Here is a 57,671-nt window from a genome sequence, read left to right on the forward strand (position 1 = left end):
TACATTTCTCCAATACTTGATATGTATACCAATGAGATTATCTCTTACGACTTATCCTTAAGTCCTAATTTAAAACAAATATATAATATGTTAACAAAAGCATTTAATAAATTTCCAAAACTAAACAACTTAATATTACATTCAGATCAAGGTTGGCAATACCAACATAAATATTATATAAATGAACTTAAGAAACATGGTATAATTCAATCAATGTCAAGAAAAGGTAATTGTTATGATAACTCAATTATAGAAACTTTTTTTGGAAGATTAAAGAATGAAGTTTATTATGGTTACGAAAAGAGCTATAGCTCTTTTGAAGAATTTTCGGAAGCAATAGAAAAATATATCTATTATTACAATAACGAAAGAATTCAGGAGAAAACAAAATGGATGCCACCTACAAGATATAGGTTAGCATCCACTACAACTAATAATTAAATATTGTGTCCAGTTTTACGGGTACTACATCATAAATCCTTGCAATTTTTTATTGGAAAAATAAATGTTCAATTAAAATTTTAAATCCTAAAATTATTAAAATTATTCCTCCAACAAGTTCTGATATTTGCTTACTTCTCATTCCTAATTTGTTTCCGATTTTAAAGGCTACAGAAGAGAGGAGAAAAGTTGTAAATCCTATTATTAAGCTTGATGAGAAAATATTTACATCTAAAAATGCGAATGATACTCCAACTGCCATGGCATCAATGCTGGTTGCTATACCAAGAGAGAGTAAAGATTTTAAGCTTAGGCCGTGGCTTATTTCACAGCTTGCATCCCTTGATTCTTTTATCATTTGAAAACCAATTATAAATAATAAAACAAAGGCAACCCAATGATCAATGGCCTTGATTGAATTTGCAAAACTTGCTGCAAGAAAATATCCCAAAATAGGCATTAGTCCTTGAAATATTCCAAAGCAAAGACCAATACTAAGAGTATCTTTGATTGTTGTTTCTTTTATTTGAAGACCTTGGCAGATACTTGCTGCAAAAGCATCCATACTAAGACCTATGGCTAGTATTAAAATTGAAAAAAGACTCATTATTACTCCTTAAATTTCTTGAAAAAATGTCAACGAAAAATTATACTTGTTATTTCTTTATAAGCAAATAGAAGGCCTTAGCCTTCTATTTCGATTATTTTTTGTATTATTGGTTGATCTTTAATGTCATCATACCTATTTGAATCAATGTTTATATCAGGATTTGTTTTTTCTATTTCATTTATATAACCTGACTCTGTTAATCCAATTTCTTTTGGAAATCTTAATACATATCCTGAATTTGGTAAATCAATTTGCAAAGGATCAGTTCCAATTCCATCACCCTTGCTTTGACTTCCAACTAAAGTTGCAAGTTTTGTTTCTTTACAAAAAGATGCAAGCATTTCAGCAGAAGAATATACGGTTGAATCTATAAGCAAATAAATATGGCCCTTAAATTTTATAGAATCTTCACTAGGATTAACTAAAATTGGATAGTTAGTATAATAGTCAAATTTTGAAAGAATTTCCTTTGTTTCATTTGAAAAATTACTTTCATTTAAAAATTCGCTAACTCCTTCCTTGTATTTTTCTTGACTTATGACCTTCTTGTTCAAATCTCCATTTTTAATAAAGGAATAGTAGTTTGTTGAATAAGGCTTGTCAATTATACTTGGAAGAAGAAAATCTTGCCAATACCTAGAATCTCCACCAGTATTTCCTCTAATATCAATAATCAAAGCCTTTTTATTTTTATTTTTTTAAGGTAGGATTTGATCTTTTTGTGGTCTTTTTTAGAATAGTCATAATTAAGCATGGAATTTATTTTTATATAGGCAAGGTCCTTATTAATTTCTTTGGTGCTTATATTTTCTTCATTTAAATTTTCTATATTAGAAAATCCTTCCTTAGATTTTCCAACTAGGATATCTTTTTGATTTATTTTTGACATTATCTCGTATTGGTTGTATTCCAAATAATTATTTATTTTTTTATTATCTAGCCTATATCTTCTTCTTACATTTTCTTTCTCATAAATATGACTTATATCATGGCGCCAATCATTTTCTGGCATCTTATAATAGTTTATATACATATAGACAGCTTGGTTTTGGTCAATTAATTGGGTGTGGTCATTGTTAAGCTCGTATAGGATTTTATTCATCCTCAAACTAAAATCCACATCATTTTTTGAATTTCCAATGTATTTTCTATAGGAATCTTTCTTTTCTAGCCAGTCAATATTATTTACCTTCTTATTTATATCAAAATAAGGGTAATAAGTTTCCAAAATATTATAGGCAAAATCAAAATCTTCCAAGTATTGGTCTTTTGATAAATCCTCTATTTTTTTATCTTCAAGACTAGGCAGGTCAATTTTATTTGCATTTTTGGGACTTGTAAAATTTAAAAAAGTAAGAATAAGTAAAATTGAAATTACAGCAAAAGTAAAAAATCTTCTTTTTTTCATCTAATATCCTTTCCTTTTCTAATTATAACAAATAAAAAAAATCTTTTATAGCTTTCTTATAGAAACAAGGTAGGGAGGATTATTGATTTGATTATAAAAATCATATTTGATAACTTGAAATAATTTTTGATCTAAACTTTTCAAAAATTCTCCAACATATTTAGCCTCACTTTTCCCCTCATCATGACCTGGATAAAAAGTCATTAAAATAAGACCATTTTTATTTAAAAGTTTTAAAGAAGATTTTAAAGAGCCTATGACTGACTTATAATTTGTAGTTATAGACTTATCTCCCTTTGGCAAAAAACCAAGATTATAAATAAAAAGGTCTATTTTTTCACTTATATAATTTTCTATATTTTTATGGTCATCTAGGATAAATTTAAAATTATTATTATTTCCAATAAGATCTAGGGTATTTTTCCTCGCCAAATCTTGGATATCAAAAGCATACAAAATTTGTGGATTTTTCTTATCCAAGATAAATTTTGAATCGTATCCATTTCCAGCTGTCATATCGCAGGCATTAATCTTATTTCCTATCCTATTTTCTATAATATAATGGGAAAGTTTTACTGGGTTATTTATAATTTCATCAATATATTTCATGGTTTCTCATATCCTTACCGTTAATATCTCTAAAAAATCTTGAATCAGCCTCTTCTTTTCTTATTTTTATCCCCATCCTATGCATCTCATTTAATTTGAAAATCATAAGATTCACATTTACATTATAAATTGATGCAAGCTGGTTGTAAGTATAGCCTTCTTTTATATCCTTTAATAACTGATTTTCATCCAAAAGAAGGTGGGCTGCAAAAATATTTGCACACAATTCCATCTCACTGTTTATGTCAAAAAGTTCATACTCAATTAGGTTTTCATTTTTTGCCATGTCCCTATGATAGATATCATGGCCCAATTCATGGGCAAAAACCATATTTTGAATTCTTTTATCAACAAAGGGATTATAAAAAACAAAGGAATTTCTTTTTATGATTTTATACATGCCTAAAAGTTTGGTATTTTCCTTAAAGGCAATTATATTTACCCCTCTTTGGATTAAAATTTCCCTAGGATCCCTGCTATCATATTTTTTAATTAAATTTTTTACATCCTCATAAATTTGATCATACAAAAAAGACATAGTTTCACCTAATCCTTGTGGGGATTATATTTTTTATTTTTATTTTTTGCTATATAGTAAGCCTCTTGGATAGAATCTAGGATTGCTTTTTTATCTTTTTCATCAATTTCTCCACCAGCCATAAGGCCGATTACCCCATCAACCATTTCCTTGGCGTCTTTTGCTCCCTTATAACCATATTTTTCCCTAGCATCAAGAATAAAATTATCCTCATCAGTTACAAGGTAATCATGGCTAGTATCTAAAACTTCTGCAAGCTTATCATAAACCTTCCTATATCTTGGCTTTGATTCTCCCATTTCATATCTTGAGATTGTTTTTAAAGAAACGCCAACAAGCTTTGCAAGCTGATCTTGAGTCAAATTTTTACTTTCTCGAAGTTGTCTTAACTTAGTTCCAAAACTCATATTTTCTCCTTTTTTAAAAGACACTCAAAGACTTAGAGTCGTTAAAAGTCTTGACAAAAGACATTAAGCGTCTTAAAATCTAATTAAGTCATTCACTGTCATAATTATACAATAAGAGTCATTTAAGTTCAAGGAGGAAAAAATGCTTAGAACAATCCTACATTCAGATATGAATTCTTGTTATGCATCAATCGAGGCAAAATTAAATCCAAAATTAAAAAATAAGGCCATGGCAGTTTGTGGAGATCCAAGAAATAGGCATGGGATAATTCTCGCAAAAAGTCAGGAGGCAAAAATTATGGGGGTAAAAACAGGAGAGGCGATTTGGCAGGCGAAAATTAAATGTCCAAATTTAATTTTAGTTCCTCCTCATTACGAAAAATATTTAGAATTTTCAAGAAAGGCCAGAAAAATTTACTATTCCTATACAAATAGGGTGGAGCCTTTTGGCCTTGATGAATGTTGGCTTGATGTAAGCGAAAGTTTAAAACTTTTTGGAAGTGGGGAAGAAATTGCAAATCAAATAAGAGAAAGGATGAAAAAAGAATTGGGAATTACTGTAAGTGTTGGAGTTTCTTTTAATAAAGTATTTGCAAAACTCGGTTCGGATTTAAAGAAACCTGATGCAACAACTTTAATAAAAAAAGAAAATTTTAAAGAAATAGTCTGGCCTCTTGATATTTCTTCAATAATAGGCATTGGAAAAGCAACAAAAAGAAAATTAAATGGAATAGGAATTTATAGTTTGGGAGATCTTGCCAAAACAGATTCTGATGCAATAAGGGGAATTTTGGGCATAAATGGTCTGTACTTATGGCAATACGCAAATGGTCTTGATGATAGGCCGGTAAAAGATTATTCTTATAGGGAAGTTATAAAAACAATAGGAAATTCATCGACTCTTGTGGAAGATTTGTACACTAATGAGGAAGTTTATAACATTTTTCAAATTTTATCTTTAAATGTTTCCAAAAGATTAAGGGAGGCTAATCTTTCTTCTATGGGGGTAAATATTTTTGTTAGGGATAATAATTTATTTTCCTATGAATTTCAAAGTCCAATAAATAATCCCACCCAATCTTCAATAATTCTTTCAGAAAAAGCAATAGATCTTTTTAAGAAAAAATATAAGTGGAATTTTCCCATAAGGGCACTTGGGATTAGGGCTATAAATTTGGTTGATGATAAAATTCCTGCCCAAACTGATATTTTTTCAGATTATAAAAAAATTATAAAAAAAGAAAATCTGGATAAGGCAATTTATGATATAAGAAAAAAATATAATAAGGATGTTTTAACATTTGCCTCTTTAAAAAATAATAAAAAAATTTCCAACAGATAAGACAGAAATAGTAACTCTTCCAAATGGAAGGATTAGATAAAATAGGATGTAAGTCCTATTTTTTATTTGAAAAAATTTAATAAATTTCTTAAAAACAAAAAATACATCTTTAATTTTCAAAAAAACTATGGTATGATTATTTTACATTCAAGTTGGGAGAATAATGATGAGATTTATTTTTAAAGTTAAAAAATTTGTAAATACAATTTTATCTATGAAAAAAATAGAAAGGCTAAGACCTTTTTGCGTTTTTTTATGCCCAAATATGTCTATGGATGTAGTATTGTTTTGTCAGGGAAGCTAATTAATAATTAGCTTCCCTTTTCTTGTCTTTAATTTAGACTGAAATCTTAAAATTATAATATGGAGGGAAGAATGAGAGCTTTAATATCTGTTACAGATAAAAAAGATGTTGAAAAACTTGCTAAGGGATTGGATCAACTAGGCGTTGAAATTGTATCTACTGGTGGTACATACAAAAAAATTGTAGAAAATGGAGTAGATGCAAAAGAAATTGAGGAAATAACAAATTTTCCAGAAATTTTAGATGGTAGGGTAAAGACCCTATCTCCTTATGTTCATGGTGGAATTCTTTACAAAAGAGATGACGAAAATCATAAAAAAACTGTTGCTGAAAATAATATTAAAGATATTGATATAGTTGTTGTAAATTTATATAAGTTTGAAGAATCTTTAAAGACTAATGACATTGACAATATTATAGAAAATATTGATATAGGGGGACCAACTTTAATAAGGTCTGCTGCAAAAAATCACAAAGATTGCATTATTTTAACTGATCCTAGTGATTATGATGAATTTTTGGATAAATTAGAAAAAAATGATCTTGATTTAGAATATAGAAGATATTTGGCTATGAAGGCATATTCTCTTACAGCTTATTATGATAGTGTAATTTCAAGATTTTTTAAAGATTTGACTAAAAAAGATTGCCAATACAAAACTTACGGTCTTAGAAAAATTGAAGATTTAAGGTATGGAGAAAATCCAAGTCAAAGTGCAAGTCTTTATGAAGATACCTATGCAAAGGGCCTTTTGAAAGATATAGAAATTTTACATGGAAAGGCAATGAGTTTTAACAATTACAATGACTTAAATGTTGCCTTAGAACTTGCCAAAGAACTTGGTGAAAATTCTTGTGTTGCTTTGAAACACCAATCACCTTGTGGTGCTGCTATTGGAGAAAATGCCTTTGATGCTTACAAGAAAGCATACGAAGCTGATTCCCTATCAATTTTTGGTGGAATTGTTGCTTTAAATGGAGTAGTCGATGAAAAAACTGCAAGTATGATGAGTGAAATTTTCCTTGAAATTGTTGCAGCAAACGACTTTACAAAAGAGGCTTTGGAAATTTTATCTAAAAAGAAAAATATCCGTCTAATAAAAGTTGACCTTTCAAAAGATTTTGTAAAAGAAGATGTAAAATATTTGGAAGGAAAAGTTTTGGTTCAAGATAGGGACACAAAAGAAGATGACTTTGAAGTTGTAACTGATATAAAACCAGATAAAAAAGATATAGATGATTTAAAATTTGCCATGACTGTTGTAAAATACACCAAGTCAAATGCAATTGTAATTGTTAAAGATGGAAAAACTTTGGGAGTTGGTTGTGGACAAACTTCAAGAATTTGGGCCCTAGAATCAATCAAAAACAACCACCCAGATGTTGACTTTACTGATTCTATTATGTCTTCAGATGCCTTTTTCCCATTTGATGATTGCGTAGAATTTGCCCACAAAATTGGAGTAAAATCAATCATCCAACCAGGTGGATCAATTAGGGATAAGGATTCAATTGACAAATGTAATGAGTACAAAATGTCCATGGTATTTACAAATAATAGACACTTTAGACATTAAGGATATGATATGAAAAAGTCAGTTAAAAGAATTTATGTAAGAAAAAAAGACAGGTTTGATTATAAGTCTAAGGAAGTAAAAAAAGAAATCGAAAATCTTTTAAAAATAAAAGTAGAAAAATTAAACATTTATAATAGGTATGACCTTCAAATAAGCGATGAAAATTTGGATAAGGCAATTAATAATGTCTTATCCGAAAGAAATCTTGACTATGTTTATGCCAAAGATGAGGCAAAAAAACTTGAAAATTCTTTTGAGTCTGCCCTTGCAGTTGAATATCTTCCGGGTCAATTTGATCAAAGAAGACAAGGGGTTATCGATACCTTAAATTTAATTTTGGATGAAAAAACAGATTGTAAAACTGCAACAGTTTATGAATTTTCAAAATTAAATGAAAATGATCTTAGAAAAATTGAAAATTATCTAGTAAATCCAGTTGATAGCCACAAGATTGATTTAAAAGAAATGCCAGAAAGCTTGGATATAAAAAGGGAAAAAAATCTTGAAAATGAAGTTTATAATGGATTTATAGATTATTCTGATGAGGAAATTTCAGATTTTCTTAAAGATCATGACCTTGCCATGGATGATAATGATTTAAAAATGGTTAGGGATTATTTTAAAAAAGAAAATAGGGATCCAAATGAAACAGAAATAAAAATTTTAGATACCTATTGGTCAGACCATTGTAGACATACAACCTTTAATACAAATCTTGATATAGATATAAAGGCAAAAACATCTCTTGATAAGGCTATAAAAAATTCTTTTGATAAGTATTTGAAAATTAGAGATGAACTTGATATCAAAAAACCGATAAATCTTATGAGCTTTGGTACAATTCTTACAAAATATATGAGAAGTAGAAATGAATTTGATGATTTGGAAGTATCAAGTGAGATAAATGCCTGTTCAGTTTATGTAAAAGTTAGGGTTGAAAAAGACGGCAAGGAAAGTCTTGAAGATTATCTCTTGATGTTTAAAAATGAAACCCACAACCACCCAACAGAAATAGAGCCTTTTGGTGGGGCGTCAACCTGTCTTGGTGGGGCAATTAGAGATCCACTTTCAGGAAGAAGTTATGTCTACCAAGCTATGAGAATAACTGGGGCTGGAAATATTTTAGAAGATGTTGATAAGACAATGGAGGGGAAACTTGCCCAAAGAAAAATTTCAAAACTTGCTGCCAAGGGTTATTCTTCTTATGGAAATCAAATCGGTCTTGCTACAGGATTTGTAAAAGAAATTTTCCACGAAGGCTACAAGGCAAAAAGAATGGAATGTGGGGCAGTTATAGCAGCAGCTCCAAAAGAAAATGTAAAAAGACTTACTCCAAAAGCTGGTGATATAGTTTTATTAATTGGAGGAAGAACTGGAAGAGATGGAATTGGTGGGGCAACAGGCTCATCAAAATCACACAAAATTACTTCAATAAAAACAGAATCAGCCCAAGTTCAAAAAGGAAATGCTCCAGAAGAAAGAAAACTTCAAAGACTATTTAGAAGAGAAGAAGTTTCAAAATTAATAAAAAAATGTAATGATTTTGGGGCAGGAGGAGTTTCAGTTGCCATTGGAGAATTATATGATGGAATTGATATAGATCTTTCAAAAGTTAAGCTAAAATATGCTGGCCTTAAGCCATCAGAAATTGCGATTTCAGAATCTCAAGAAAGAATGGCAGTTTTAATTGATAAAAATGATAGGGAAGAATTTGAAAGATATTGTAGGGAAGAAAATATAGAAACAGCTCTAGTAGGTGTGGTTACTGACACAAATAGGATGAGAATGTTCTATGATGACAAAAAAATTGCAGATATTTCCTATGATTTCATAAATACAAATGGAGCAGATAGAAGTGCAAAAGTCGAATTTGTAAGTGAAGATGTTCCAAAATATTTGACAGAAAAATCTTCTGATCCAAAATATTTTTATGAGAAAATAAAAAATTTAAATGTAATTAGCCAAAGAAATCTAATAGAAATTTTCGATTCTACAATTGGACAAAATACAGTTTTACAACCTCTTGGAGGGAAAAAACAAGTAAACCCATCCCAAGCTATGGTTGCAAGAATTCCTGTACTTGATGGAGTTTCAAAAACAGCATCTATTATGACTTATGGATTTGATCCATTTATTTCAGAAAAAAGTCAATATTTAGGTGGATATTATGCAGTTATTGAATCAATTGCCAAAATTGTTTCTGTTGGTAGTGATTTAGAAAAAATAAGATTATCCTTCCAAGAATTTTACGAAAAAATGGACAATAGTAAAGCTTGGTCCAAACCTTTAAAATCACTTTTGGGAGCCTTTGAAGTAACAAACTTTTTCAAAATGCCTCCAATTGGTGGAAAAGATTCAATGAGTGGTAATTTTGAAAATTTGAAAGTTCCACCAACTTTAATTTCATTTGCTACAACAACAGAAGATATTGAAAATATAAAATCTAATGATTTAAAAGGAAAAGGCAAAATTGGCCTTGTTAGGGCAAAATACAATTTAGATATGACTCTTGACCTTGATTATTACAAAAACTTGTTGGAAAAATTAATAAAAGCAATGAGAGAGGGGAAAATAATTACAAGTATTGCCCTTGATAATAAGGGAATATTGGCAAATATTTATGAACAAGCCCTTGGAAATTCTAACTTCACTCTAGATTTTGACAATTTATATAATCCTTTATTTGGGTCTTTTGTGGTTGAATATGTAGAAGATTTAGATTTTGTTGAAAAAATTGGAGAATTTTCTGATGATTTAATTGTAAACGGAGAAAAATTAGATACAGAAAAATTAGAAAAATCATATTTAAATGAATTAGACCAAATATTTGCTCCAAAAGAAGAAATTCCTTATGAAAAAATCGACCAAAAAGAAATGCAAGTTTCTTTAAAATCTAAAAATCCAGTAGAGAAGGTAAAAGTTTCAATTCTTGCTGTAACAGGAACAAATTGCGAATGGGATACAAGAAAAGTATTTGAAAAATATGGTGCAGAAGTTAAGATTAATTTATTTAAAAATTTAGATAAAAAATCCATAGAAGAATCTATTGAAAATTTGGCAAAATCTATTAAATCTTCACAAATTTTTGCCATACCTGGAGGATTTTCTATGGCAGATGAACCAGATGGGTCTGGTAAATTTTTGGCAAATATTATAAGAAATGAAAAAATAAAAGATGCCATTGAATATATGCTTGATGAAAATGATGGATTAATTATAGGAATTTGTAATGGCTTCCAAACTTTAATAAAAACAGGCCTTCTTCCTTATGGAAAAATAAAAGAAATTGAAGAAGACGACCCATCATTAACTTATAATACAAACGATAGACATATATCAACTTTTGTAGATACAAAAATATTAAATAACAAGAGCCCATGGACAAGAGGATTAGATTTAGATAAAATATATAAAATACCTATATCACATGGAGAAGGTAGGTTTATTGTAAATGAAGAAAAATACAAGGACTTACTAGAAAATGGACAAATATTTTCTGTATATGATACAAATCCAAACGGGTCTGATTATAATATAGAAGGAATTTTATCAAAAGATGGTAAAATTTTAGGAAGAATGGGCCATGTTGAAAGATTAGATTCAGACTTATACAAAAATATCTACCATATAGAAGAACAAAAAATATTTGAAAATGCAATTAATTATTTTAAAAAATAGGAGGATTTATGCAAATTATTGGAGAAGGTTTAACATTTGATGATTTATTATTAGTTCCAGGACCATCAGAAGTCCTACCAAACGAAGTTTCATTAAAAACAAATCTAACAAAAAAAATTAAATTAAATATACCATTAATGTCAGCATCAATGGATACTGTAACTGAATCAAAAATGGCAATTGCTATGGCAAGACAAGGTGGAATAGGAATAATCCACAAAAATATGTCAATCGAAGAACAAGCCAAAGAAGTTGACAGGGTAAAAAGAAGTGAACATGGAGTAATTACAGATCCATTTTATTTAGAGGCTGATAATATTTTAAAAGAAGCTTTAGAAATCATGGCAAACTATAGGATAAGTGGTGTTCCAATAGTTGATGATCAAATGACTTTAAAAGGAATTTTGACAAACAGAGATGTAAGATTCCAAAATGATGAGAATGTAAAAATAGATGATATCATGACAAAAGATGGTCTTATTGTTGGTCATGTTGGAATTTCTATGGAAGATGCCGTTAAAAAAATGGAATCAGGAAAAGTAGAAAAACTCCCAATAGTCGATGATGATTATAAATTAAAGGGTCTAATTACAATTAAAGATATAGAAAAATCAAGACAATATCCAAACTCTGCAAGAGATGAGCATGATAGATTATTAGTTGGAGCTGCAGTAGGAATTACCCAAGATATGATGGATAGAATTGATGCTTTGGTAGAAGCAAAAGTTGATGTTGTAACTGTAGATACAGCTCATGGCCATTCAAAAGGAGTAATGACTGCAATTAAAAAAATTAAAGCAAAATATCCAGATCTTCAAGTAATAGCAGGAAATGTTGCTACAGGAGAGGCTGCAAAAGATTTAATAGAAGCAGGAGTAGATGCAGTAAAGGTTGGTATAGGACCAGGATCTATTTGTACAACAAGAGTTGTAACAGGAGTTGGTGTTCCACAAATTTCTGCAATAATTGATTGTGTAAAAGCTGCAAAAGAATACGAGATTCCTGTAATAGCTGATGGTGGTATAAAATATTCTGGAGATATAACAAAGGCTCTAGCTTGTGGAGCAAGTGTAATAATGGCAGGATCCTTATTTGCAGGAACAGAAGAATCCCCAGGAGAAACAATTGTATTTGAAGGAAAACAATACAAAGAATATAGGGGAATGGGATCACTTTCAGCAATGAAATCGGGATCAAGTGATAGGTATTTCCAAAATGAAACCAAAAAATTTGTACCAGAAGGAGTAGAAGGAAGAGTTGCCCTAAAAGGATATGTTGGCGATGTAATCTATCAATTATTAGGAGGACTTCGTTCTGGTATGGGATATGTTGGAGCTGCAAATTTAAATGAATTAGAAGAAAAATCAAAATTTGTAAAAATTTCTCCAGCAACCCTTGTAGAAAATCACCCACACGATATTCAAATAACTAGAGAATCACCAAACTATACAAAAAAATAATAAGTAAAAGATTGGTTTTTGTCCAATCTCAGAGCGTAGACAAACCCTCAAGCACGAATATCGGACTCCAAAAATTGTTGATTTCTAAATTTTAAAATTCTAAAATCGCAAACTCGAGCTAAGCTCTCGAACAGTGCGATTTTTGACGAATTTTTAAATTTGAAATCAAACCAATTTTTTACGTATGATATTCTTAGCATGAGGATTTGCATACTTTGTCAACAGTCTGAGATTGGATTTTATTCCAATCTTTTATTTTGTTTTATTTTAGGGTAATAATATATAAAGAAGAAATTTAGGGGGAAATTATGTTAGATCTAACAAAACTAATTGTTGAATACTACCAAGGTAAAAATTTATCAATAGAAGAAATAGCTGACCAAATGGATAGAGCCAAGGTTGAGGTAATTGAAAATTTTTTGGATAATAAATTATACGTTAAAAAAAGAAACGGAAAAATCGAATTATTTGATGTAGAAAAAATATCTAGGTCTATAAAAAATGCAGCAAGAAATGGAAATATTGAACTAAATACTTCAGATATATCTATATTAAAAAATGATTTAGAAAAAATAATCAAGAAAAATCATCACAGAATTTTACCTACAGCAACTATAAAAGAATATGTAGAAAATATCTTAGAAGAAGATGGTTACAAAAAAGTATTAGAAAGCTATACATCATATATTAAAAGCAAATAAAATGAGCCTAGAAAGGCTCACAGAACGTAGACAAACCCTCAAGCACGAATATCTGACTCCAAAAATTGTTGATTTCTAAATTTAAAAATTCTAAAATCGCAAACTCGCTAACGCTCATACAGTGCGATTTTTAACGAATTTTTAAATTTGAGATCAAATCAATTTTTTCCGTATGATATTCTTAGCATGAGGATTTGTGTACTTTATCAACAGTCTATGAGCCTAGAAAGGCTCATTTTATTTTTCTATTACTTATATTATTAAAATGACTAGAGTATCTCGTACAGCTTTAACTACTTCGGTCGTGATAGTTTCAAGTTTATTGATTTCCAATTTCCTTTCGATTCGAGTAATAATTTTCAGCAATAGTTCTAATATAGTCCGTCCTTTCAGTAATTACTAGGTTGCTCTTATCGATTTCTCTAAAAATATTTTATATAGTTATTTTTGAGTTAGAATCAATTCGATTTTTGCTTTGAAACGATTATTCATAAAGTAAAAATATAGAATCTGAATAACTAATAATACTAAAGCAATCATAATAGTTTGCTTCCATATGGAGGCTGCAAGTAAATAGGATAACATGTTAACCGCAAAAATCGTATTGACTATCGCAAATAGAAGGGGTGCAAAGAATAAGATTGTAAATTGCTTGCGTTGCACTTCTTGGATTTTATTAATAGATAATCCAATTTTAAAGAGGTTAGTATATGTGGGACTAGATCCTCTAATATTACTTAATAGACGGAAATAAATTAAGCTTCCCGCTGCAAGAATAAAGATTACACTTAGCATAATTCCAATGTACGTTAAAACTTGATACGTATATCTTTCTAAATCAACTCTTTCAATTTTTTGTATCAAGAGGAAATCATTGCCTTCAGAACGACCAGACCCTAAAATTTCTCTATTAACTGTTGCTGCTTGCCTTGCTTGTTCATCTGTAGTAGTATCTGAAAAATGATACAAAAAGGCTGTTTGCTTATGTTCGTATATTTGTGCTAATTGGCTAAAAAGCTCATGATTTACTACATAAATGTCTCTGTAACGGTAAGAATCAAAAATGTTCGGGCGATTATCGACAATAGTAATTGTTATTTTATCAGTTATAGAAATTTTTTCTTGAGAACCTCCATTTGATAGTGATACCACTTCATTGCCAGTCAGTTCTATTTTTTCATTCTCATTAGACGCACTATTGTAGTCTTCTTGAGAAATGATAATCTCTCTCCCGTTATCGCCTTTTTGTAAAATAGGTACACTATTTAACTGAAAAGATATTCCAGCTTCACTGAGGTTAGAATTAATAAACTCTATGTTATCTTCTTCTTTTTCATTCGGCTGAAACGAAAAATAAGAAATATCAAATGGAGTTGTTTCGGAAACTTCATCGGCAGCAGTAGAGTTTAAGGCAATAGTTCCAATAGTAGTAATAAAAGCTACAGTTAATAGCAATGCTGAAATAAACATGGTTTTTGAATTACTGGATAATCGATATCTTAACTCAGAAACCCATAATGCTCTCGTATCTTTCAGATAGTATTCTTCGTTTCTTCTTACTTTGTCTGTAAAATACTTAGAGAATTGAGTGAAAAATAAGAACATGCCAATTGTTACCAATCCACCAATTAAAATGTGTAATATATCTGAGTTTTGAAGAGTATTGAGCAAATCAAAATCCTGTGGTATTAATCTATTGATTAGATGAATATTTGCTAGGGCGTACCCCAAGAGAATTAAGATTATAGCCGTGATAGATAAAAAACGAGAATATCTTATACTGCCATATTCATTCTGGTTTACATCTAGTAAGTTATATATTGGTCTTTTTAATATAACTTGTGATCTGAAGAATGCAATCAAAAAGAATAAAATACTAAAAGCAACAATTGTAACAATGATTGATTCGATAGGGAAATAAAAGGAGATTGAGCTTAGATTAATTATATTTGCCATCAACAAGACCAGTATATGTCCAAACGCTAATCCGAGAAGTATCCCTACTATTATAGCTGAAAATCCAATTATCATATTTTCTATGATAATTAGTCGACGCAGTTGTTTTTTCGACATTCCCATCATAAGTAAAACACCAAACATATTTTCACGTCTAGCTAAAAATGAATTTATTGATAATCCTAAGAAGAATATCGCAAACAACACAACTATTACTTGCGCAGACCCCATAATGGTTGCAACTGCTCCTGGACCTTGATTAAGTTCAGGGTGAAACTGATTTACTGAAAAGATAAAAAAGACAAATACAGTAAATATACAACTTAACCAATAGCCAATGTAGGTTTCTTTATCCCTTATTATATTATTTTTAGCAAAATCTCGGAGATTCATTTTACACACCTCTAATTACACTAAGAACATTGAGAATATTTTCTCTATATTCTATAAGATCCTTCCCTTTACGGATTTCATTATAAATTTTTCCGTCCTTTATAAATATGACTCTTTGACTATATGTTGCTGTTTCAACATCATGTGTTACCAAAAAAGTAGACATTCCATAGTTACGGTTAAGGTTTTCAAAAATTTTCATAACTTCTTCAGAATTAACAGAATCCAAGTTTCCCGTCGGCTCGTCTGCCAGTAATAATTCCGGTTGATGGACAATAGCTCGTGCAATCGCTGTTCTTTGAGCCTGTCCTCCTGAAATTTCTTGCGTACGTTTATTTAATATATGTGAAATACCTAAGGATTCAGCTACCTTCTCTGATTTTTCATGCATAGATTTAACTTCCTCATTCTTAAACATCAAAGGTAGCATAATATTTTCTCTTACCGTTAATGTTTCAACAAGGTTAAAGTCTTGAAAAACAAATCCTAATGTATTACGTCTAAATAATGCTGCTTCTTCATCATTAAGATTAGCTGTGTTTCTTCCTGCAACAAAAACACTTCCAGAGGTAGCAGGTAAAATACCAGAAATAATATTCAATAAAGTTGATTTTCCGCTTCCAGAAGGTCCCATAATTGCGACAAACTCACCCTTTTGAGTAGTTAAGGAAATATTATCAAGACCCTTTGACTTAACTACATCTCCATACACATGACTCACGTTATTTAGTTCTAATAAATTCATTTCTATCACTCCTTTATTCATATATTAAAAGATTATTTTTAATTATAATATCGAGAAAAATAAAAAAAGATGACAGTTTTGTCACCTTTTCCTCTCAATCAAAATATATAGTGAATTTCGTTCCTTTTGACTGTTCAGATTCAACTTTAATCTTATGCCCTAATTGCTCTAGAATTTGTTTAACTAAATAAAGTCCTATACCCGAGGAGTTATTATTAGTACGTCCATTTTTTCCAGTAAAATATAGATCAAATATACGAGGAATATCTTCCTTTATAATTCCTACACCTGTATCACTAATCTCTAAACAACACTTATTATCTATTTGCTTTATGTTAAAAATGATTTGATCTGTTGGATTAGAAAATTTTATAGCGTTATGGACTAATTGATCAATGATAAAATCTAACCATTTTTTATCACTCAGCACAGTTGGGATAGTATTTTCTATATGCACTTTAGGAAATACTTTGTTTTGAATAAACAATCGCTTATTTTGGTTGATTATTCTATTTATACTTTCAATTAAGTTTATTGGCTCAATTTTTAGGTCTCTGTCTACTGCCTCTAATCTTGCTAAGTTCAAAATGTTGTTGAGCTGCTTATCTATTTGATCCAACTCAACTAATAGTTGCATGTTCTCTTCGTTATGATTTCTGTTCTGCAGTGCTAGACGCATTGAACTGATTGGAGATTTCATTTGGTGTACCCATTGAACAATATAAGTTCTCCATTCACTATTTTTATTTTTATAATTTTCGATTTCACTCAAGAATTGATTATAATTTTGATTTTCATGCTTAATAAAAGAATCAGTGAACAAATCAGTACCTTGTAGCTTTTTTTTCATACTTCTTAAATTTGAAGATGGTATACTTAAAGTTTTATATACTGTAGCTTTCTTGTAATAACGTACGGTAAGAAATATAAAAAGAATGAATAAAGATAAAAAGAACATATAAATCATCAGTTGTGAACTAAGAGATTCTCCACTTAACCAAATTATAAGTAATATAAATATAAAATTAATTACATATAATAAAATAAAACTCAAATGGTCTTTTATGAATAACTTCATCTACCATCTTCCTCTGCCACTAATTGATATCCAAAAGTACGAATTGTACGTATGCCAATAGGCAACTGATTATCGTCTATTTTTCTTCTGATTCTTCTTATATTTACATTCAAGGTATTTTCCTCTACAAAATTATTTTCATCCCAAACTTCAAAAAACAATTCATCTCTGGATACAGAGTTGGGGTATTTTTCAATCAATTTTTTGAGTATTTTCAGTTCTGTAATAGATAAATCAATTTGATTATCGCCAGCTAACAGCTGTTGCCTGTCCTTATCCAAGATAATATTGCCAACTTTTAATTGTTCATTTATAGTACTTGCCGATAATTCTCCAAATGCACGTCGAAGCAAACTATTAATTTTTGCGATTAAAAATTCGCTATCAAAAGGTTTGGTAATGTAATCATCTGCTCCATATTCCAGAGCCATAATTTGATCCATATTACTATCTCTTGAAGAAATTATCATAATAGGATTCGATGTTATTTTCCTGATTTTACGACACCAATAAAATCCATTATAGTAGGGTAAATTAATATCTAAAATTATTAAACTAGGCTTTGTGTCCACTACAATGTCTTCGATATTTTCAAAATCATCTAAAATTGAAGAACGGAAATTATATTTTTCTAATACATTCATAATACTTTTAGCTAAAGCAAAATCATCTTCTATTATCAATATGCTATATACCAAATTTTCACCTTCTTACTTTAAAATTCTTATAACAGTTATCTTTTTAGCCTTCTCAAAATTTTGAATTTTTAATAAGTACTAATAAATTTACTTATTAACCATTATAACAGTTTCTATTACTTAATATATATTAATTATTCTACTTGTGCAAAACACCTCTTAAATTTAATATAAAAAAAACTAAATTTATAACTCATTTGAACAAATAGAAATCTCATATCTTAAGGATAAATTCACCAACATGGCTATAGATCTAGATAGATACAAAGTAAAAAATATCAATGATCCAAACCATGGAAATGTAACAGAATAAAAAGAATCAGAGTTGTAAGATTTTATAGAGTATTCAAAAATAATCCTTGATATACTAGTGTATAAACTATTTGTTTCTATAGTTGATAGAACACTAAAAGAATCAAGTGAAAATAATAATGATGATAAAGAACTATTCTATATCTTTCTATAGAAAGAGGAAAGTCAAATAGATTGATAGAGGCAAAATGCAAAAGAACAGATGAAGGTTTTGTAGTATTAAAAAATAGTATGATAGAAATTATAGATTCTGTTGCCATTCCAAAATCAATTAAAGAGTTGAGAAAGGAATACATAAATAAAAATGAGATTATTGATGGTAGAATAAGCAAGAACTATTTATTCAATAGTTCATCCTATGCAGCTGCCTTTGTTTTAGGAACTAACGCAAATGGGAAAACGCATTGGAAAACAGAAAATGGTATAAGTTTAAAAGACTTAGAAGAAAATGAAATGAAGTAGTAATAACAGGTTCTATACGATATTGGATTGCAATATTATCTTTTTATATACCTTTTAATGGTTATAACAAGAAGGTGTGCATAACTCTAAAATAATGGTAACAAAATTCACGTATTAAATTGTATCCAAATATAAAGAGTTTGAGATCCATCATAGAGGAGCATATTAATACTCATCAATTCAATAATTATATTTAGGCCTATTGATATTTTAAAGAAGAAATATCAATAGGCTTTTTTGTGCACTTAAGTGAGTTGAGCGAACTAAAGAGAGCGAAACAAAAAACCACCTGCTATGCAGGTGGATGGATTTTACACTGACCAAATAAGTATAAAGGAATACTATGACCCGTTTACGGGAGAGTCAGTAAATAAAAACAAATAAAAAAACTGCTTAAGCAGTAGTTGGGAAAGTGGTGCATGTGATGGAATACTCGACAGCCCCAATTGGGGCGTGCCGGTATTCGTGCCTTATAGGCGCTGTATAAACTACCAGCTAAGCTGGTAGTTTTGATTAAATTATAAATTCAAAAAGTTTCATAGCTAGAGGCATTATTATTACTGCTGTAATCCCAGCAACAGCAATTGATAAACCACTCATAGCTCCTTGTACTTCTCCCATAAGTCTTGCTTGGCTTGTGCCAACTGCATGAGAAGAAGTTCCTATTGCAACTCCTTGGGCAACCGGATCTTTTATTTTAAATATTTTCATTACAAGTGGTGCAAAAACAGCCCCACTTACTCCTCTTATTACAACTGCTATTGCAGTAAGTCCTATAATTCCTTGGTATTCATCAGAAAGAGAAATAGCTATTGCTGTTGTAACAGATTGAGGCAATAAACTTGAAATCAAATTCCTATCTATTTGAAATATTTTTGATAAAAACATAGCAATAATAAATGAGAAAATTGTTCCAGAACCCACACCAACAAAAATTGGGATTATATTTTTTTTCAAAGTCTCAATATTAGCATAAAGATCTAAAACCATAGCAACTGTGGCAGGAGCAATAAAAAAGGCTATGAAGTCACCTCCTTTTTTGTAATACTCATAGTCAATTCCTGTTATAGATAAAAATCCTATAATTAAAAGTATAGCTATAAGAAGAGGATTTGCTAAGGGTGTTTTTAATTTTTGATTTATCCATTTACCAATTTCGTAGGCTGCAAATGATAAGATTATACCAAAATATTGATTATCTAGCATTTTTCCTCCTTTGTAAAAATTGTACAAGAAGACCAGTAAGGGCCATGGTAATAATAGTTCCCAAAATAACTATAATTATTATTTGAAAAATATTTCCCTTTATTAAATCAAGATGGGCAAGAACTCCAACACCTGCAGGTACGAATAAAAAGGCTAAGTTTTTAAGTATTCCATCAGAAGTTTGCTTTATATCCTCACTTTTGAGTATGTTAAAATGTAGGGCTATAAAAAGATAAATCATTCCATAAACAGGTTCTGGTATGGGATAATTTATTAAACTTCTAGTAATAGCCCCTAAAAATAAGCATATACAAAGGATGACAAATTCCTTTAAATAGTTCATTTTATTCACCTAATAAGGCAATTACTTTGTCAGGATTCAAAATCATATTTGGATCAAATGCTTTTTTGATTCCTCTCATTATTTCTATATTTGTATCTCCTTCAAAACTCTTTAGGTATTTTTTCTTTCCGTTTCCTATTCCATGTTCACCAGAAATTTTTCCACCTAAATCATAAGCTTTTTTGTAGATTACATCCATAAACTTATCAACTTCATCTTTAAATTGATCAATCTTATCTTCTTCATTTGATAAGGTATATATATGTAAGTTTCCATCTCCAGCATGGCCAAATGATTTAACATCGAACATATAAGATTCTCTTTCAGCATTAACAAAATTAATATATTCTGCAATCTTTGTAACAGGAACAACAACATCACATTCATCTAAAAGTTTATTTTGAGTTTCAATTGCTTCAAGGAATGAACTTCTTGCAGCCCAAGCATCTCTGATTGCATTTGGAGTATCAGCTACCAAAACATCAATAGCTCCATTATCAACTAAAACTTCAGCAGCTTGTTCAAGGGTATTATCGATTAGATCTTCATCATCTCCATCAAAAGTAATTAACAAATATGCTCCAACATCAATTCCCTCCATTTGTTTAGGGAAAGTTTCTTTTCCTATGTATTTTTCACTAGCTATAACAATATCTCTTTCCATAAATTCTATAGCTTGAGGATTTAAATTATTTTGGAATAACTTTGGAACTGTAGAAATACAAGCATCCAAGTCTTCAAAAGGAACAATTAAAGAAACAGTATGTTTTGGATTAGGAACAATTTTTAAAGTAAGTTCAGTAATAATTCCAAGTGTTCCTTCACTTCCGACCATCAAATCTTTTAGAGAATAACCAGTAGAAGATTTAGAAACAATAGAACCAAAAGTAGTAATTTCACCAGTAGGGAGAACAACTTCCATTTTTCTAACATAATCACGAGTTGTACCATACTTAACTGCACGCATACCACCTGCATTTAATGAAACATTTCCACCAAGAGTAGCATTTTTTTCGCCTGGATCTGGTGGATATAAATATCCTTTATCAAGACATTCTTGAGCTAAGGTACTTAATAAAACACCAGGTTCAACTCTTACTACCATGTTGTCTTCATCAAATTCCAAAATTTTATTCATAGCTTGCATATTAATCATTACACCATTTTTAATAGCAACACCAGCACCAGTTAAACCACTGCCAGCTCCTCTTGCAATTACTGGAATTTTATTTTCATTACAAATTTTCATAATTTCTGATACATCTTCCTTACAAGTTGCATCAATCAAAACATCCGGAATTCCTTGTCCATAAATAGGCATTTCATCATGAAAGAAATCTTCATTAATTTCTTCACCTACATAAACTTTTCCCTTAACGGCTGATTTAATTTTTTCAATAATTTCATTATTGATTTTGTTATATTCCATATTTCCTCCTAAAATTATGTAAATTAACAAAGTAACTTAGCTTACTATGTTAAATTTCTATCTAAGTATAGCACAAAAATTTATACAGGAAAAGCTTTCCTTAAAAACATTTATAATATAAAAAATAAATAATAGAAATCAATAAGAAGAAAATTAATATAGGATATTATTTAAAAATAAAAATAAGTTCTTAAATCAACAAAAATCAAGAACTAGTAGAAAAAATTTAATAGGCAAATATTTGACACTACTTAAGTATGTGATATTATTAATATGGAAGTAAATATTTTCTTGAAAATATTTTCATAAGAATCTTTTTTAAAAATTAAAATGATCAAGATTTTTAAAATCATATTTTCAAGAAAATAGGACTAAAAGTTACAAGCTTGATAAAAAATTAGCTAAAAAACTTGACAAGTCTGGTCTCGATTGTTAATATAATAACATAAGCGGTTAAACGTGTTTCTAAATATTATTTTTAAAAATTTAAAGATAATAAATATGAAAAATTATTTAGGAGAAAATATGTATAAATTATCAGAAGATTATGAAGAAATGAGACAAATGTTCCATGACTTTGCAGAAGGTGAAGTAAAACCTCTAGCTCAAAAAGTTGACGAAGAACACATGTTCCCAGAAGAAACAGTTGCAAAAATGCAAGAATTAGGTTTCTTTGGTATTCCATTTGATGAAGAATTTGGTGGACAAGGTGCTGACACACTTACATATGTACTTGCAGTAGAAGAAATTTCAAAATATTGCGCATCAACAGGTGTAGTTTTATCAGCTCATACTTCTTTATGTGCTGATTGTATTAATAAATTTGCTAATGATGAACAAAAGAAAAAATATCTAACACCACTTGCAAGTGGAGAAAAATTAGGTGCTTTTGCCCTAACAGAACCAAATGCAGGAACTGATGCTTCAGGACAACAAACAGTTGCAAAACTTGATGGCGATGAATATGTACTTAATGGTACAAAAATATTTATTACAAATGGTGGATACGCTGAAACATATATAGTATTTGCTATGACAGATAAATCTAAAGGAAATCATGGAATTTCTGCATTTATAGTTGAAAAAGGAACAAAAGGATTTGATTTCGGTACTCTTGAAAATAAAATGGGAATCAATGGTTCATCAACTATGGAATTAATCTTCCAAGATTGTAGAATACCTAAAGAAAATTTACTTGGAGAAGAAGGTAAAGGATTCAAGATTGCTATGGCTACTCTTGATGGAGGAAGAATAGGAATCGCAGCTCAAGCTCTAGGTATTGCAGAAGGTGCTTTAGAAAAAGCAGTTCAATATTCTAAAGAAAGAGAACAATTTGGACGTCCTTTAGCAAAATTCCAAAATACACAATTTAAATTAGCTGAAATGGCTATAGAAATAGAAGCAGCAAGACACTTAGTTTATAAAGCAGCAAGCTTAAAAGATGCTGGTGAAAATTATTCAGTAGCTGCAGCTATGGCAAAATTAAAAGCATCAAGAACAGCATCATACGTTGCTAACAGAGCAGTTCAAATTCTTGGTGGATATGGATATATCAAAGAATATGATGTAGAAAGAATGATGAGAGATGCAAAAATTACAGAAATTTATGAAGGTACTTCAGAAGTAATGTTAATGGTTGTATCAGGAGCATTATTAAGATAGTAGAAAAAAATTTAGGGGGAATATATGAATATATTTGTATGTGCAAAGCAAGTTCCAGATACTAATGAAATTAAAATAGATCCTGAAACTAATACACTAATTAGAAAAGGAGTTCCAAGTATCTTAAATACTTATGATGCTTTTGCTCTAGAACAAGCATTAAGAATAAAAGACAAAGATCCAGAAAATGTAAAAATAACTGTTATTTCAATGGGACCACCACAAGCAGAATCTATGCTTAGAGATACTCTTGCAGTTGGAGCTGACAAGGCTTATTTAGTAACTGATAGAAAATTTGGTGGATCTGATACCCTTGCAACAAGTTATATTATCTCTGAAGCTATAAAAGAAGTAGCTAAAAGAGAAGGCGACTATGACATGATTTTCTGTGGTCTTCAAGCTATAGATGGAGATACAGCTCAAGTAGGTCCAGAAATCGCTGAGCACTTAGATGTACCACAAGTAACTTATGCTTACACAGCTGAATTAAATGATGAAGGAATCAAAGTTCTTAAAGAAGTTGAAGGTGGAGCATTAAATATCCAAGCTAAACTTCCAGCTCTTATAACATTTACAAAATACGGCGATGAAGAATTAAGATATCCAAAAATCAAAAATAAAATGAAGGCTAAAAAAGCTACAATTGAACAAATTACTTTAGAAGAACTAAAAGAAAATATTGATGAGAAAGCAATAGGACTTAAAGGTTCACCAACAAGAGTTAAAAAATCTTATACACCTGAACATAAAAAAATCTGGAGAAATCTACAACGATGAAGATGCTAGCGTTTCTGTAGATAAGTTAATGAATGCTCTTTCTGATGAGAAACTTATTTAGGAGGATATGATGAGTGAAAATAAAAATCTTTGGGTAATTGTAGAAACAAAAGAAGATGGATCAGCTGTAAATGTTGGACTAGAACTAATGAATCCAGGAAGAAGAATGGCTGATGCTATTGATGAAAAATTATATGCTATAATTATCGGATCAAATGTTGATAAAGCAAAAGAAGAAGTTAAAGAATATGGCGTAGATGGAATAATCACAGTAGATAATGAAGTTTACAAAGATTATAATACAGAAGTTTACGCTGATGCTATAGATCAATTAGTTAAAAAACATAGTCCAAATATAATCTTAATCGGTGCTACAAACCAAGGAAGAGATTTAGGACCAAGAGTTTCAGCTAGACTTCACACAGGACTTACAGCTGATTGTACAGAACTTGATATTGATGCTGAAACAAAAGAAGTTAGATGGACAAGACCTGCATTTGGCGGAAACTTAATGGCTATGATTTTATGTCCAGATCACAGACCACAAATGGGAACTGTTAGACCAGGAGTATTCTCAAAAGAAGCTATTGGTGCAAAAGATGATATTGATGTAATTGATGAAGATATCAAATTTGAAGGCGAAGCTAGAACAAAAATCTTAGACTTTATCCCTAGAGATGAAGGAGATGATGTAGATTTAGTTGGTGCTGAATTTATAGTTTCTGGTGGACGTGGACTTGGAGATCCTAAAAACTTCTCACTTATAAAAGACTTGGCTGATGCTCTTGATGGAACTGTTGGATCAAGCCGTGCTGCTGTAGATGCCGGATGGATTTCACACTCTCACCAAGTAGGACAATCAGGAAAAACTGTAGGACCAAAAGTTTATATAGCAATAGGAATTTCAGGAGCTATCCAACACTTGGCAGGAATCAATGCTGCAGATAAGGTTATAGCAATAAATAAAGATCCAGATGCTCCAATTTTTGCAAGAGCTGATTATGGTATAGTTGGTGACTTATTTGAAGTAGTTCCAAAACTTACAGAAGCAATAAAAAATAAAAAAGCAAATTAATTGAAAAATTTTATAAAGTTTGGGTATATTTTATATAGATCTCAAATTGGTTTAAGGATGAGGTAAGTCTCATCCTTAAATTTTATAGAGAAAATTTTCTATTATTATAAATTATATTTGTAAAACAGGAGGAGATATGGATTACAATAAGATTTACAAGCAAAAACTAATTAGTGCAAAAGAAGCTGCAAAGTTAGTTAAAAGTGGTGATTATGTGGATTATTCTTGGGGAGTTTTAGCACCACATGACTTTGATGAGGCTTTTGCAAAAGAAATTACTTCCCTTAATGATATCGTTGTCAGAGGTGGGGTTGAGCTTGAAAAATATAAAATTTTTGATGCAGATGAAAAAAATGAACACTTTGTTTATAATTCATGGCATTCATTAGGTGTTATTAGAAAACTTGCTGGTGAAGGAAGGGCATTTTATTCCCCATTAAAATATTCAGAGCTTCCAAAATATTACAGAACATCTATAAGAAAACCCAATGTTTTTGTAACTCAAGCAAGTCCAATGGATGAACATGGTTATTTCAATTTTGGTGTATCAGCATCACATCTTTATGCTGCAATAGAAAATTCAGATATAGTAATAATTGAAGTAAATAAAAAAGTACCAAGAGGACTTGGTGGATATGAAAATTGTGTTCATATAAAGGAAGTTGATTATATTATTGAAGGATCAAATCCTGAAATGATAGCTTTGGGAAAACCACAACCAAGTGATTTAGATAAGGAAGTTGCAAAATTTGTAGTAGAAGAACTTGTTGATGGAGCTTGTTTACAAATTGGAATTGGTGGACTTCCTACAGCGATTGGAAATGAGATAGCTAAGTCTGATTTAAAAGATCTAGGAGTTCATACAGAAATGTATGTAGATTCATTTGTTGAATTATCAAAAGCAGGAATTATTACTGGTAAAAAGAAAAATATCGATAGAGGAAGACAAGTTTATGCCTTTGCAGCAGGAAGTAAGGAATTATATGATTTTATAGATAATAATGAAGAACTTTGTGCAGCTCCAGTAGATTATTGTAATGGTATTGAACAAATCTCAGCCTTAGATAATTTTATGTCTATAAACTCAGCCCTTGAAATTGACTTAAATGGTACAGTTTCTGCAGAAAGTTCGGGAATAAAACATATTTCAGGCTCAGGTGGAGCTTTAGACTTTATGCTTGGTGCCTATAATTCTAAAGGCGGAAAATCTTTTGTAACTTTACACTCATCAAGAGTTGATAAGAAAGGAAAGAGACATTCAAATATTGTTCCTACATTAATTCCAGGAACACAACCTACAGGATGTAGGGCAAATACACATTATATAGCAACAGAGTATGGTATGGTTAATTTAAAAGGACAATCTTTATGGGAAAGAACTGAAAAATTGATATCTATAGCCCATCCAGAATTTAGGGATGAATTAATCAAAGAAGCCGAAAAAATGAGGATTTGGAGAAAATCAAATAAATAGTTAAAAAAAGTCAATATTTCTTGAAAAGCTAGGAAAACAATGTTATAATATAAGTGTAAGTTATTAATTTAACAATCAAAAGAAACTTTTTTAAAAAACAAAGGAGTAAATATGAAAATTGGTGTAATTGGTTCAGGAATAATGGGCGGCGGAATTGTAGAAGTTGCAGCTAAATTCCATGAAGTAGTAGTAAGAGATATTAAAGATGAATTTTTAGATAAAGCTAAGGCTAGAATAGAAAAAGATTATTCTAAGCAAGTATCTAAGGGAAGAATGGAAGAAGATGCTAAGGAAAAAGCAATCAAAAATATTTCTTATACAACTGATTTAAAAGATTTGGCTGATTGTGATGTAGTTATAGAAGCTGCAACAGAAAATCCAAAACTTAAAAAAGAAATTTTTAAAGAATTAGATGAAGTTGTTAAAGAAGGAGCAATTCTTGCTTCAAATACATCTTCACTTTCAATCACAGATATAGCTGCAAGCACAAATAGACCAGAAAATGTTATTGGAATGCACTTTTTCAATCCAGTACCAGTTATGAAACTTGTAGAAGTTATCAGAGGACTTCACACAAGTGATGAAACAAACAAAAAAATATTTGAACTTGCAGAAGAATTTGGCAAACAACCTATAGAAGTTAAAGAAGGACCAGGATTTGTTGTAAATAGACTTTTAATTCCAATGATTAATGAAGGAATTGGAGTACTTTATGATGGACTTGCAAGTGTAGAAGATATTGATAAGGGAATGCAACTTGGAGCAAACCACCCAATGGGACCTCTTGCTTTGGCAGATCTTATTGGACTTGATACATGTCTTGCAATTATGGAAGTATTGTTTAACGAATTTGGTGATAGCAAATACCGTCCAAATCCATTATTAAGACAAATGGTAAGAGCTGGAGATTTGGGTAGAAAAACTGGTAAAGGATTCTACGATTATTCTAAATAAAATTTTAAAAAATAAGTTCTCACAAGTTGAGGGCTTATTTTTTTACTAAAATTTTTATTTTGGGTATAATAAAATTGATATTATATATTGAAAGGAATTTATATGAATAAAGAAAAAAGAACCAGCAAATTATCATATTTAATTGAAACGATTATGTTTTTTACTTATGCATTTTTTGCTGTAAATTGGATAGCAGGATCAACCCTTACTCCAGAGATAATGGCACATTTTGGAATAAGGGAATTTTCGCAAGCCACACTAATTTCTAATGCTGTAACTTTGGCTAAAATTATTGGAAATTTTGCAGCAGCTTATGTATTAAATAAATTATATCCAAAAAAATCTATTGGATTAGGTTCAATTTTTATTGTTTTAGGATCTGTAATTGCAATTTTTGCTCCAAATTTTATGATTTTTGTAATAGGAAGATTTATTATGGGATTTGGTGGAGCCTTGTTTATTGTGTACTTTTCCCCTGTAGTTATTGAATATTTCTCACCAGAGGATAGACCTTTGATTAATTCTTTAAACACAGTTTGCTATAATGTTGGGTCAATTCTTGCCCTATTATTAGTTTCTCCTGTATTAAAGCATTTTAATAATTGGAAACATTCGCTTTTGTTTTTTGCAGGAATTAGCCTTATCTTGTTTTTTTATGGTTAATTTTTGGAAAAGATTTTGAGATTACAGATAAAACAAAAGAAAAATACACCTTAAAGCATGGTTTGAAAGAAAAAATTGCCTGGGTTATGCCCCTATCTTATTTTGGCCACCTTACTTTGTATATGGTAATGCTAAATATTTTTCCTATTTCAAATCTTTCACCAATTGATCCCAAAACTATTTCTACTCTTTTTGCAGTAGGTGGAGTTGTTGGAACAGTTATAGCCGTAATTTTGAGTAAAAAATTAAAAAAGAGGGTTCCTGTTATAAAAATTTGCACCCTTATTTTTTCAGTTACTGCAGTTTTCATGTTAAGAGCAAAAAGTGGTTTTCTTGCATCTGTACTTGCTTTTTCTATGGGAGTTTTGATGTATGTTCCCCTAACAAGTTTTGTAACTATACCACAAGAGCTTCCAGGTATGAATCCTGCAAGACTTACTCAAATAATGTCAATTTATTGGGCTGTTGTATATTTACTTGAAACAATTGCCTTTTATTTTGTAGGAGTTTTAATTGATAAATTTTCCTACCAAACAGGTTTGTACTTTGCAGTAATTTTATCTTTCTCATTTTTTATAGGATCATTTTTCTTACCAGAGACTTCTGAATATAAAAATAACTAGCTTTATCTAAGCTAGTTTTTTTATTTGATGAAAATGGCTTGTGGTATAATTATAATGAGGTAATTATGGAAAGAAAATGTTATGGAAAAATTAATCTTAGCTTAGATTCTCTTTATAAGAGAGAGGATGGTTATCATGAAATTGATACTATCATGACTAGGATTTCTTTATTTGATAAATTAAAAATTAAAAAAAATAATACTAATGAGATAAAAATAAAAACAAATAGTAAAGTTTTATCTGATGAAAATATTGAAAGTAATTTAATTTATAAGGCATGGTCCTTATTAAAAGACAGGGTTAAATCTCCGGGGGTAGATGTTTATCTTGAAAAAAATATCCCCATTGCTGCAGGTCTTGCAGGGGGTTCAACTAATTGCGCTGAAATGATTTTGGCCTTAAATGACTTGTGGGATTTGGATTTGAAAGATGAGGAAATTTTTGAAATAGGAAAAAAATTAGGAGCTGATGTTCCCTTTTTCTTTTTAAAAAAATCTGCCAGAGCCCAAGGAATTGGTGAAATTTTAAGTGAATTTAAGATAAATTTGGATATGAAAATTCTACTAATAAATGATGGGACAGCTATTTCTTCAAATTTTGTTTATAAAAGATTAAAAGATTATGGGACGGTTGAAACTGAAAAAATAATTAGAGGACTTGAGGATTCTGATAAGAGTATAGTAAAAGATTTCAAAAATGTGATGGAAGATGTTGTATATGAAAATTTCCCTCACCTATTAGACATTAAAAATAGACTTGAAAATTTTGGAGCAAGTAAGGCCTTACTTAGTGGAAGTGGGGCAAGTATTTTTGCTGTATTTTTTGATGAGGATCAAATTAATAAGGCTTATAAGTCTATTAAGGATGATTATAAATTTGTTGAGAAGGTGAGTTTAATAGATGACTAATATTGGAGTTTTTGATTCTGGTTTAGGTGGTCTTACTGTTTTAAGGGAACTTTCTAAAAAACATAAGGCTAATTATTTTTACCTGGGGGATAATAAAAATGTTCCCTATGGAAACAGGTCAAACGAAGAAATTATCAAACTTTCTAAAGATATTGTAAGATTTTTAATTAAAAAAGATATAGATTTTTTTGTTATTGCTTGTAATACTATTTCTGTTGTGGCTATAAAAGAGCTTAGGAAAGAATTTGATAAAAAATTTATTTCTATAACAGATGAAGGGATTAAAGAGGCCTTAAACAGAAATGGAGATGTCTTTGTAATGGCTACAAAGGCTACCTGCAAAAATCATGCTTATAAAAAAATAATCGAAGGAAGGTCCTCTAAAAAAGTATATGAAAAATCTTGTCCTAAGCTTGTAGATTATATAGAAGAAGGGATTTTAAGCGGGGAAAAAATTGATAGCCAATTAAAAGATTATTTGACTTTAGCTAATGAGAAAAAAATTGAAAATATAATTTTAGGCTGCACCCACTATCCTATTATTAAAAAAACCATAGAGAAAAACTTGACCTATAAGGCAAATATTATTGACCCGGCAAAGGTTTTGGCAAGAGATATTGTATTTGATGAAGATTATAATCTAAATATAGAAATTTATATGACTGATGTAAATAAAATTTCACAAGATATGACAAATAAAATAATGGGTAAGAATATAAAAATAAAGAGTCTTTATAAATAAATCTTACATAAATTTAACAAAAACTTTATATAACTAAAAGGAGAAAATTATATGATATATGCAGTTATAGATATTGGATCAAATACTATAAGACTTTCAGTCTATAAGGAAAAAGAGGGAAAAATTTATAATCTTTTCAATGAAAAAGAAGGGGCAAGTTTAAGATCTTATATCAAAAATGGCAAACTTAATGACAAAGGTGTTGAAAGACTTTTAGATACATTAAGAAATTTTAAACATTTGATTAATAATTTTGATGATATAGATTTTGTTTATCCATTTGCTACTGCAACTATAAGAGATTCTTCAAATAGGAGTGAAATTTTACAAAGAGTTAAAGATGAAATAGGCTTTGATATAGAAATTTTATCTGGTGAGGAAGAGTCAAAATTTGCCTTTATTGGAGCTAATTCATCACTTGAAATTAAAAAGGGAGTTTTAACAGATATTGGTGGTGGTTCTAGTGAAATTGTGATAATTGATCAGGGTAAGGTTATAAAATCAACTTCTCTTGATATAGGATCATTATCAGCCTTTAATGATAATGTTGAATTTTTATTTCCAAATAAGGATGATAAAAAAATTATAGAAAAAGCCATAGAAAAAGAACTAAGAGAGAGAAGTTTTTATCAAGAAGACCATGACACCTTGTGTGGGGTTGGTGGGTCTGCAAGGGCAAGTTTAAAACTTTACAATGAATATTATAAGTTAGATAAAGAAAATTTTTCTATGGATAGAAAAAAATTAAAAAATATGTTAAAAGACTTGATAGACCATGAAGATAAAAAACTTTTAGATTTGATTCTTTCTGTAAAAGCTGATAGGGTTCATACTCTTATTCCTGGAATGATTATTTTAAATAAAATTGCCAAATATTTTAAGGTAGATAAAATTAATATTAGTCAAACTGGAGTAAGGGAGGGCTATGTTTACAATAAAGTATTAGGAAAGGAATAAAAAATGGATATATCTTTTACACAAAATAGGGAATTGTCTTGGTTGAAATTTAATGAAAGAGTTTTGGACGAGGCTGATGAAAAAGATGTAGAATTATTTGAAAGACTAAAATTTTTTTCTATATTTGATACAAATTTAGAAGAATTTTTTTATGGTTAGAGTTGGATCTCTTGAAGATTTGTCAAGGCTAAAGAAAAAAGCTGTAGATAATAAATCAAATATGACACCTGAAGACCAACTTTTAGCTATAATGAAAGAATGTAAAAGATTATACCAAAAAAAAGATTCCGTTTATACTAGAATTATAAATGATTTTAAAAGCGAGGGAATAAATATAGAAAAAGTTTCAAATCTTGATAGGAAAGATTATGAAACAGTTAAGTTTTTTTTCGATAATAAGATTGAACCAATTTTAAATTTCCAAGTTGTTGATAGGGTAAGGCCATTTCCGAGACTTCCAAATCTTTCTATTAATGTGATTTTTAACCTTATAAGGCAAAGAGAAAACAAAAAAGATAAGAATTATTTTGGAATAATCTATGTTCCAGATAAAATCGATAGATATTTAAAAGTTTCTCAAACTACTATAGTTTTATTAGAAGATATTATAAGAGAATTTGGAGAAAATGTATTTGATAATTACAAGTGCATATCAAAACATATAATGTCAGTTACAAGGAATGCAGATATTTCATATGATGACGATGATTATGATGTAGATCTTGACTATAGGTCCTATATGAAAGATGTTTTGAAAAGAAGAAAAAGACTCCAACCTGTAAGGCTTGAACTTGATGAAGAAATTGAAGATGAAGTTTTTGATTTATTATTAGAAAAATTACCACTAAAAAGAGAAAATGTATTTATAACAAAATCACCAATGAGGGCTGGCTTTATTTATGATATGCTAGCTGATATGCCAGAAACTTTGATAGAAAAATATTCTTACAAAAATTTTTCTCCTCAAAAATCACCCTTAATCAATGATAATATTTCTATGCTAGAGCAAATAGAAAAGAGAGATTTATTATTATCTTATCCATATGAAAGTATGGATCCTGTAATTAGGCTATTAAATGAGGCAAGCGAAGATGAGTCAGTAATTAGTATAAAAATTACCCTTTATAGGATTGCAAAAGATTCAGAAATTGCAAAAGCCTTAATAAAAGCAGCAGAAAATGGGAAAGAAGTTTTTGTTTTGATGGAATTAAGGGCAAGATTTGATGAAAATAATAATATAGTTTGGTCATCAAGACTTGAAAATGCTGGATGTAAAATTGTATATGGATTTGATAATTATAAGTGCCATTCCAAAGTTTGCCTAATAACAAGAATAAAAGATGACAAAATTGCCTATACAAGTCAAATTGCAACAGGAAATTATAACGAAAAAACTGCAAAACTTTATACAGACTTTTCCTTTATGACAAGTAATGTAGAAATTGGTACAGATGTAAAGGAAGTTTTTGATAATATAATGATAGGAAATTTGGATGGATCTTATAAACATCTTTTAGTTTCACCAAAACCTATGCAAAGAAAATTAGATAAATTAATTGATGAGCAAATTAAAAGGCAAAAAGAAAATAAAAATGGTTATATTAGGCTTAAAATGAATTCAATTTCTGACAGAGACCTTATTGATAAATTATCCCAAGCCTCAAATGAAGGGGTAAAAATTGATTTATTAGTAAGGGGGATAACCTGTATATTGCCAGGTATTAAAAATAGGACTGAAAATATTAAGGTACACCAAATTGTTGGAAGATTTTTAGAACACCATAGGGTTTACCAATTTGGAAAAGAAAATGACTGCAAATTATTTATATCATCAGCAGATTTTATGACAAGAAATATTAGAAATAGGATGGAAGTAGCATGTCCAATATATCAAGAATCTATTAAAAAACAAATTTTAGAATTTTTAGATATTATGTTTGCCGACGATGTTAAAACAAGGATAATGAATTCTAAGGGTGAATACGAAAAGGTTGAAAATAAGAAGAACCTCATTGCCCAAGATAAATTTATTCAAATGGCGATTGATAAGGCTAAGGAAAAAAATAAAGAAAATAAAAGTCAAATCATACCAAACAACATCAAAAATAATAAAGAAAATATTTATGAAAAAGAAAATAAGACCTTATTTGAAAAGATAAAAAACTTTTTCAAATAGATTTAAAATCGCTAAGATAATTTTAGCGATTTTTTTATTATTTATTTGAAAAAGTTCATATATACTATACATATTTCCTAAATCTTGTGTTATAATGGAGTAAAGAAATTATAAAGTTTTTAAAATATTTACTATAAATTGAAATATATTTATATTATTTTTTAAACTATCCCACAGACGTAAATTGATTTATATTGAAATATATGTAAGGAAGAAAATTAAAAAAATGGCAAATAAGAGTATAAGAGATTTAAGACGCAAAAAATTAAGAGAGAAAAAAAGAAAAAGAAGAAAAAATTTAATTAAGATTGGATTTTGTGCCCTAATTATAGTTGGGGCTTTAAAAATAGATTTTAGAAAAAAAACAGATGATATAAAAATAAGAAAACCTATAGAAAATAGGTACGCCCAAGCCAATAAAAAAGAGGAAAAAAAGGAAGAGAAAACAGGAGCAATCCAAGTTGCAACAGCGATAGGATTTGAGGATTTAAAAATAAAGGATGATCAAAAGTTAGACAATGATGGATACAGTGATGTAATGAAATCTTATGTAAAATCCCTTAAAAGCCAATATTGCTACCAAGAGCCATCAGATTATTCAAAAACTTCTGTGAGCATAGGAAATGACCAATACATAGAATACTATGGCACAGAAAATTCCTTTTCAAAAATAAAAATCAATGACGATTTTTATTATGTAAACAAGTTTGGTCTAAGAAAGCTTAATAGTGACAATGAAAATATTGATGTTATAAAGGGAATTGTTTTTGTTAATAAAGAAAATCCCTTACCAAAAGATTTCAACCCTGGTCTTGATCCAACAAGCAAAAAAGCCTTTAACACTATGCTAATTGAAATGAACAGGGAAGGATTGAATGTTAAGATTGCATCAGATTTTAGAAAAGGTGAAAGTGAAGAAAAATTACTAGACCAAGATAACCCAGATGCTGATGATCCTTTTACAAGCGAACACCAAACAGGTACTAGCTTTGACTTTTTTACTGACGATACCAAGTACTCAAACAAATTCAAAGATACTGAAGAATACAAATGGTTAAAAGATAATGCCTATAAGTATGGTTTTATAGAAAGATACAAAAAAGAAAAAGAATCTATCACAGGAAAAAACAAAGACCATGGCATTTTAGGTATGTAGGTGTAGAAAATGCAAAACAAATGTATGAAAATGATCTTTCATTAGAGGAATATTTAAAAATCAAATAATAATTTTTGGCACAAGTAATAGCTTTATTTCTTGTGCTTATTTTTATTAAATTTCAAAATTGAAAGTAGACTTATTAAAGATATAATAAGATTTATAATTTTAAAAAGAGAGGTAATTATGGGACAAACAGCATTTATGTTGATGCTTGTGACGATTCTTTCCAAAGTTTTTGGATTTTTGAGAGAGTCTGTTATGGCGTATTATTATGGGGCTGGAGATATTGTAGCAATTTATGCAGTAGCAAATACTCTTCCTGTAGTAATTGCAAATTTTGTTGCATCGGGAATTATTTATGGATTTATTCCTATTTATACTAAGGCAAAAAATGAAGAAGGCCTAGAGGCAGCTGAAGATTTTACTTCAAATATTTTTAATATCTTGATGGTATTTTCAATGGGGGCTGTAATATTTGGTTTTATCTTTGCGGGAGCTTTTTGTAAATTATTTTCACCAGATTTAAAGGGAGAGCTTTTACAAACAGCTATAGTATTTACAAGAATTATAATGTTTGCAATTTTTGCATATCTTTATTCAGCAGTTTTCAGGGGATATTTAAATTTAAAGGGAAACTTTTTTGTACCAGCTGTGACAGGGCTTATAATGAATGTAATTATAATATTTTTTACTGTTATAAGTGGAACTTTAAAAAATCCTTACCTACTTGCTATTGGTTGTTTGTTGGGAAATGTTTTGCAATATATAATGTTTCCAAAGGCAAATAGAGATCACGGTTACAAACATTCAAACAAAATAGATATTCATAATAAATATATAAAAGCACTTATTATGATTTCTATTCCTGTTATAGTTTCATCAGCTGCTGGGGAAATTTCTTTGACAGTTGATAATTCTATGGCATCATACTTTTTTGGAAATGCTTCAATTTCATATTTGAGATATTCAAAAACACTCTTGTCATTAATAACTGGAGTTATAACAGTTTCTGTTACCACATCAATATTTCCAACCATATCACACTTGGGACAAAGTGGAGATTTTGAAAATATGAAAAAACATTTAAATTCTGCCATAGTTTCTACTATGCTTTTGGTAATTCCGGCAACAATAGGAATGATGGCACTTGCAGTTCCAATAATTAAACTTGTTTATCAAAGGGGAGCCTTTGATAATAAATCAGTAATAGTTACAGCATCAATGTTAATTGCCTATGCACCTTTTGTAATATTTCAATCATTTTCAGATGTAATTGATAAGGGCTTTTATGCAGTAGGAGATTCTAAATCTCCAGTAATAATTGTTGTAATTCAACAAATAATAAATGTAATATTCAACTTTATTTTGATAAACTTTTTTGGAATTGAAGGACTTGCACTATCAACAACCATATCAGCAGGAGCAGGAGCCATATTAATGTTGATGAAATTTAGGAAAAATTTTGGAAGAATAAATTTCAAATCTTCCTTAAAATCTTTAATTAAGATAACACTTTTATCAATAATAATGGGTCTTATTGCCCTAAGCTTATATGAAAAATTGAGCGTAAACATGTCATATCTTCCGTCCTTATTTATTTCAATAATACTTGCAGGATTGTTCTACATAGTAACAATTTTACTTGCAAGAATTCCTGAAGTAATGAAAATGGTAAACCACCTTTACCATAAAATTATAAAGAAAAGAAAATAAAAAGAGGCTCTAGCAAAATATTTTGCTAGAGCCTTCTTCTAATTTGCTATTAAATTTTTCATATAAATTGAAATAATTTTTGAGAAATTATCTAAATTTTTTATCCTACAAAAATCTGATCCGTATATTAATTTTGCATTTTCTATATCTTCATCTTCTCCAGTAAAAACTCCCAAAACTTGAATACCATCATTTTTTAAGGCCCTAATTTCCTTTGCCGTATCATCAACAGCTTTTTTGTCTACATATTGGTCCTTTATTTTTGCATTTACCGTATTTATATTGTGTTTTTCATCGTTTGGACGGCCATCCGATAAAATTATCAAAATTTTTCTAACATTTTCGTTTTTATCTTCACTAATTAACTTGTGAATTGTCTTAAAGGCAAGGCCATCTCTGTTTGCACCTGATGCAAAAAAATCATAAATATTTTCATTTTTCCCCTTATCCTTAAAGTCCCTATACATATTAAAAACAGTATAATCTCTTAAAGTTGAAAAGGAAGAAACCCTAATTGGAATATTTACCTTATCCATGGCATTTGCAATTATAAAAGCTTGGTTTGCTACAAGATTTTGCCTTTTAATTTGACTTGCAGATCCATCAATCAACAAATCTAATTGAAATTTTGGTTTTGGATCTTTGTTATTTGAAAAAAATACTTTAGATTCATTTAAAACTGGAGCCTTCCAAACATTAACAGAATCAAGAAGGCCGTAATTTTTCCTATAAAGTTCGTCTTCTTCATAATTTGCCAAAGAATTTGTAATTGTCCTTGTAAGTTCATTTACAGCCCTGTTATTTATAGAAAGGTTCTCTTCTATATATTCCCTTGTCTTTTCCCTTTGTTTTTTCTAACTTTTTGATTAAATCTAGCATTTGGAGAATCGGTGTATTCTCCCTTGGTAAAATATAATTTTTTTGACTTATGAATGCCCTTGGCAAGTTCTTTTTCTAATAATTCTTGTCTTTTTTTGCTTATAGAAAGTTTTCCATAAAAATCCTCAATAAATGAATCTTCTCTTTTATCTTTATTATCATCAGATTTTTCAAAGATAAAAATATCCTTGTTCATATCCTCTTTTTTTTCTTCAAAATAAATATAACCATTAAACTCTGCAGATTGGATTTGAAACTGGTCTTCTATATTTTTTTCAATATCTGATTCGTCTAAATCTTCATGGTCAAAATTTTTGGGCTTTTCTTCCTTAATCATTTGATCGAAAAGTTCATTGTATTGGTCAAATCTTTCAAAAAGAAAATATTTTTTAAAAAGTTTATTTAGCCTATCTATAATCTGACTTGATTTATAAGTATCTATAGAAAAAAGTTCACCATAAAAGTTTCTAACAAGTTCGGCCTCTGTGATAGGTTTATTAAAAATTTTTCCGTAATAGGCTTTTTCTATTTGCTCATAAACATTGTCAGTGTCTTTTTTGTATTGGTATTTGTCGAGAATTTTTTTGGCATAGGCCTTTCTTAAATCTTTTATTACAAGATTTGTTTTTTCTAATTTCCTATAAGATAAATCTTCCAATAATAAAAGTGTAATATTCTTAAATTCTTCAAAAAAAAGGATTATCCTTTTTTAAATAAGAAAAAAATGAGGAAAATAAATCAAGTCTAAAATTTTTAAACTTGTACCCTTCGATTATATTTTTGTAATTTTTATCCATGGGATAGTAGGATTTTGGAAAAATTTTATAATCATCAGCAAAATCCCAAATTACATTCATGGCCCTTAACTTTTCAAAAGTATCAGTCATCAAATACACTCTCTTTGATTTCTTTTGGAAGTTTTGAATCAACGCTATCTCTTACAAGCTCTCTTTCAAATTCGTCAAAAGATTTATTAATTAGTCCCATTTCAATAGCATCATATGGGTTAAGGCCTATTTCCATAGTTTCAATTGCAGAAATTAGTCCCCTAAGGTCGACTGATTTTGTAGAAATTTCTGAGTTTTCACTTTTTTCTTGGAGGGATTCAAAAATATCTATAAAAGTTTCCAAATATTTGTCCTTTAATTTTGGGAATTTATCTTTTAATAAATGTTTCAAATTTCCCCTTGTAATATTTGGCATATTTATAACCATAAATCTTGATGCAAGTGCCTCGTTTACCTCTCTTGTTCCAACATAACCATAATTCATTGTTGCGATAAATCTTGTCTTATCATCAAGTTTTATTTTGTCATAACCTGGAATATCAATTACACGTCTGTGATCAAGAGTTGCGTGGAGGACAGAAATTGCCTCGTTTTTTGCCATATTTATTTCATCCAAAACACCAAAGCCACCTTTTTTTGCACATTCATAAACAGGTCCTTTTCTAAAAACTACTTTTCCGTCTTTAAAAGTATCAGCTCCAACCAAGGAATTGTAATCAGTATTTACGTGAAAAGAAATATCCCATGATGGACGGTTAAAGATATAGGAAAGATTTTGAGCTAAAACATTTTTTCCTGTAGCTTTTGGACCAGAAAGTAAAATATTTTTTCCAGATAAAATTGCAGTTATAGCTTTTTTTAAAACATCTTCCCCATAATATTTAAATTCTGGTTTTACAATCCTATCCTTATCTTCATCATCTATATCTGAATTTCTAAATTCTATTATTTTATCTATTAACTTGTCATTTAAATTTAATTCTTTTAAATAATCTATCATAATTCACCTCTTTTGCTATTATACAACAAAAATTCCAATAGGCTATTGACAAAGTCCATTTTAGGACTATAATATTACAAATAGAAAGGATCAAAATGCAAGAAGATAAATCACTTTATATTTTTAAATTATTTTCCGTAATTAGAAAAGTGCAGGGACTTAATAACCAAAGCTTTAAAGATATGAAAGCTAATGGTATAAAGACTGCAATTTTTTTATTTCTAATTTATGAAAAAAATATCACCCAATCCATAATTGTAGAAAGAATGGCTGTTGCCAAACAAACTATAAATAATGTGATTATGGAATTGTGTGAAAATGGTTATATAAAAAGAATTTCAGATGAGGATGATAAGAGGATAAAAATTTTAGAGCTAACAGATAAGGGAAAATCTTATGCAGATGATTTCTTAAAACCCTTAAATGATTATAATGAAAATTTATATGATAGACTTGGGGAAAAAAAGATTAAGCAAATGATAGAAGATTTTTCTAATTTAGCAGAAATTTTGTGTCAAATAAATAAGGAGGGGGAGAATGAATAGTTTAAAAGAATTTTTTGAAAATTTTAAATATCTTATGCCTGCTGTTGGCCAATATAAGAAAAATGCAAAAATTTCTATGCTAGCTACAAGTATTGAAACTATTTTGGAACTTGTAGTTCCTACAATTATGGCTTTAATAATTGATAGGGCAGTAAGCAGGAAAGATATTAAAATGACCTTTATTTTGGGTGGACTAATGATTGTAGTTTCACTTATATGTATGTATTCAGGAATGGTTGCAACCAAACACGCATCAGCAACCTCATCTGGTTTTGGTGCTAATTTAAGAAAACTAGCCTTTGGAAAAATTCAAACATTTGGCTTTGAAGATTTGGAAGAATTTAGAACATCTTCTCTTATAACAAGGCTTACAAGTGATATCCAACAAATAATTTTTTCTGTATTTTTGGCAGTAAGATTTATTATAAAAACTGTGGTTATGGCCCTTGTAGCTGTAGTTTTATCAGTAAAAGTATCACCAAGGCTTTCACTTTTATTTTTAGTTACCCTACCACTTTTAGTCATTGCCATATTTTTTACTATGTCAAAGGTAATTCCAGGATTTAGACAATTTAGAAAAGAATTTGATAAATTGAATTTAATAGTTCAAGAATCTTTGGCAAATATTAGGGTTATAAAATCTTTTGTAAGAGATGATTTTGAAATTAAAAAAATGGCAGAACAAAATTTTACTATGTACAAATTAATTGATAAGGCAAGTGGAGCTATGTCTTATATAGGACCTATTGCCAATGTAATTATGTTTGGATCAATGGTTTCTATAGTTTGGTTTGGTGGAAATGAAATTATTAGTGGACAAATTAAAGTTGGAGAGCTAATGAGCTTTATTATGTATTCAATGATGCTTTTGGGTGCATTTTTGGGAATTTCTATGGTTTTGATGCAAATGATGGCATCAAGCCCTGGAGTTGTTAGAGTTGCAGAAGTTCTTGAACACAAACCATACATGAACAATGATGAAAAAATTGAAAATTTAGAAGTTAAGGAAGGATCAATTGATTTTAATAATGTTTCTTTTAAATATGGAAAAGATTCTGACAATTATGCCTTAAAAGATATAAATCTTCATATAAAAGAAGGAGAATCTATAGGAATTTTAGGATCAACTGGTTCAAGTAAGTCGACCTTGGTTCAACTTTTGCCTAGACTTTATGATATCGATAAGGGAGAGTTAAAAATCGGTGGACTTGATATAAAAAAATACGACATAGAAAACTTAAGAGATGCTGTAAATATTGTTTTACAAAAAAACACCTTATTTTCTGGAACTATTGAAGAAAATATAAGGTGGGGAGATATTGATGCATCATTTGAGGAAGTAGAAAAAGTAGCTAAAATTGCTTGTGCAGATGAATTTATAAAAGAAAGAGCTGATGGATACCAATCAGTCTTAGGTCAAGGGGGAACGGGAGTTTCTGGTGGTCAAAAACAAAGAATTTGTATAGCTAGATCTCTTTTGAAAAAACCAAAAATTTTAATTTTAGATAATTCTACCTCTGCTGTAGATACAAAAACAGAAAGTAAAATTGTTGAAGGAATAAATAAATATTCTAAAAATTTAACAAAAATTATTATATCTCAAAGAGTTTCATCTTTTAAAAACTGCGATAGAATCTTGGTTATGAAAGATGGATATATTGAAGATATAGGAAGTCATGACCAAGTTTATAGTAGAAATGATTTTTACAAAAAAACTTACGATATGCAAGAGAAAGGAAGTGATCTAGATGAAAAATAAATTAAATTCATCAAAAAATAATCCAACTTCCCACGGAGGTATAAAAAGACTTTTAAAATATTTATTTAATTATAAGTGGCAAATGCGTTTGGTTATAATTTCTGTAATAGTTTCAACTGTATGTCAAATTTTGGGAATGTCACTTTTACAGCCAACAATCGACACGGCAATTTTAAAAGCAGATATAAATGGGCTTAGGTTAAATATAATTAAGATGATAATCTTATTTTCTATTTCAGCCCTAACTTCTGTAATTTTTTCAAGACTTATGGTAAGGGTAAGTGAAAAAAGTATTAGGGATATAAGAAATGAATTATTCGCAAAAATTCAAAGCATGGACATAGGATTTTTTGATCAAAATACTCACGGAGAAATAATGAGTAGGTTTACAAATGATACTGACATGCTTGGTCAGTCCTTAGCTTCATCAATTCCAAATTTATTACAATCTTTCTTACTATTTGTAGGAACATTTGTAATAATGTTTGTAATAAATTTCAAACTTACAATAATAACTATATTAACAATTTTTATAATGCTTGCTATTTTAAAAAGAATTGTAAAAAAATCAACAAAATTATTTTCAAGAAACCAAGTTGAACTTGGAAAAATGAATGGGTTTATTGAAGAAACTTTATCAGGTCAAAAAATAGTAAAAGTCTTTAATTTTGAAGAAAACTCAAAAAATAAATTTAATAAAATGGCCGATACGGTCAGGGAATTAATTTGGCAAGCAAATACTGTAATGGGAAAAATTATGCCATTTTTGAAAAATGGAATAAATATTTCTTACGCCATAGTTTGTATGGCAGGAGCCTTTCTTACTATTGTTGGGCAAATGACTGTAGGAACCCTTGCAACATATTTAACCTATGTAAGGCAATTACAAAATCCTATAGCCACAGTTTCTCAACAAGCAAATGTTATGGCCCAAGCTGTTGCCGGAGCAAATAGAATTTTTGAAATTTTGGATATGGAAGGTGAAAAGGACGATGGATATATTGACCTTGTCCATACAACTATTGATAAAAATGGAAATTTCAAAGAATCAGAAAGTCTAACAGGAATTTATGCTTGGAAAAAAGTTGAAAATGGTAAGGCTTTTTATAAGAGGCTTGAAGGAAAAATTGACTTTGAACACGTTAACTTTTCTTATGATGGAAAAAATCAAATTTTAAAAGATGTAAGTTTTTATGCAAGACCAGGAGAAAAAATTGCCTTTGTAGGATCTACTGGGGCTGGAAAAACTACTATTACAAATGTAATTACAAGATTTTATGATATAGATTCAGGATCAATCAAGGTTGATGATATTGATATTAATAAAATTCAAAAACAAGCTTTAAGGAGGGCCTTTGGAATGGTTTTTCAAGATGTAAGTTTGTTTACAGATTCCATTTATGAAAATATAAGATATGGAAGGCTTGATGCAAATGATGATGAGATAAAAGCAGCTGCAAGGATGAGCAAGGCTGACTCATTTATTAAAAGACTCCCACACGGATACGATACAAAAATTTATGGAAATGGATCAAGCTTGTCTGATGGACAAAATCAATTAGTTTCAATTTCAAGAGCTGCTGTTGATGAACCATCCATGCTAATTTTGGATGAGGCAACAAGTTCAATAGATTCAGCAACAGAGCTTACAGTAACAGATGCCATGGACAATCTTATGACAGGATCAACATCAATTGTAATTGCCCATAGATTATCAACAATAAAAAATTCAGACGTAATAATGGTAATGGATGATGGAAAAATAATCGAAAGAGGAGATCACCAATCCTTAATGACAAAAAAAGGAACATATTATCAATTATACACAGGAAAATTAGAATTAGATTAAATAAAAAAGGTAGAAAGCTTACAACTTTCTACCTCAGAGTATAGACATAGTACGAATGTAGATAATATTTTATTTTAAAATAAAAATCAAGCTACGTACCATCTCGACTAAGTGAGTGAAACGAACGCACGGAGAAATCTCATGAGATTTCTCCGCTCGTTGCACTCGGTCGAAATGTTTAAATTTTTAGCTTGTCAACAGTCTGAGGTAGAAAGCTTATAACTTTCTACCTTTTTTTATTTAGTATATGAATTTAAAATCGCTCTTTCAATTAAGTTTCTATAAATTTTTGAGCCTTCAATTTCTGGATGAACCATATCTTTTGCGAATAAATTAGTTTTTCCTTTTGCAAATTTATACCAATCAACCATATAAGCATTTTTATTTTGATCACAGAACTTTTTGATTCTTCCATTAATACTTTCTTCCCAAGATTGGCTATTTACAGTATTTACAAAAAATACCTTTCTTCCATCTGCTATATTTAAAATATCTATCATATTTTGATCGGTCAAAGATCCATTTGAACCCAATGAAATTAAAATAACATCACCAAGTCCTTTGCTATTTTTTATAGCCTGTAAGACGCCGGGTCCATCTGTCATTTGCCTACCAACTTCTCCATCAAGATATAAGTTTGGAGAAAATTCTCTCAAAAATGGGTCTATATTAATTAAAACAGAATCCCCAACAGCAGTTATTGAAATATTTTTTAAAAATTCTTTTTCTTCATTTGTAAAATCAAAATCATCATAGGCTTTTTTCTTTGAAATTTTCTTATTTGGTAATTTCTCTTTTGTCTTTTCTGTATTTTTATCTTTATTAATATATTTTTTATTATTTTTTTCAATATTTTCTTTATTTTCACTAATCCTTTTTTCAAGATTTTTCATATCTTTTTCCTTTGGATTTGGCAAAAATATCGAAGCTACATTTAATAGTATAAGTAAAATTATAGTCGCTAAGAAATATTTTTTTAAATCAAACTTTCTATTAAAAATAATGAAAGTTATTTCTGATAAGATTATAACTAAGACTATTTCCAACAGATATGCATAAAGTCTTGGCAAAGTAGTTGATGCAAAAAAATAAGAAATAAAGGTATTAACCACATATTGCCACATATAAATGTAATATGACCTAAGTCCTATATAATATATGAAGGTTTTAAAAATTCCCATTTCTTTTTTATTAATATGGATAATATTATTTTTTTCATACAAAAATAAAAGACCAATTAGTAAGGCTTGAACAAGGGTATAAATTGGCATTATTATCCTATAAGTATATAAACTTTCACCTTGAACAAAAAAGTAGACAATAATAGTCAAAAATCCCAATCCATATAAAACATACTTTTCTTTAATATTTTTTTCCTTGATAAAAGAAATAATCTTATAAATATTATCTACCAATAAATAGGCTAGGGCTCCTATAAAAAGAGCATTAATTCTTGTATCAACTCCATAATAAATCCTTGAAATATTATTCTCATCAAATGATAAACTTATCATTAAAATTAAACTTAAAGTTGAAAACAAGGTAAAAATAAAAATTCTTACATTCTTGTTATTGATCTTATTAATAAGGTAGTTTATCAAATAAAAAATAATGATAAATTGCACTTGCATAGAAATATACCAAAAATGAGTAAAGAGTGAAAAATATCCATTTTTAGTAAAATAAGATCCACCTTTTATAATTTGGTAAATATTTTGATATGACAAGGCAACAGGAATTGACGATTTTATAGAATCGTGAAATACAACCTTTGATAAAAAAAGACTAGCTAGTAAAGATATAACAAGCACAAAATACAGGCTTGGTAAAAGTTTTATAAGTCTTTTTTTTAATAAGTTCAATAAAAACTTCTAAGTCAAAATTTTCAATATTATCTAATTTTTTCATCATTAAAAATCCACTTAAAACAAAAAAGCTGATAACTGCCATAAATCCACCTGGTAAAGTCCTGACAGATGAGTGGAATATACAAATAGCAATAATAAAAACAGCTCTTAGAAAAGTGAATGAATCTATTTGTTTGTTTTTTCTCATAAATCCCCCAACAAAGTAATTATAGATTAGTGAGATAAAAATATCAATATTTGAGAAAAATTGTAACCTTTGTTAACTAATAATAATTAAGGAAAAAAATTAAGAATAAAAGAATAAAAAAACAAAATAAATTTTCTATATTCAAAATAAAATAATAAATATCCACAACCTATTTAACTTTAATTATAAATATATTTTAAAATTAAGAAAAAAATATATCAATATTCTTGTAAAAATAAATGAAATAAGGAATTAAAGCAAAAAGATTTGACAAGAAATTAAAAAGGCGACATAATCATTATTATAAATTTTAATTTGTATTTATTCTTTTAAAAGAAATAAATATTTAAGGAGGAAAAATGAAAAAATCAAAAAAATTAATGGCCTTGGCATTTGCATCGATATTTGCCTTTGCAGGATGTCAAGCAAAAGATGGAGAAAGTAAAAGCACAGAAAATTCTGATACGGTAAAAATAGGAGCTATTATTCCATAAACTGGACCAGTTTCAAATTATGGAAATTCTTCTGAAAAAGGAGCCCTACTTGCTGTAGAAGAAATTAATAAAAACGGTGGCATAAACGGCAAAAAAATCGAATGGGTTTCATACGATGATAAGGGAGAAATAACCGACTCAACAACAGCTTACAATAAATTAAAGGGTGAAAATGTAGCGGTTATTGTAGGACCAATAACTTCAAAACCAGCCCTTGCTGTTTCTGAAATTGCAAAAAAAGATAAGATACCAATGATTACTCCTACAGGAACCCAAGTTAATATAACTGAGGGCAAAGATAATATTTTTAGGACATGCTTTACAGACCCTTACCAAGGAAAGTTATTGGCAAAATTTGCATCTGAAAATCAAAAGGCAAAAAAAGTTGCAATCCTTAGAAATACTTCATCAGATTATTCTAATGGAATAGCAGATGAATTTAAAAAAGAGGCAGAAAAATTAAAACTTGATCTTGTTGCTGATGAATCCTATGGAGATAATGACAATGACTTTAAGGCGCAACTTACAAAAATAGCAAAAGCAAATCCGGATGTATTATTAATTCCTGATTATTATGAAAAAATTGCCCTTATAGTTCCTCAAGCAAGGGACGCCGGAATAAAAGCGAAATTTATAGGATCTGATGGATGGGACGGAGTTATTAATGTAATGGATAAATCCCAATTAAATTTAGTAGACGGATCATGTTTTTCAAATCACTTTGCCCTAGATAGCGATGATCAAAGAGTAAAAGATTTTGTAAAGAAATTTAAGGATAAAAACAAAGAAGACCCATCAGCATTTTCAGCACTTTCATATGACACAGTATATTTATTAAAACAAGCTATGGAAGAGGCTAAGAGTGAAGATAAGGATAAGGTTGTTGAAAAAATTAAAAATATAGAATTTGATGGAATAACAGGAAAATTTAAATTTAATGAAGACAATAACCCAATCAAATCTGCATCTATGATGGAAATAAAAGATGGGGCTTATAAATTTAATTCAACAGTGAAAGCTGATTAATCAAAAAGGGGATTGCAACTATGCAAGGCCCCTTAAATTTTAAGGAGAAGTTATGAATTTTTTGATTCAATTTTTTAATGGCCTACAATTAGGATCTATATATGCCTTGATAGCCTTGGGCTATACCATGGTTTACGGGGTAGCAAAATTAATAAATTTTGCCCACGGAGATATAATAATGGTTGGAGCCTATACAATATTTTTTGTAGTACAAACAAGTCTTTTCAAAAGTGGACTTCCTTTATATTTGTCAATTATTCCAGCAATTATTGCTTGTACACTTTTGGGAGTTGTCATAGAAAGGGTAGCCTATAAACCACTTAGAAATTCTTCATCAATTTCTATCCTTATAACTGCAATAGGAGTTTCCTTGTTTTTGGAAAATTTATTTGTAAAATTTTTTACAGCTAATGCAAAACCTGTACCAAGTATATTTAAACAAGCTAGCTTAAATATTTTTGGAATAAGATTATCTTTTCAAACAATTTTTACCATAGTTTTGACAATTATTCTTACAATAATTTTGCAAATTTTTATTTCAAAAACAAAATACGGAAAAATGATGCTGGCAGTAAGCGAAGATTATAAGGCATCAAGCCTTGTTGGAATTAATGTAGATAATACTATGACAATGACTTTTGCTATAGGATCTGCCCTTGCTGGAGTAGCATCCTTATTATATGTATCATCATATCCTCAAATAACTCCTTTTATGGGATCTATGCTCGGCATAAAAGCTTTTACAGCAGCTGTTGTTGGAGGGATTGGATCAATTCCAGGAGCTGTAATCGGTGGATTTATTTTGGGAATGATAGAAGTTATGACAAGGGCATATCTTTCAAGCTCTTATGCAGATGCTATTGTATTTATGGTTTTAATTGTAGTTTTAATAGTTAAGCCAACAGGAATTTTTGGAAGTTTGGAAAAGGAGAAAGTTTAAAATGGATAAGAATAAAAAAACATCATATATAGCAAGTTTTGGACTTGTTTTAATTTCCTTTGCCATTATTCAAATTTTAATTTCTGTGGGAATAATTGATTCTTATTGGCAATCTATTATATTTTTATTATGTATCAATATAATTCTTTCCGTTTCATTAAATATTACTGTAGGAAATTTGGGACAAATTACCTTGGGTCATGCGGGCTTTATGTCCATTGGGGCCTATAGTGCGGCAATATTTTTAAAAACAGGACTTGTTCAAGGGATATTAGGATTTTTTATAGCTTTAATAATTGGTGGTTTATTTGCATTTTTATTTTCACTTGCAATAGGAGTTCCAGTTTTAAGATTAAATGGAGATTATTTAGCAATTGTTACACTTGCCTTTGGAGAAATTATTAGAGTTGTTGTTGAAAATCTATCTATAACTGGTGGAGCTCAAGGTATGTCAGGAATTCCAACAATTGATTCTTTTGGATTAATATTTTTTGTTACAGTTTTATCTGTTGTATTTATGTATTCAATTATGACATCAAGATTTGGAAGGGCAGTTCTTGCTATAAAAGATAACGAACTAGCAGCTGAGTCTTGTGGAATTAATACAACTAAATCAAAAATATTTGCCTTTACCTTGTCAGCACTTTTTGCGGGCGTTGCTGGTGCAATTTATGCCCAAACAACAGGAGTAATAGCAGCCAATGTATTTAATTATAATAAAAGTTTTGATATTTTGGTAATGGTTGTTTTAGGAGGAATGGGATTTTTTACAGGATCGATAATTTCAACTATAGTCTTGACAGTAGTACCAGAAATTTTAAGGGCTTTTGCAGAATACAGGATGATAATTTATTCTGTAATTTTAGTAATAGTCATGATATTTAGACCGCAAGGACTAATGGGACGAGAAGAATTTTCAATTTCTAGGCAAATTGCTAGATTTAAAAGAAAATTAAAAAGATAAGGAGCAATAAATGGATAAAAGTAGGTCAATTCTAAAATGTGATAATATTTCCATCTACTTTGGAGGATTAAAGGCGGTTAATGGATTTAATCTTGATGTAAAAGAAAAAGATTTGATAGGTCTAATTGGTCCAAATGGTGCTGGGAAAACTACTGTTTTTAATATGTTAAGTGGGGTTTATCAGCCAAGCCAAGGGTCAATTTATTTAGATGGAGAAAATATAACTGGTCTTCCAGTCCATAAATTAAGCCAAAAGGGAATTGCTAGAACTTTTCAAAATATAAGACTTTTTGATTATCTATCAGTTGTTGATAATGTAAAACTTGTTATGAACAAGGATATGAGATATAAAATCTTTGATGGCATGCTTAGGCTTAAAAATTATTGGAAGGAAGAAAGAGAGGCTACAAAAAAAGCCTTAGAAATTTTAAATATTTTAGGACTTGCAGCATATGCAAATGATAGTGCTGGAAATTTATCTTATGGGGCCCAAAGAAAACTAGAAATAGCTAGGGCTCTTGCAACAAATCCCAAATTGTTATTATTAGATGAGCCAGCAGCTGGAATGAATGCAATAGAAACAGAATCATTAATGGATACAATTAGGCTGATTAGAGATGAATTTGATATTTCTATAGTTCTTATCGAGCATGATATGAAATTAGTTTTGGGAATTTGCGAAAAACTTTATGTATTAAATCACGGCATAGTAATAGCAAAAGGAGATCCAAAAGAAGTTGTTAAAAAAGATGATGTAGTTAGTGCTTATCTTGGAAGTGGATATGGAGAAGAAGATGCTTAATGTAGAAAATTTAAATGTTTATTATGGAAATATCCACGCAATAAAGGATGTTTCCTTAAAGGTAAATAAGGGAGAAGTAGTTTCTTTAATAGGGGCAAATGGAGCAGGAAAAACAACCACCCTCCAAGCAATATCTTCCTTATTAGAAAAAAGAAGTGGAAAAGTTAGTTTTGAAAATGAAGATATAACAAATAAAAAAGCCTTCAAAGTTACAAGGCTTGGCATTGCCCAAGTTCCTGAAGGAAGAAGAGTTTTCTCAAACCTATCAGTTTTGGATAATATAAACTTAGGATCAGTAGCCACAAATTTAAAGGAAAAAGAAAAAGAAGAAAAAATAAAAAGAATCTATAAATTATTTCCTGTTTTAAAAGATAGAAAAGATCAAAAAGCAGGAACCCTTTCTGGTGGAGAGCAACAAATGCTTGCCATGGCAAGGGCAATAATGACAAATCCCAAATTATTATTATTAGATGAACCATCAATGGGACTTTCTCCCTTGTATGTTGAAAAAATATTTGAAACTATAAAAATATTAAAAGAAGAAGGGTCAACAATTTTGCTTGTAGAACAAAATGCAAATCTTGCCCTAGATATATCAGATAGGGCTTACGTTTTAGAAACAGGAAAAATTGTAAAAGAAGATAGGGCAGAAAATCTTAAAAATGATCCTGTAGTAAAAAGTGCATATTTGGGAATTTAAAAATACTAGAAATTAGTTTTAAGCTAATTTCTAGTATTTTTTTTGAAAATTTACATAAGATAAATTTATTATATAAGAAAGCTCTTTTGGTGCATCAATATTAACTTCATGGCGAGAATTTGGAATTAAGAATAAATTTGAATTTGGAATTAACTTATTTAATGATTTTGATGCTTTTAAATTTGCCCTATCTTTTTTTCCACAAATTATAAAAACATCTGTAGAAATTTTCTTTATTTTCTTTCTATAATCCAGGTTTTTAATTGATGAGGCTATAGAAATCATATTATTTTTTGATATTTTTGTTTTTTTGAAAAATTTTTCTGGCATAATTTTAAAAATAAAATTTTGGAAATTTATAATTATTTTTGGCATCTTATATTGAGGGGCAATTAGAATTAAGCCAGCTATTTTTTCTGGATTTCTAAAATATAATTCCATAGCTAAAATAGCACCAAGGCTTATACCACAAATAATTACTGTTTTTTTTATATCTTTAATTTTATTTTCTAACATATCTGCTATGTCAAAAAAAGTTAAATCTTTACTATAATTTGGAATTAAATCAATATTTTCAATATCTTTAAAATTAATATTTTCTATAGTCTTATCAAAAGATTCTTTATTTTGTCCAAGTCCATGCAAAAATAATATTTTCACCTTGTCATTTTGCATATTTTAATTTCCATTTTCTATTTTGCAAAAATTTAATCGTTGCAATTGTAGCTTTCCAAAATAAAATGCCGATTATAAAAAATAATAAGGCTAAAATAAGACCTGCAATTAAGGCTAAAAATCCTTTTAATTCAAATCCAAAAAATATAAATTTCATTTCATCAATTGGTTTAATGTGAATTATCCCTTTAAAAAGTCCCATTACTCCTGCTAAGACGCTTATACCACTGGAGAAGAAAAAGGAAATAGAAAGTATTGCAAGAGTTGGTATTAAAGAAATCCAAGCTAATGAAGCATATGAGTAAAATCCTATAGCCATAAGTAAATTTTTAAAGGAAAAATCTTTACTTTTCACAATACTATCACCCATATAAGAAAAGGCTAAATCTTTTGGACTTTCCATTTGAGATATTATGTACTCAGAACTTTGTCCATTATTAAGTCTTTCATAAAATGAATTTTTAAGTTCACTCAATATGTCAGTTTTTTCTGAAATTGACATATATTTTAAATTTTTATCTACTTGTGACAAATATTTTTCTAAATTATCGTCGATTTTATTATTTTTCATTTTTATTCCTCTCTAAGATTTGAAATATTTTCCACTAGGACTAACCAATCTTTTTCTAAAGTTTTTAAATAAGAACTTCCAAGCTCTGTAAGCATATAATATTTTCTTGGTGGAGTTCCTTCTTCCATATTTTTCCAATAAGCTTCTAAATAATTATTTTTTAAAAGCCTTCTAAGAAGAGGGTAAACTGTACTTTCTTTCGTTTGTAACATTGGATATTTTTCAAGAGTCTGAATTAAATCATATCCATACCTGTCTTTTTTCTTAATTAAAATTAGAATTGCAAATTCTAAAGTTCCACGTTTTATTTGTGAAATCCATTCTGCATTCATAAAAAGTCCTTTCTAATCAACCTGTGTTAACCTATATAAATTGTACAACATTGTATTGTGTTGTCAATAGGGAGTGAAATTTATAAAATTTTGATTTTTAATTTTTATAAATTGGATATCACGCTTTTCTTGTTTTTATTTTTAAAATTTTGTAAACTAATACTTAAAAGAAAGGATAAAAGATGAGATTAAGATTTAAAGAAAATGCAATTCCAGAAATGAAAGAAAATCCTCAAGTATTTTTTGATGGAAAAGAAAATAAGGGTATGTGGAAAGAGATTTTTGGAAATGATAATGATATATATTTAGAAATTGGATCTGGCAGGGGAGATTTTTTGGTAGAAATTGCCAAAGATAATCCTAATATAAACTTTATAGGCCTTGAAGTAAATACTAATGCCTTTGTTGTTGCTAGTAGAAAGATAAAAGAAAATGAACTAAAAAATGTAAGGGGCCTTATTGCAGATGCAGAAAAATTAGAGGAAATTTTTGAAAATGACGAAATTTCAAGAATTTATTTGAATTTTTCAACTCCTTGGCCAAAAAGACGCCATCATAAAAGAAGATTAAGTCATGAAAGGTTTTTAAATAGGTATAAAAATATAGTAAAAGATAAGTCTATCCTTGAGCTAAAAACTGATAACCAAGAATTATTCGAGGCTTCCTTAACTTATTTTGAAGATTTTTCTATGGATATAATAGAAAAAGAAAAAAATATATCAGAAGAAAAAAGTTCATATATTAGTGAGTACGAAAGAAAATTTAGGAATAAAAATATGCCAATTTACTATATAAAAGCGAGATTTAACAAATGAATATTTCAATAGTAAGTGTAGGAAAAATCAAAGAAAAATATTTCAAAGATGCAATAGCAGAATATGAAAAAAGATTAAAACCTTATGTGAAATTAAAAATATTTGAAGTAAATGATGAAAAGGCACCAGAAAATTTATCGAAAAAAGAACTAGATATAGTGAAAGATAGGGAAGCTGATAGGATTTTAAAAAAGATTAAAGAAAATTCCTATATTATAAGTCTTGAAATTGAAGGAAAAAGCCTATCCTCGGAAAAATTTTCAAAATTAATAAAAGATCAAATGACCTATGGTATGGGAAAAGACTTGGTTTTTGTAATTGGAGGCTCAAATGGTCTATCAAAAAAAATAAGTGATAGGGCAGATTTCAAACTATCATTTTCAAAAATGACCTTTCCCCACAAATTGATGAGATTAATTCTTATTGAACAAATTTATAGGGCCTACAAAATAATTAATAATGAACCTTATCACAAATAAAATGGACCCAAAAGGGTCCATTTTTATATAAAAGTATAAATTATCTAGCAAATATTATTTTTCTTCAATTATTTCAATAGAAAAACCTTGAGGATCTTTTATAAAATAAAATTTATCAGATCCATCAGAAAGCCCGCCAATTTCTTGGCTAACTATTCCCATTTTTTTTGTGAAGATTATAGGCTTTTTCAAATTCTTTTGTTTTAAAGGCCATATGTCCATAATAAGATCCATGTTCATATTTTCTACCATCATGGTTAAAAGTTAATTCTAATTCATAAGCTCCATCTTCTGTAGCCATATAAATTAAAGAAAACTCATCTTCATCATAATCTTTTCTTCGGGTTATGTGCATATTTAATGCATCTTCATAAAATTTTATACTTTCTTTATCATTATCTGTATATATACATGTGTGAATAGATCTAAATTTCATAATACCTCCTAATCTCTCTATTAATTTATACCCAAAAATTTAAAAATAAATTTTACCAATATTTTACAAGATAAATTTCAGACAGGGTATATAAATAATAGATAAGAAATTTCGCAATCTTGTGACCAGGGCTTTGCAAATCTATTTAATTTTTTGCAAGGCCCTTTTTTTTGAAAAATTTTTATTTAATTTGCTAAAATAAATTTATCAGGTATAATTCTTTTTGCAATCATTTGGAAAAAGAATTTAAATTATTGTTAAAATTATTAAAAAAATTTGACAAGAAGTAGAATTTATCTTATACTATAAAAGTAGTGTTTGCCCAGATAGCTCAGTCGGTAGAGCAGGGGACTGAAAATCCCCGTGTCGGTGGTTCGATTCCGCCTCTGGGCACCAGAAAAATGCGGAAGTGGCTCAGTGGTAGAGTATCGCCTTGCCAAGGCGAGGGTCGCGGGTTCGAATCCCGTCTTCCGCTCCAATATGGCGCCATAGCCAAGTGGTAAGGCAGAGGTCTGCAACACCTTTATCCCCAGTTCAAATCTGGGTGGCGCCTCCAAATTTGTCCTCATTGAGGACTTTTTTTGTACCTAAATTTAAGGAGAATTATGTTAATTATAAGCCACAAGTCTAAAAAAGAATTTACAGATTTTTTAGACTATAAAAATATAAAATATTTAAAAACAATTGATAACCCCAATCTTGATAAAAGAATTTCAGATCACCCAGATCTTTCTCTTTTTAAATTAGATGATAAAAATATAGTAGTTGATGAAAGCGTCCATGATTATTACAAAAAATATCTTAAAAATATAAATCTAATAAAGGGAGAGAAAGTAGGATCTAAATATCCATTAGATGCTATTTATAATATAGTAAGATTTAAAAATTTTTATATCCATAATAATTTTACAGAAAAAAATATAAGCTTATATTTTGATCAAAAAAACATTAAGCATTTATTTATTAAACAAGGATATACTAGGTGTTCTATGCTAGTTTTTAATGAAAATCTTCTAACAAGTGATATGGGAATTTTTAAAAAACTAAAAAATATTCTTCCTATTACTTTATTAAAAGAAGAAAATATTCCCCTTGATGGATTTGACCAAGGATTTTTGGGGGGATGTTTTGGAAAGATTGACGAGAAAACCTTATTATTTAATGGAAATATAGAAAGATTAAATTCATATGATATAATTAAAAATATAGTAGTTAAAGAAAATTTAAATTTATTATATCCAGATACTAATTTGATAGATACTGGATCTTTAATATGGATATGATAAGGAGATTATAATGAATATAGTAAAACCACAAACCATTGCAGGTGTTATGGAACTTTTACCAGATGACCAATTAGTTTTTGATCACATAAAACAAATAATAGAAGAAACTTTTTTATCTTATCAATTTTTACCAATTGATACCCCAGCTATAGAAAAAAATGATATTTTATTTGCCAAAGGGGGCGGGGAAACAGAAAAGCAAATTTTTGGAATTTATTCTTCAAAAAAGGATATGTCATTAAGATTTGATTTGACTGTGCCACTTGCAAGATATGTATCAGAACATTTTTCTGATTTGAATTTTCCTTTCAAAAGATATCAAATAGGAAAAGTTTATAGGGGAGAGAGAAATCAAAAGGGAAGATATAAGGAATTTTACCAATGCGATATTGATATTATTGGAAATGATTCTTTATCAATCCACAATGATGCCCTTTTGCCAAAGGTAATTTACGATATTTTCCAAAAACTTGATTTTAAGGGAATAAAATTTCACATTAATAATAGAAAATTATTGAATGGATTTTTTGAATCAATAGAAATTTCTGATAAGGAAGAAGTTTTAAGGACAATTGATAAAAAAGCAAAAATTGGTGATGAAAAAACTAAAGAACTTTTGACAGAGCTTTGTGGAGAAGATAAGGCTTTAAAATTAATGGAGCTTATTAACAATAAAAGAGATAATAAAGAACTTTTAAAATATTTAGAAAGTTTAGATTTAAATGATAATTATAAATTGGGACTTAGAGAGTTAAAAGAAGTTTATGATTATATGGTTAAATTTGGAATTGATGATGAGTCTATTATGATTGATTTATCAATAACTCGTGGGCTTGATTATTATACATCTACAGTTTATGAAACATTTTTGGATGGATATGAATCTATCGGTAGTGTTTGTTCTGGTGGAAGGTATGAAAATTTGGCTGGAAATTTTTCAAAACAAAATTTGCCAGGAGTTGGCCTATCAATTGGACTTACTAGATTGTTTTATCAATTACAAGAGCTTGGACTTTTAGAAAAATACAGAGAAGATTTCACAGATTGTTTAATTATTCCAATGGATGAAAAATTAAATTTTTATGCCATAGATATAGGAAATGATTTGAAAAATAAGGGCTATAAGGTTGACATTTATCTTGAAGATGGGAAATTTAAGAAAAAAATTAATTATGCTGATAAAATTGGTGTAAAAAAAGTTATAATTATTGGTCAAGAAGAATATGAAAACAAAATGGTTTCTGTAAAAAATATGGAAGATGGTAATCAAGTTAGCGTAAAAATAGAAGATATAGGTGATTACCTTTAAGGAGATTTATGACATTTAAAATAATTACAGATGGCTCAAGCGATATGAATGTCGATTTTATAAAGTCATCAAATATCACCATAGTTCCCATGCAATCAAACATGGAAGATGAAGTTTATGAAATTATAGGTACAGATTTAGAAAATTTAAATAAATATTATGAATTTATGCTAGATGATAAAAATGTATCAACAAGCCAAGTTAACCTAGCTTCTTTTGAAAAATATTTTGAAGAAGCTTTAGAAGATGGTCAAGATATTTTTTATATAGGTTTAAGTGATTCTTTATCAGGAACTTTTAAAAATGCTCAAAGAGCAAAGGAAATTTTAGAAAAAAAATACCCTGATAGAAAAATATATATATATGATCCAAAACAAGCATCAACTGGTGCAGGACTTTTGTGCCAAATTATTGTAAAAATGCAAGAAGAAGGAAAAGATATAGACCAAATAGATTCTTTTATTAAGGAAAATTCAAAATATATGGTTTCTCAATTTGGTGTTGAAAGCCTTAAATATTTATATAAGGGCGGAAGAATTTCCAAAACTAGTGCAGATATAGGAAATTTTTTAAAAGTAAAACCAGTTATACACATTACAGATGAGGGTTCACTTGAAGTTTTAAAACTTGAAAGAGGAACAAAGAGAGCTATAAAAGTTTTATTTAAAAATTTTCAAAAAAAATTGGAATCCAGACCTATCTGACCAAGTTCTAATTGGCTATGCATATTATGATGAAAATGCAAAAAAATTAAAGGAAATGGTTGAAGAAAAATTTCCAAATGCAAAAGTAAGCCTTGCTCCAATTGGATCTTTGATTGGTTCTCATGTTGGTCCAGGAATGTATTCTTTGTCATATTTTGGAGTTAAAAGATAGGAGAAATATGCTTAAAAATAAAAAAAATGCAGTGATTTTTTCTTTAATAGCAATGTTTTTATGGGGGAGTGCAATCCCCCTAATTAAATCCACTTATTTAGTCTTAGATATTAAATCTTATGATACTTTTGCTAAGGTTTATGTTGCAGGAGTAAGATTTTTTATGGCTGGAATTTTGGCTTTTATTTATGCAAAAATTTTTGGAAAAAATAAAATTTCTATTAAAAATGTAAATATAAAATTGGTAATAACTTTAGCGATTTTACAAACTTGTCTACAGTATTTTTTCTATTATATAGGTTTATCAAATATAAGTGGGGTAAAATCTTCAATTATACAAGCATCAAATTCATTTATGATTGTAATAATTTCCTTATTTTTAGTTCCAGAAGATAAAATTTCTTCAAATACAATTATTGCTTTAATTATTGGAACATCAGGAATTATTTTGGTAAATTCAAATCAAAAATTAGGACATGGTTTTAAATTAACTGGGGAAGGATTTATTTTC

General features: G+C 29.1%; 58 protein-coding genes, 3 tRNA genes and 2 pseudogenes (1 of these 63 running past the window's edge). 40 read left to right on the plus strand and 23 right to left on the minus strand.

Annotated elements, in window-relative coordinates; genetic code table 11:
• The coding region (locus ANHYDRO_RS08860) for an IS3 family transposase (protein ID WP_004815885.1) at positions 1-441 on the plus strand (441 nt) is incomplete at its 5' end.
• A 49-nt stretch (positions 442-490) separates the two neighbouring features.
• On the opposite strand, the gene ANHYDRO_RS08865 is transcribed toward ANHYDRO_RS08860, so the two are convergent.
• The 6 genes from ANHYDRO_RS08865 to ANHYDRO_RS08885 form a co-directional block, all read right to left on the minus strand.
• Complete coding sequence (locus ANHYDRO_RS08865) at positions 491-1,048, minus strand: manganese efflux pump MntP (RefSeq protein WP_004815886.1); 558 nt, start codon at positions 1,046-1,048, stop codon at positions 491-493.
• A 77-nt stretch (positions 1,049-1,125) separates the two neighbouring features.
• Positions 1,126-1,728 carry a S41 family peptidase gene (locus ANHYDRO_RS10960; RefSeq protein ID WP_004815887.1) on the minus strand — a complete coding sequence of 201 codons (603 nt, stop codon included), beginning with the start codon at positions 1,726-1,728 and terminating at the stop codon, positions 1,126-1,128.
• A complete protein-coding gene (locus ANHYDRO_RS10965; protein WP_004815888.1) occupies positions 1,725-2,459 on the minus strand; it encodes a S41 family peptidase in 735 nt (244 codons plus the stop codon). The genes ANHYDRO_RS10960 and ANHYDRO_RS10965 overlap by 4 nt, the downstream gene beginning before the upstream one ends.
• A gap of 45 nt (positions 2,460-2,504) precedes the next feature.
• Positions 2,505-3,068, minus strand: a complete 564-nt coding sequence (gene mnmM, locus ANHYDRO_RS08875) for a tRNA 5-(aminomethyl)-2-thiouridylate-methyltransferase MnmM (protein WP_004815889.1) — start codon at positions 3,066-3,068, stop codon at positions 2,505-2,507.
• Positions 3,055-3,606 (minus strand): ImmA/IrrE family metallo-endopeptidase, encoded by a 552-nt coding sequence (locus ANHYDRO_RS08880; RefSeq protein ID WP_004815890.1) that lies wholly within the window; start codon positions 3,604-3,606, stop codon positions 3,055-3,057. The genes mnmM and ANHYDRO_RS08880 overlap by 14 nt, the downstream gene beginning before the upstream one ends.
• 8 nt (positions 3,607-3,614) lie before the next feature.
• On the minus strand, positions 3,615-4,013 hold the full coding sequence (locus ANHYDRO_RS08885) for a helix-turn-helix domain-containing protein (protein ID WP_004817132.1): 399 nt from the start codon (positions 4,011-4,013) through the stop codon (positions 3,615-3,617).
• A 142-nt stretch (positions 4,014-4,155) separates the two neighbouring features.
• On the opposite strand from ANHYDRO_RS08885, the gene dinB reads away from it, so the two are divergent.
• The 5 genes from dinB (at position 4,156) to ANHYDRO_RS08910 (ending at position 13,075) form a co-directional block, all read left to right on the plus strand.
• On the plus strand, positions 4,156-5,355 hold the full coding sequence (gene dinB / locus ANHYDRO_RS08890) for a DNA polymerase IV (protein WP_004815892.1): 1,200 nt from the start codon (positions 4,156-4,158) through the stop codon (positions 5,353-5,355).
• A 375-nt stretch (positions 5,356-5,730) separates the two neighbouring features.
• Positions 5,731-7,236, plus strand: a complete 1,506-nt coding sequence (gene purH / locus ANHYDRO_RS08895; protein WP_039914539.1) for a bifunctional phosphoribosylaminoimidazolecarboxamide formyltransferase/IMP cyclohydrolase — start codon at positions 5,731-5,733, stop codon at positions 7,234-7,236.
• A 9-nt stretch (positions 7,237-7,245) separates the two neighbouring features.
• Entirely contained in the window at positions 7,246-10,914 is a 3,669-nt protein-coding gene (locus tag ANHYDRO_RS08900; protein WP_004815895.1) for a phosphoribosylformylglycinamidine synthase, read from the plus strand.
• 8 nt (positions 10,915-10,922) lie between these two features.
• Positions 10,923-12,374 (plus strand): IMP dehydrogenase, encoded by a 1,452-nt coding sequence (guaB, locus tag ANHYDRO_RS08905; RefSeq protein WP_004815896.1) that lies wholly within the window; start codon positions 10,923-10,925, stop codon positions 12,372-12,374.
• A 308-nt stretch (positions 12,375-12,682) separates the two neighbouring features.
• On the plus strand, positions 12,683-13,075 hold the full coding sequence (locus tag ANHYDRO_RS08910; protein ID WP_004815897.1) for an ATP cone domain-containing protein: 393 nt from the start codon (positions 12,683-12,685) through the stop codon (positions 13,073-13,075).
• A gap of 441 nt (positions 13,076-13,516) precedes the next feature.
• Here the strand turns inward: ANHYDRO_RS08910 and ANHYDRO_RS08915 are convergent, their stop codons facing one another.
• The 4 genes from ANHYDRO_RS08915 to ANHYDRO_RS08930 all read right to left on the minus strand — a co-directional run bounded on the left by ANHYDRO_RS08915 (position 13,517) and on the right by ANHYDRO_RS08930 (position 17,930).
• On the minus strand, positions 13,517-15,424 hold the full coding sequence (locus ANHYDRO_RS08915) for an ABC transporter permease (protein ID WP_004815898.1): 1,908 nt from the start codon (positions 15,422-15,424) through the stop codon (positions 13,517-13,519).
• 1 nt (position 15,425) lies between these two features.
• Positions 15,426-16,169 (minus strand): ABC transporter ATP-binding protein, encoded by a 744-nt coding sequence (locus ANHYDRO_RS08920; RefSeq protein ID WP_039914543.1) that lies wholly within the window; start codon positions 16,167-16,169, stop codon positions 15,426-15,428.
• Between the two features lie 94 nt (positions 16,170-16,263).
• On the minus strand, positions 16,264-17,247 hold the full coding sequence (locus tag ANHYDRO_RS08925) for a sensor histidine kinase (protein WP_004815900.1): 984 nt from the start codon (positions 17,245-17,247) through the stop codon (positions 16,264-16,266).
• Positions 17,244-17,930, minus strand: a complete 687-nt coding sequence (locus ANHYDRO_RS08930; RefSeq protein ID WP_004815901.1) for a response regulator transcription factor — start codon at positions 17,928-17,930, stop codon at positions 17,244-17,246. Before ANHYDRO_RS08930 ends, ANHYDRO_RS08925 begins: the two co-directional genes overlap by 4 nt.
• Positions 17,931-18,431: 501 nt before the next feature.
• Between ANHYDRO_RS08930 and ANHYDRO_RS10970 the strand changes: the two genes are divergently transcribed.
• Complete coding sequence (locus tag ANHYDRO_RS10970) at positions 18,432-18,719, plus strand: DUF4357 domain-containing protein (RefSeq protein ID WP_004815902.1); 288 nt, start codon at positions 18,432-18,434, stop codon at positions 18,717-18,719.
• A gap of 513 nt (positions 18,720-19,232) precedes the next feature.
• Here ANHYDRO_RS10970 and ANHYDRO_RS08940 read toward each other — a convergent pair.
• The 3 genes from ANHYDRO_RS08940 to ANHYDRO_RS08950 are packed head-to-tail and all read right to left on the minus strand — an operon-like array spanning position 19,233 to position 21,697.
• On the minus strand, positions 19,233-19,925 hold the full coding sequence (locus ANHYDRO_RS08940; RefSeq protein ID WP_004815903.1) for an LrgB family protein: 693 nt from the start codon (positions 19,923-19,925) through the stop codon (positions 19,233-19,235).
• The gene (locus tag ANHYDRO_RS08945) at positions 19,915-20,268 is read right to left on the minus strand and encodes a CidA/LrgA family protein (protein ID WP_039914550.1); all 354 of its coding nucleotides are present in this window, start codon (positions 20,266-20,268) and stop codon (positions 19,915-19,917) included. Before ANHYDRO_RS08945 ends, ANHYDRO_RS08940 begins: the two co-directional genes overlap by 11 nt.
• 1 nt (position 20,269) lies before the next feature.
• Positions 20,270-21,697 carry an FAD-binding oxidoreductase gene (locus ANHYDRO_RS08950; RefSeq protein WP_004815905.1) on the minus strand — a complete coding sequence of 476 codons (1,428 nt, stop codon included), beginning with the start codon at positions 21,695-21,697 and terminating at the stop codon, positions 20,270-20,272.
• Positions 21,698-22,222: 525 nt separating this feature from the next.
• Between ANHYDRO_RS08950 and ANHYDRO_RS08955 the strand changes: the two genes are divergently transcribed.
• From ANHYDRO_RS08955 to murJ, 14 genes and pseudogenes are all read left to right on the plus strand, one after another.
• Positions 22,223-23,359 carry an acyl-CoA dehydrogenase gene (locus ANHYDRO_RS08955; RefSeq protein ID WP_039914553.1) on the plus strand — a complete coding sequence of 379 codons (1,137 nt, stop codon included), beginning with the start codon at positions 22,223-22,225 and terminating at the stop codon, positions 23,357-23,359.
• A 24-nt stretch (positions 23,360-23,383) separates the two neighbouring features.
• Positions 23,384-24,197: pseudogene (locus ANHYDRO_RS08960) on the plus strand (electron transfer flavoprotein subunit beta/FixA family protein).
• A 9-nt stretch (positions 24,198-24,206) separates the two neighbouring features.
• Positions 24,207-25,211 (plus strand): electron transfer flavoprotein subunit alpha/FixB family protein, encoded by a 1,005-nt coding sequence (locus ANHYDRO_RS08965; protein ID WP_004815908.1) that lies wholly within the window; start codon positions 24,207-24,209, stop codon positions 25,209-25,211.
• Between the two features lie 136 nt (positions 25,212-25,347).
• Positions 25,348-26,685 (plus strand): acetyl-CoA hydrolase/transferase C-terminal domain-containing protein, encoded by a 1,338-nt coding sequence (locus ANHYDRO_RS08970; protein ID WP_004815909.1) that lies wholly within the window; start codon positions 25,348-25,350, stop codon positions 26,683-26,685.
• 111 nt (positions 26,686-26,796) lie between these two features.
• Positions 26,797-27,639 carry a 3-hydroxybutyryl-CoA dehydrogenase gene (locus ANHYDRO_RS08975; protein ID WP_004815910.1) on the plus strand — a complete coding sequence of 281 codons (843 nt, stop codon included), beginning with the start codon at positions 26,797-26,799 and terminating at the stop codon, positions 27,637-27,639.
• Positions 27,640-27,741: 102 nt separating this feature from the next.
• Complete coding sequence (locus tag ANHYDRO_RS10975) at positions 27,742-28,302, plus strand: MFS transporter (RefSeq protein WP_004815911.1); 561 nt, start codon at positions 27,742-27,744, stop codon at positions 28,300-28,302.
• A 62-nt stretch (positions 28,303-28,364) separates the two neighbouring features.
• Positions 28,365-28,925, plus strand: coding sequence for an MFS transporter (locus tag ANHYDRO_RS10980; RefSeq protein WP_244261678.1), 561 nt, complete (start codon positions 28,365-28,367; stop codon positions 28,923-28,925).
• A gap of 65 nt (positions 28,926-28,990) precedes the next feature.
• The gene (gene ispE / locus ANHYDRO_RS08985) at positions 28,991-29,833 is read left to right on the plus strand and encodes a 4-(cytidine 5'-diphospho)-2-C-methyl-D-erythritol kinase (RefSeq protein ID WP_004815913.1); all 843 of its coding nucleotides are present in this window, start codon (positions 28,991-28,993) and stop codon (positions 29,831-29,833) included.
• Positions 29,826-30,575 (plus strand): glutamate racemase, encoded by a 750-nt coding sequence (gene murI, locus ANHYDRO_RS08990; protein WP_004815914.1) that lies wholly within the window; start codon positions 29,826-29,828, stop codon positions 30,573-30,575. The genes ispE and murI overlap by 8 nt, the downstream gene beginning before the upstream one ends.
• Positions 30,576-30,626: 51 nt before the next feature.
• Complete coding sequence (locus ANHYDRO_RS08995; RefSeq protein ID WP_004815915.1) at positions 30,627-31,532, plus strand: Ppx/GppA phosphatase family protein; 906 nt, start codon at positions 30,627-30,629, stop codon at positions 31,530-31,532.
• A gap of 3 nt (positions 31,533-31,535) precedes the next feature.
• Positions 31,536-31,691 (plus strand): hypothetical protein, encoded by a 156-nt coding sequence (locus ANHYDRO_RS11385; protein ID WP_004815916.1) that lies wholly within the window; start codon positions 31,536-31,538, stop codon positions 31,689-31,691.
• Positions 31,684-33,708 (plus strand): polyphosphate kinase 1, encoded by a 2,025-nt coding sequence (gene ppk1 / locus ANHYDRO_RS09000; protein ID WP_004815917.1) that lies wholly within the window; start codon positions 31,684-31,686, stop codon positions 33,706-33,708. The genes ANHYDRO_RS11385 and ppk1 overlap by 8 nt, the downstream gene beginning before the upstream one ends.
• A gap of 226 nt (positions 33,709-33,934) precedes the next feature.
• Complete coding sequence (locus ANHYDRO_RS09005) at positions 33,935-34,864, plus strand: M15 family metallopeptidase (protein WP_004815918.1); 930 nt, start codon at positions 33,935-33,937, stop codon at positions 34,862-34,864.
• Between the two features lie 186 nt (positions 34,865-35,050).
• Entirely contained in the window at positions 35,051-36,580 is a 1,530-nt protein-coding gene (gene murJ / locus ANHYDRO_RS09010) for a murein biosynthesis integral membrane protein MurJ (protein WP_004815919.1), read from the plus strand.
• A gap of 38 nt (positions 36,581-36,618) precedes the next feature.
• Here murJ and ANHYDRO_RS10985 read toward each other — a convergent pair whose 3' ends face one another.
• The 4 genes from ANHYDRO_RS10985 to ANHYDRO_RS09020 form a co-directional block, all read right to left on the minus strand.
• Entirely contained in the window at positions 36,619-37,338 is a 720-nt protein-coding gene (locus tag ANHYDRO_RS10985) for a VWA domain-containing protein (RefSeq protein WP_004815920.1), read from the minus strand.
• A gap of 62 nt (positions 37,339-37,400) precedes the next feature.
• Positions 37,401-38,117 carry a hypothetical protein gene (locus ANHYDRO_RS10990; protein WP_004815921.1) on the minus strand — a complete coding sequence of 239 codons (717 nt, stop codon included), beginning with the start codon at positions 38,115-38,117 and terminating at the stop codon, positions 37,401-37,403.
• A 28-nt stretch (positions 38,118-38,145) separates the two neighbouring features.
• Positions 38,146-38,346 (minus strand): hypothetical protein, encoded by a 201-nt coding sequence (locus ANHYDRO_RS10995; RefSeq protein WP_004815922.1) that lies wholly within the window; start codon positions 38,344-38,346, stop codon positions 38,146-38,148.
• Positions 38,339-39,247 carry an AAA family ATPase gene (locus ANHYDRO_RS09020; RefSeq protein WP_004815923.1) on the minus strand — a complete coding sequence of 303 codons (909 nt, stop codon included), beginning with the start codon at positions 39,245-39,247 and terminating at the stop codon, positions 38,339-38,341. Before ANHYDRO_RS09020 ends, ANHYDRO_RS10995 begins: the two co-directional genes overlap by 8 nt.
• 95 nt (positions 39,248-39,342) lie before the next feature.
• Here ANHYDRO_RS09020 and ANHYDRO_RS09025 point away from each other — a divergent pair, with 95 nt between their 5' ends.
• From ANHYDRO_RS09025 to ANHYDRO_RS09035, 3 genes are read left to right on the plus strand one after another with little or no spacing between them, the layout of a single operon-like run.
• Positions 39,343-39,792, plus strand: coding sequence for a MarR family winged helix-turn-helix transcriptional regulator (locus ANHYDRO_RS09025; protein ID WP_004815924.1), 450 nt, complete (start codon positions 39,343-39,345; stop codon positions 39,790-39,792).
• Positions 39,785-41,551 (plus strand): ABC transporter ATP-binding protein, encoded by a 1,767-nt coding sequence (locus ANHYDRO_RS09030; protein ID WP_004815925.1) that lies wholly within the window; start codon positions 39,785-39,787, stop codon positions 41,549-41,551. Before ANHYDRO_RS09025 ends, ANHYDRO_RS09030 begins: the two co-directional genes overlap by 8 nt.
• A complete protein-coding gene (locus ANHYDRO_RS09035; protein WP_004815926.1) occupies positions 41,541-43,400 on the plus strand; it encodes an ABC transporter ATP-binding protein in 1,860 nt (619 codons plus the stop codon). The genes ANHYDRO_RS09030 and ANHYDRO_RS09035 overlap by 11 nt, the downstream gene beginning before the upstream one ends.
• A 236-nt stretch (positions 43,401-43,636) precedes the next feature.
• Here the strand turns inward: ANHYDRO_RS09035 and ANHYDRO_RS09040 are convergent, their stop codons facing one another.
• Together ANHYDRO_RS09040 and ANHYDRO_RS11000 are read right to left on the minus strand one after the other, a co-directional pair.
• Positions 43,637-45,211: an acyltransferase family protein gene (locus tag ANHYDRO_RS09040; RefSeq protein WP_004815927.1), complete on the minus strand. Its 1,575-nt coding sequence runs from the start codon at positions 45,209-45,211 to the stop codon at positions 43,637-43,639.
• Positions 45,186-45,455: a hypothetical protein gene (locus ANHYDRO_RS11000; RefSeq protein ID WP_004815928.1), complete on the minus strand. Its 270-nt coding sequence runs from the start codon at positions 45,453-45,455 to the stop codon at positions 45,186-45,188. Before ANHYDRO_RS11000 ends, ANHYDRO_RS09040 begins: the two co-directional genes overlap by 26 nt.
• A gap of 359 nt (positions 45,456-45,814) precedes the next feature.
• Between ANHYDRO_RS11000 and ANHYDRO_RS11290 the strand changes: the two genes are divergently transcribed.
• The 6 genes and pseudogenes from ANHYDRO_RS11290 (at position 45,815) to ANHYDRO_RS09065 (ending at position 50,381) form a co-directional block, all read left to right on the plus strand.
• Positions 45,815-45,949 carry a hypothetical protein gene (locus tag ANHYDRO_RS11290; RefSeq protein WP_004815929.1) on the plus strand — a complete coding sequence of 45 codons (135 nt, stop codon included), beginning with the start codon at positions 45,815-45,817 and terminating at the stop codon, positions 45,947-45,949.
• Between the two features lie 12 nt (positions 45,950-45,961).
• Positions 45,962-46,975 (plus strand): annotated as a pseudogene (locus tag ANHYDRO_RS09045) (ABC transporter substrate-binding protein); the annotation flags it as partial.
• Between the two features lie 52 nt (positions 46,976-47,027).
• Positions 47,028-47,915 (plus strand): branched-chain amino acid ABC transporter permease, encoded by an 888-nt coding sequence (locus ANHYDRO_RS09050; protein ID WP_004815931.1) that lies wholly within the window; start codon positions 47,028-47,030, stop codon positions 47,913-47,915.
• Position 47,916: 1 nt separating this feature from the next.
• Positions 47,917-48,879, plus strand: a complete 963-nt coding sequence (locus ANHYDRO_RS09055) for a branched-chain amino acid ABC transporter permease (RefSeq protein ID WP_039914558.1) — start codon at positions 47,917-47,919, stop codon at positions 48,877-48,879.
• A gap of 10 nt (positions 48,880-48,889) precedes the next feature.
• Positions 48,890-49,681, plus strand: coding sequence for an ABC transporter ATP-binding protein (locus ANHYDRO_RS09060; RefSeq protein WP_004815933.1), 792 nt, complete (start codon positions 48,890-48,892; stop codon positions 49,679-49,681).
• Positions 49,674-50,381 carry an ABC transporter ATP-binding protein gene (locus ANHYDRO_RS09065; RefSeq protein WP_039914562.1) on the plus strand — a complete coding sequence of 236 codons (708 nt, stop codon included), beginning with the start codon at positions 49,674-49,676 and terminating at the stop codon, positions 50,379-50,381. Before ANHYDRO_RS09060 ends, ANHYDRO_RS09065 begins: the two co-directional genes overlap by 8 nt.
• A 30-nt stretch (positions 50,382-50,411) precedes the next feature.
• Here ANHYDRO_RS09065 and ANHYDRO_RS09070 read toward each other — a convergent pair whose 3' ends face one another.
• The 3 genes from ANHYDRO_RS09070 to ANHYDRO_RS09080 are packed head-to-tail and all read right to left on the minus strand — an operon-like array spanning position 50,412 to position 51,959.
• Positions 50,412-51,056 (minus strand): alpha/beta fold hydrolase, encoded by a 645-nt coding sequence (locus tag ANHYDRO_RS09070; RefSeq protein ID WP_004815935.1) that lies wholly within the window; start codon positions 51,054-51,056, stop codon positions 50,412-50,414.
• Entirely contained in the window at positions 51,046-51,627 is a 582-nt protein-coding gene (locus tag ANHYDRO_RS09075; RefSeq protein WP_004815936.1) for an HAAS signaling domain-containing protein, read from the minus strand. Before ANHYDRO_RS09075 ends, ANHYDRO_RS09070 begins: the two co-directional genes overlap by 11 nt.
• Before the next feature lie 2 nt (positions 51,628-51,629).
• Positions 51,630-51,959 carry a PadR family transcriptional regulator gene (locus tag ANHYDRO_RS09080; protein ID WP_004815937.1) on the minus strand — a complete coding sequence of 110 codons (330 nt, stop codon included), beginning with the start codon at positions 51,957-51,959 and terminating at the stop codon, positions 51,630-51,632.
• Between the two features lie 182 nt (positions 51,960-52,141).
• Here ANHYDRO_RS09080 and trmB point away from each other — a divergent pair, with 182 nt between their 5' ends.
• On the plus strand, positions 52,142-52,774 hold the full coding sequence (gene trmB / locus ANHYDRO_RS09085; protein WP_004815938.1) for a tRNA (guanosine(46)-N7)-methyltransferase TrmB: 633 nt from the start codon (positions 52,142-52,144) through the stop codon (positions 52,772-52,774).
• Positions 52,771-53,253 (plus strand): 23S rRNA (pseudouridine(1915)-N(3))-methyltransferase RlmH, encoded by a 483-nt coding sequence (rlmH, locus tag ANHYDRO_RS09090; protein WP_004815939.1) that lies wholly within the window; start codon positions 52,771-52,773, stop codon positions 53,251-53,253. The genes trmB and rlmH overlap by 4 nt, the downstream gene beginning before the upstream one ends.
• A 148-nt stretch (positions 53,254-53,401) precedes the next feature.
• Here the strand turns inward: rlmH and ANHYDRO_RS09095 are convergent, their stop codons facing one another.
• Positions 53,402-53,689: a VOC family protein gene (locus ANHYDRO_RS09095; RefSeq protein ID WP_004815940.1), complete on the minus strand. Its 288-nt coding sequence runs from the start codon at positions 53,687-53,689 to the stop codon at positions 53,402-53,404.
• Positions 53,690-54,009: 320 nt separating this feature from the next.
• Between ANHYDRO_RS09095 and ANHYDRO_RS09100 the strand changes: the two genes are divergently transcribed.
• The 8 genes from ANHYDRO_RS09100 to ANHYDRO_RS09130 form a co-directional block, all read left to right on the plus strand.
• Positions 54,010-54,085 (plus strand) — tRNA-Phe (locus tag ANHYDRO_RS09100).
• A 7-nt stretch (positions 54,086-54,092) separates the two neighbouring features.
• Positions 54,093-54,167, plus strand: a tRNA-Gly gene (locus tag ANHYDRO_RS09105).
• 4 nt (positions 54,168-54,171) lie between these two features.
• Positions 54,172-54,245, plus strand: a tRNA-Cys gene (locus ANHYDRO_RS09110).
• A gap of 49 nt (positions 54,246-54,294) precedes the next feature.
• On the plus strand, positions 54,295-54,972 hold the full coding sequence (locus tag ANHYDRO_RS09115; protein WP_004815941.1) for a DUF6873 family GME fold protein: 678 nt from the start codon (positions 54,295-54,297) through the stop codon (positions 54,970-54,972).
• A 13-nt stretch (positions 54,973-54,985) separates the two neighbouring features.
• Positions 54,986-56,284 carry a histidine--tRNA ligase gene (gene hisS, locus ANHYDRO_RS09120; protein WP_004815942.1) on the plus strand — a complete coding sequence of 433 codons (1,299 nt, stop codon included), beginning with the start codon at positions 54,986-54,988 and terminating at the stop codon, positions 56,282-56,284.
• Between the two features lie 8 nt (positions 56,285-56,292).
• Positions 56,293-56,988 carry a DegV family protein gene (locus ANHYDRO_RS09125; protein ID WP_004815943.1) on the plus strand — a complete coding sequence of 232 codons (696 nt, stop codon included), beginning with the start codon at positions 56,293-56,295 and terminating at the stop codon, positions 56,986-56,988.
• A 10-nt stretch (positions 56,989-56,998) separates the two neighbouring features.
• Positions 56,999-57,160 (plus strand): DegV family protein, encoded by a 162-nt coding sequence (locus ANHYDRO_RS11295; RefSeq protein WP_262359351.1) that lies wholly within the window; start codon positions 56,999-57,001, stop codon positions 57,158-57,160.
• Between the two features lie 7 nt (positions 57,161-57,167).
• Positions 57,168-57,671, plus strand: partial view of a DMT family transporter gene (locus tag ANHYDRO_RS09130; protein WP_004815944.1) — the 5' portion only. It continues 408 nt past the right edge of the window; 504 of the gene's 912 nt are visible here — the first part of the coding sequence; the start codon lies at positions 57,168-57,170; its stop codon lies off the right edge, out of view.

Origin of the sequence: Anaerococcus hydrogenalis DSM 7454 (genome assembly GCF_000173355.1) — a bacterium.
GTDB lineage: Bacteria > Bacillota > Clostridia > Tissierellales > Peptoniphilaceae > Anaerococcus > Anaerococcus hydrogenalis.

Coding starts and splice junctions, on each gene's coding strand:
- ANHYDRO_RS08970 (WP_004815909.1), top strand. CDS start 25,348: ATGGATTACAATAAGATTTACAAGCAAAAACTAATTAGTGCAAAAGAA.
- ANHYDRO_RS09005 (WP_004815918.1), top strand. CDS start 33,935: ATGGCAAATAAGAGTATAAGAGATTTAAGACGCAAAAAATTAAGAGAG.
- ANHYDRO_RS10965 (WP_004815888.1), bottom strand. CDS start 2,459: ATGAAAAAAAGAAGATTTTTTACTTTTGCTGTAATTTCAATTTTACTT.
- guaB (WP_004815896.1), top strand. CDS start 10,923: ATGCAAATTATTGGAGAAGGTTTAACATTTGATGATTTATTATTAGTT.
- dinB (WP_004815892.1), top strand. CDS start 4,156: ATGCTTAGAACAATCCTACATTCAGATATGAATTCTTGTTATGCATCA.
- ANHYDRO_RS08865 (WP_004815886.1), bottom strand. CDS start 1,048: ATGAGTCTTTTTTCAATTTTAATACTAGCCATAGGTCTTAGTATGGAT.
- ANHYDRO_RS08950 (WP_004815905.1), bottom strand. CDS start 21,697: ATGGAATATAACAAAATCAATAATGAAATTATTGAAAAAATTAAATCA.
- purH (WP_039914539.1), top strand. CDS start 5,731: ATGAGAGCTTTAATATCTGTTACAGATAAAAAAGATGTTGAAAAACTT.
- ANHYDRO_RS09095 (WP_004815940.1), bottom strand. CDS start 53,689: ATGAAATTTAGATCTATTCACACATGTATATATACAGATAATGATAAA.
- ANHYDRO_RS09070 (WP_004815935.1), bottom strand. CDS start 51,056: ATGCAAAATGACAAGGTGAAAATATTATTTTTGCATGGACTTGGACAA.
- murJ (WP_004815919.1), top strand. CDS start 35,051: ATGGGACAAACAGCATTTATGTTGATGCTTGTGACGATTCTTTCCAAA.
- ANHYDRO_RS09065 (WP_039914562.1), top strand. CDS start 49,674: ATGCTTAATGTAGAAAATTTAAATGTTTATTATGGAAATATCCACGCA.
- ANHYDRO_RS09115 (WP_004815941.1), top strand. CDS start 54,295: ATGTTAATTATAAGCCACAAGTCTAAAAAAGAATTTACAGATTTTTTA.
- ANHYDRO_RS11290 (WP_004815929.1), top strand. CDS start 45,815: ATGAAAAAATCAAAAAAATTAATGGCCTTGGCATTTGCATCGATATTT.
- ANHYDRO_RS09050 (WP_004815931.1), top strand. CDS start 47,028: ATGAATTTTTTGATTCAATTTTTTAATGGCCTACAATTAGGATCTATA.
- ANHYDRO_RS11000 (WP_004815928.1), bottom strand. CDS start 45,455: ATGAGAAAAAACAAACAAATAGATTCATTCACTTTTCTAAGAGCTGTT.
- mnmM (WP_004815889.1), bottom strand. CDS start 3,068: ATGAAATATATTGATGAAATTATAAATAACCCAGTAAAACTTTCCCAT.
- hisS (WP_004815942.1), top strand. CDS start 54,986: ATGAATATAGTAAAACCACAAACCATTGCAGGTGTTATGGAACTTTTA.
- ANHYDRO_RS09035 (WP_004815926.1), top strand. CDS start 41,541: ATGAAAAATAAATTAAATTCATCAAAAAATAATCCAACTTCCCACGGA.
- ANHYDRO_RS08885 (WP_004817132.1), bottom strand. CDS start 4,013: ATGAGTTTTGGAACTAAGTTAAGACAACTTCGAGAAAGTAAAAATTTG.
- ANHYDRO_RS09020 (WP_004815923.1), bottom strand. CDS start 39,247: ATGATAGATTATTTAAAAGAATTAAATTTAAATGACAAGTTAATAGAT.
- ANHYDRO_RS09060 (WP_004815933.1), top strand. CDS start 48,890: ATGGATAAAAGTAGGTCAATTCTAAAATGTGATAATATTTCCATCTAC.
- ANHYDRO_RS08880 (WP_004815890.1), bottom strand. CDS start 3,606: ATGTCTTTTTTGTATGATCAAATTTATGAGGATGTAAAAAATTTAATT.
- ANHYDRO_RS08945 (WP_039914550.1), bottom strand. CDS start 20,268: ATGAACTATTTAAAGGAATTTGTCATCCTTTGTATATGCTTATTTTTA.
- trmB (WP_004815938.1), top strand. CDS start 52,142: ATGAGATTAAGATTTAAAGAAAATGCAATTCCAGAAATGAAAGAAAAT.
- murI (WP_004815914.1), top strand. CDS start 29,826: ATGACTAATATTGGAGTTTTTGATTCTGGTTTAGGTGGTCTTACTGTT.
- ANHYDRO_RS08920 (WP_039914543.1), bottom strand. CDS start 16,169: ATGAATTTATTAGAACTAAATAACGTGAGTCATGTGTATGGAGATGTA.
- ANHYDRO_RS08910 (WP_004815897.1), top strand. CDS start 12,683: ATGTTAGATCTAACAAAACTAATTGTTGAATACTACCAAGGTAAAAAT.
- ANHYDRO_RS08915 (WP_004815898.1), bottom strand. CDS start 15,424: ATGAATCTCCGAGATTTTGCTAAAAATAATATAATAAGGGATAAAGAA.
- ispE (WP_004815913.1), top strand. CDS start 28,991: ATGGAAAGAAAATGTTATGGAAAAATTAATCTTAGCTTAGATTCTCTT.
- rlmH (WP_004815939.1), top strand. CDS start 52,771: ATGAATATTTCAATAGTAAGTGTAGGAAAAATCAAAGAAAAATATTTC.
- ANHYDRO_RS08900 (WP_004815895.1), top strand. CDS start 7,246: ATGAAAAAGTCAGTTAAAAGAATTTATGTAAGAAAAAAAGACAGGTTT.
- ANHYDRO_RS10975 (WP_004815911.1), top strand. CDS start 27,742: ATGAATAAAGAAAAAAGAACCAGCAAATTATCATATTTAATTGAAACG.
- ppk1 (WP_004815917.1), top strand. CDS start 31,684: ATGGTTAGAGTTGGATCTCTTGAAGATTTGTCAAGGCTAAAGAAAAAA.
- ANHYDRO_RS11385 (WP_004815916.1), top strand. CDS start 31,536: ATGGATATATCTTTTACACAAAATAGGGAATTGTCTTGGTTGAAATTT.
- ANHYDRO_RS08955 (WP_039914553.1), top strand. CDS start 22,223: ATGTATAAATTATCAGAAGATTATGAAGAAATGAGACAAATGTTCCAT.
- ANHYDRO_RS09030 (WP_004815925.1), top strand. CDS start 39,785: ATGAATAGTTTAAAAGAATTTTTTGAAAATTTTAAATATCTTATGCCT.
- ANHYDRO_RS09080 (WP_004815937.1), bottom strand. CDS start 51,959: ATGAATGCAGAATGGATTTCACAAATAAAACGTGGAACTTTAGAATTT.
- ANHYDRO_RS08925 (WP_004815900.1), bottom strand. CDS start 17,247: ATGAAGTTATTCATAAAAGACCATTTGAGTTTTATTTTATTATATGTA.
- ANHYDRO_RS09075 (WP_004815936.1), bottom strand. CDS start 51,627: ATGAAAAATAATAAAATCGACGATAATTTAGAAAAATATTTGTCACAA.
- ANHYDRO_RS09025 (WP_004815924.1), top strand. CDS start 39,343: ATGCAAGAAGATAAATCACTTTATATTTTTAAATTATTTTCCGTAATT.
- ANHYDRO_RS09055 (WP_039914558.1), top strand. CDS start 47,917: ATGGATAAGAATAAAAAAACATCATATATAGCAAGTTTTGGACTTGTT.
- ANHYDRO_RS08975 (WP_004815910.1), top strand. CDS start 26,797: ATGAAAATTGGTGTAATTGGTTCAGGAATAATGGGCGGCGGAATTGTA.
- ANHYDRO_RS08965 (WP_004815908.1), top strand. CDS start 24,207: ATGAGTGAAAATAAAAATCTTTGGGTAATTGTAGAAACAAAAGAAGAT.
- ANHYDRO_RS10995 (WP_004815922.1), bottom strand. CDS start 38,346: ATGACTGATACTTTTGAAAAGTTAAGGGCCATGAATGTAATTTGGGAT.
- ANHYDRO_RS08995 (WP_004815915.1), top strand. CDS start 30,627: ATGATATATGCAGTTATAGATATTGGATCAAATACTATAAGACTTTCA.
- ANHYDRO_RS08940 (WP_004815903.1), bottom strand. CDS start 19,925: ATGCTAGATAATCAATATTTTGGTATAATCTTATCATTTGCAGCCTAC.
- ANHYDRO_RS09125 (WP_004815943.1), top strand. CDS start 56,293: ATGACATTTAAAATAATTACAGATGGCTCAAGCGATATGAATGTCGAT.